This is a genomic window from Stenotrophomonas sp., from assembly GCF_035634915.1.
Lineage (GTDB): Bacteria > Pseudomonadota > Gammaproteobacteria > Xanthomonadales > Xanthomonadaceae > Stenotrophomonas.
Genome location: NZ_DASQCB010000002.1, coordinates 111,203 through 167,760, shown reverse-complemented (window position 1 = coordinate 167,760; position 56,558 = coordinate 111,203). Strand labels below are relative to the sequence as shown.

Here is a 56,558-nt window from a genome sequence, read left to right as displayed (position 1 = left end):
GCACAGGCGCACCAGGCGCTGGCCGACCGGCGCGGTCTCGTAGAACGGCGACAGCGGGATGGCGGTGACGCCCTTCTCGATGGTCAGCCACTTCACGAATTCGTGGTCGGGCAGATCGCTGATGGCCGAGTAGTCGACCAGCTGGAAGTAACCGCCGGGCACCGGCAGCGGCTTCAGGCGGGTGCCGGCCAGTTGTTCGCGGAAGCGGTCGCGCTTGGCCTGGTAGAACGCGCCCAGCTCCAGGTGGTGCTCGGGCTCGTCGCGGATCATCGCGGCGAAGCCGTACTGCGCCGGGCCGAAGCTGGTGAAGGTGTTGTACTGGTGCACCTTGCGGAACTCGGCGGTCAGCAGCGGCGGCGCCACCGCGTAGCCGATCTTCCAGCCGGTGCAGTGGTAGGTCTTGCCGAAGCTGGAAATGACGAAGGTGCGCTCGCGCAGTTCCGGGTAGCGCAGCGCCGATTCGTGGCGGCGGCCGTCGTAGATGATGTGTTCGTACACCTCATCGGAAATCAGGTAGATCTGCGTGCCACGCAGCAGGTCGGCCAGCGCCTGCATGTCGGCCTCGTCCAGCATCGCACCGGACGGGTTGTGCGGGGTGTTGACCATCAGCATGCGGGTGCGCGGGGTGATCGCCGCACGCACGCGGTCCCAGTCGACGGCGAAAGTCTGCGGGTCCAGCGGCACGTGCACGGCGACGGCGCCGGCCAGCTCGATGGCCGGTTCATAGCAGTCGTAGGCCGGGTCCAGCACGATCACTTCCTCGCCGGCACGCACCACGGCGTGGATGGCGTTGAAGATCGCCTCGGTGGCACCGCTGGTGACGGTGATCTCAGTGTCCGGGTCGATGGTGGCGCCGTACAGGTCCAGCGACTTCTGTGCGATGGCCTGGCGCAGCGGGGCCACGCCGGTCATCGGCGGGTACTGGTTCAGGCCGGCGGCCATCGCCTTGGTGGTTTCGTCGATCAGGCGCTGCGGCGCGGAGAAATCCGGGAAACCCTGGCCCAGGTTGACCGCGCCGTGTTCGGCGGCGAGCTGGGACATCACGGTGAAGATCGTGGTACCGACCTTGGGAAGCTTGGTGGTGGGCTGCATCGGCCTGGGGAATGGGGAGACAAGGGCTGAAAGTGTACGAAATCCACGCCCTGACCGTGGACTCGGCCGGTAGCGCCGGGTCATACCCGGCGGCTCTTTGCATATTCCCTGCCGCCGCCGGGCATGGCCCGGCGCTACCGGGGCAGCATTCATCGCTACAATTGCCGCCGCACTCCGGCACGAAGACCCCTGCCCCTTGAACACCCCAGCATTGCTGGCCGCCAGCGGCCTGAGCTTCTCCCGCAATGACGAACCCGTGTTCGGCCCACTGGATTTCCACGTGGACGCCGGTGAGGCCCTGCTGGTGCAGGGGGGGAATGGTGCCGGCAAGACCACCCTGCTGCGCGTGCTGGCGGGGCTGGCCCGCCCGGGTGCCGGCCAGGTCCGCATCGACGGCAAGCAGGCCAGCAACACCGAGCGTGCCCGCTATGTCGCCTACCTCAGCCACCTGCCGGCGCTGAAGCCGGACCTGGACACGCTGGAGAACCTGCATTTCCTGTGCGGGCTGCATGGCCGCCGGGCCAAGCAGATGCCCGGCAGCGCGCTGGCCATCGTCGGCCTGGCCGGCTACGAGGACACCCTGGTGCGACACCTGTCGGCCGGGCAGAAAAGGCGCCTGGCGCTGGCCCGCATCTGGCTGTCGCCGGCGCCGCTGTGGCTGCTCGACGAACCCTACGCCAACCTCGATCTGGATGGCATCAACCTGGTCAACCGGATGATTTCGGCGCATCTGCGCGGCGGCGGTGCCGCCCTGGTCACCACCCACGGCGCCTATGCCGCGCCGCCGGTACGCACGCGCCTGCTGGAACTGCGTGCGCCCGGGCAACCGGCCGCAACCGTACCGGGAGGTGCCGCATGATCGCCCCCGGTACCGAACCGGGCCTGTGGCAGACCGCACGCGCGCTGTTCTCGCGCGACCTGCGCCTGCTCTGGCGCCGCCGCGGCGATGCACTGCAGCCGGTGCTGTTCGCCCTGCTGGTGGTGGTGCTGTTTGCGCTGGCGCAGGGCCGTGACCCGCAGCCGCTGGCGGCCACCGCCGGTGCGGTGCTGTGGCTGGCGGTGCTGCTGGCCGGACAGCTGGCGCTGGATTCGCTGTTCCGTTCCGATGCCGAGGATGGATCGCTGGAACAATGGCTGCTGGCCCCCGTGCCGTTGGCCTGGCTGGTGCTGGTGCGCGTGCTGCTGCACTGGGCCACCACCGCGCTGCCGCTGATCGTGGTCAGCCCGCTGCTGGCGGAAATGCTGCATCTGCCGCATGACCAACTACCGATGTTGCTGGCATCGTTGCTGCTGGGAACACCGGTGCTGAGCCTGATCGGTGGCGTGGTCGCCGCGCTGACCGTGGGCATCCGGCGCTCTGGTATTCTCGTGGCGTTGCTGTCGTTGCCGCTGTACGTACCGGTGCTGGTGTTCGGTGCGGGCAGCCTGGCGGCGGCCAGCCGCGGGCAGGATCCGGTCGCTGCGCTGCTGATGCTGGGCGCGGGACTGGTGGTCGCCCTGCTGCTGGCACCGCTGGCGACCGCTGCGGCCATCCGTATTTCCCTGAGTTGAACGGGCAGAGAGCCAATCCACCCCTGCTGGATAGCCGTCACGCATGAATCCGATCGTCCGCTGGTTCCATCAACTCGGTTCGCCGCCCACCTTCGATCGTTTCGCTGCCCGCTGGTCGCGTGTGTTCTACATCGCCGCGCTGCCGGTGCTGCTGGTCGGCCTGTGGCAGGCGCTGCTGGTGGTGCCGCCGGAAGCACGCCAGCTGGACAGCTTCCGCATTCTCTACATCCACGTGCCCAGCGCCTGGATGAGCCTGTTCGTTTTCGCGCTGATGGCCCTGTACGCCGCCATCGCGCTGATCTGGCGCATCAAGATCTGCGAGATCCTGGCCATGGCCTGCGCGCCGATGGGCGCCGGCTTCACCCTCATCACCCTGCTCACCGGCAGCATCTGGGGCAAGGGCACCTGGGGCACCTGGTGGGACTGGGACCCGCGCATGACCAGCGAACTGGTCCTGCTGTTCCTGTACCTGGGGGTCATCGGCCTGTACCACGCCATCGAGGACCGCCGCAGCGCCGCGCGCGCGGCAGGCCTGCTGGCCATCGTCGGGGTCAGCCTGCTGCCGGTCATCCGTTATTCGGTGGACTGGTGGGGCGGCCTGCACCAGCGCCAGTCGATCAGCGTGTTCGGTGAATCGGCGATCAGCAGCGCGATGATCGCGCCGCTATGGTGGATGGTCATCGGCACCAAGTTCTGGTTCGCCGGTTCGGTGCTGGCCAAGGCACGCGCCGATAACCTCGACCGCGAGGCCGGCAAGGCCTGGGTCAGTGAACGCGTGGAGGATGCGCTGCGATGACCCACCTGCCCTTCGTGATCGGCGCCTATGCGGTGTTCGTGCTGGTACTGCTGGCCGATGCCATCGGTTCGTGGCTGCGCCTGCGCACCGCGCGCCGCCAGGCACAGTCGCGCCAGCAGCGGCAGCAGGCCCGGCAAACCGCGCAGCAGGCTGCCCCGCCGCTGTCGGCGGAGCTGGAACGATGACCCCCGTACAGCGCCGCCGCCTGGCCTGGGTGCTGCTGGCCCTGCTCGCCTCGGGCCTGGCTACCGCGCTGGTGGCGATGGCGTTGGAACGCAATATCGCCTACCTCTACACGCCATCGGAAGTGCTGCGCGGCGACGTCGATGCGCAGACCCGCTTCCGCCTCGGCGGCATGGTGGTCAAAGGCTCGTTCAACCGCCCGCTTGGCTCGCTCGACGCGCGCTTCAAGGTCACCGACGGCGATGCGCAGCTGGCCGTGCTGACCTCGCGCATCCTGCCGGACATGTTCGCCGAGGGCACCGCCGTGGTCGCCAGCGGGCGCCTGCAGGACGGTGTCTTCGTGGCTGATGAAGTGCTGGCCAAGCACGATGAGAAGTACGTGCCCAAGGAAGTAGCCGACAAGATGGGCGATGCCCATCGCAAACACGACGTGCCGGTACCGGCCACCGAGGTGCGCTGAGTGCTGCCAGGCGCGTTGCCAGAGCTGGGCCAGATCCTGCTGCTGTGTGCGTTGCTGGCCTCGCTGCTGCAGGCCGGCCTGCCGCTGGTGGGCGCGCAGCGCGGCAACGACGCGTGGATGGCGGTGGCCCGACCGGCCGCCTTCGCCCAGCTGCTGCTGGTGGCCGGCGCCTTCGCGGTGCTGACCGCCGCCTTCGTACAGCAGGACTTCTCGGTGCGCTACGTGGCCGAGAATTCCAATTCACTGCTACCCATGGTCTACCGCTATTCGGCGGTCTGGGGCGCGCACGAAGGTTCGCTGCTGATGTGGGCGCTGGTGCTGGCGCTGTGGACTGGTGCAGTGGCGCTGTTCTCGCGGCGCCTGCCCGCGCCGGTGCAGGCCCGCGTGCTGGCGGTGATGGGCGTGGTCAGCGTCGGCTTCCTCGCCTTCCTCATCTTCACCTCCAACCCGTTCCTGCGGCTCAACCCGGCGCCGCTGGAAGGCCGCGACCTCAACCCGCTGCTGCAGGACCCGGGCCTGATCATCCACCCGCCGATGCTGTACCTGGGCTACGTGGGCTTTGCCGTGCCGTTCGCCTTCGCCGTGGCCGCCCTGCTGGAAGGCCGCGTGGACGCGCGCTGGCTGCGCTGGACGCGGCCGTGGACCAACGTGGCCTGGGGCTTCCTGACCCTGGGCATCGCGCTGGGCAGCTGGTGGGCCTACTACGAGCTGGGCTGGGGCGGCTGGTGGTTCTGGGACCCGGTGGAAAATGCCAGCTTCATGCCGTGGCTGGTCGGCGCGGCGCTCATCCATTCGCAGGCCGTCACTGAAAAGCGCGGCACCTTCGGCAGCTGGACCCTGCTGCTGGCCATCGCCGCCTTCGCGCTGTCGCTGCTGGGTACCTTCCTGGTGCGCTCGGGCGTGCTGACCAGCGTGCATTCATTCGCCGCCGATCCTTCGCGCGGCCTGTTCATCCTGGTGTTCCTGTCGCTGCTGGTGGGCGGCAGCCTGCTGCTGTACGTGCTGCGCGCCAGCGGCCTCAGCGTGGATGCAGACGATCCGCGCCGCGGCTTCACCGCCACCTCGCGCGAAACCCTGCTGCTGGCCAACAACCTGCTGCTGGCCACCGCCTGCGCGATGGTGTTGCTGGGCACCCTGTATCCGCTGCTGGCCGACGCCCTTTCGCTGGGCAAGATCTCGGTCGGGCCGCCTTACTTTGGCAGCCTGTTCCTGCTGCTGATGGCGCCGATGGTGCTGCTGCTGCCGTTCGGCCCGCTGGTGAAGTGGCAGCGTGACCAGCCGTCGCGCGCGTTCGCCCTGCTGGCGCCGTGGCTGGGCCTGGCCGTGCTGCTGGGTGCACTGGCCTGGTGGCAGGCCCCGCAGAACGGGTGGAAGGCCGGCCTCGGCGTAGCGGCGGCCGCCTGGGTCGGGCTGGGCACCGCGCGCTTCGTCTGGCAGCGCCTGCGTGGCAATGGCCGCTTCACTGGCGAAATGCTCGGCATGATCGTCGCCCATGCCGGCGTCGCGGTGTTCCTGGCCGGCGCGCTGCTGGTGGAAGCCCTGAACGTGCAGCGCGAGGTCGCGCTGGCACCGGGCCAGCAGGTGGTGGTCGGCCGCCATGAAGTGCGCTTCGAAGGCGTGGACCATCGCGAAGGCCCCAACTTCACTGCCGACCGCGGCCATCTGCGGGTGTTCCGCAACGGCCGCGAACTGGCCCTGCTGCACCCGGAAAAGCGCCAGTACGCCAGCGGCGGCCAGGTGATGACCGAAGCCGGCATCGATGCACGCCTCAGTGGCGATGTCTACGTGGCATTGGGCGAGCCGCTGGGCAACAATGCATGGGCGGTACGGGTGCACATCAAGCCCTTCGTGCGCTGGATCTGGCTGGGCGCACTGCTGATGGCCCTGGGCGGATTCATCACCACCGCTGATCGCCGTTTCCGTCGTCCGTAGGAGTTTGCATGTCCGAGTCCCCCGCCCCGCGCCCGTCCCGCCCGCTGCCGCCGGTAGCCATCGTGATCGGTGTGCTGTTCTTCTTCGGCCTGCTCGGGCTGATGATCTACGGGGTGATGAAATCGGGCGACCCGCAGCGCGACGTGCTGCCCTCGGCACTGATCGACAAGCCGGCACCGGCCTTCGCCCTGCCGGTGCTGCACGATCCCAGCATGACCGTGCGCAGCGAAGAGCTGCGCGGTGCGCCTTACCTGTTGAACGTGTGGGGCAGCTGGTGCGCGGCCTGCCGCGAAGAGCACCCGGTGCTGACCCGCTTCGCCGAGAGCAAGCGCGTGCGCGTGATCGGCTACAACTGGAAGGATGAGCCGACCGACGCGCTGCACTGGCTGGAAACGCTGGGCAACCCGTTCATGGTGGTGCTGAGCGATGTCGAAGGCCGCACCGCCATCGACTGGGGCGTGACCGCCGCGCCGGAAACCTTCCTGGTCGACGGCAGCGGCATCGTGCGCTGGAAGTACAGCGGTGCGATGACCCAGCAGGTGGTCGACGAGAAGCTGATTCCTGCGCTGCAGAAGATCGAGAAGGCCCAGGGCAATGCCGATGCCGGCCTGCACGGTAATCCGTAAGCCGCTGCACTGGCTGCTGCTTGCGCTGCTGATGGCGGCGGCGCTGCCCGCGCCTGCCCAGCAGCCGCTGCACGACCCGCGTCCGCTCGCCTTCCGCGACGCGGCCGAAGAAGCCCGATTCCACGACCTGGCCGCGCAGCTGCGCTGTGTGCAGTGCCAGAACCAGTCGCTGGCCGATTCCAACGCTCAGATCGCCCAGGACCTGCGCCGCGAGGTGCTGCAGCTGATGCAGCAGGGCCTCGACGATGCGCAGATCAAGCAGTTCCTGGTCGCCCGCTACGGTGAGTTCGTGCTTTACCAGCCGCCGCTGCAGCCGGGCACCTGGCTGTTGTGGGGCGGCCCGCTGCTGCTGCTCGGCGCCGGTGGCGCGGTGGTGCTGGCGGTTGTGCGCCGCCGTGGCCGCAACGTCGCGCCTGCACCTGGCGGCGGCAGCGATGAAGGAGATGGCTGGTGAGCAACCTTCTGCCCGTGCTGGCCGGCCTGGTCGCCGCGCTGGTGGCGGCGCTGGTGCTGTGGCCGCTGCGCCGGCAGGGCCCGCGCGGCTTCGTGCTGGGCGTGCTGGCACTGGGCGTGGCCGGTGCGTGCCTGTATCTGCTGGTGGGTGACCCGCGCGCGGCACAGATGCAACCGACGCCATCGGTCGCCACCCTGCGTGATGGGGTGAAAGCGCTGCAGCAGGCATTGCAGCGTGACCCGCAGCGCGCCGATGGCTGGGCGCTGCTGGGCCGATCGCAGGCCGAACTGGGCGATGCACGCGCCGCCGCCGATGCCTTCGCCCGCGCTGCCGCGCTGGCCCCGGAGGATGCCGGCGTGCTGGTGGAAGCCGCACAGGCGCGTGCGCAGGCCGATGCAGGCAAACAGTTCGATGACACCGCGATGGAGTGGCTGCAGCAGGCCCGTCGCCTGGCACCGGGGGCAGAACGGGCCAGCTGGCTGTTGGGCATCGCCCTGCGCCAGCGCGGCCGCAATGCCGAAGCCGCCGACGTCTGGAGCGCCCTGTTGCCGCGTCTGGAACCGGGTGCGGCGCAGGCGCTGCAGGCGCAGATCGCCATCGCCCGCGAGGCGGCGGGCCAGGCCGCCGACGCACCGGCGACGGAAGCGCCCGCCTTGCTGCAGGTCCGCGTGCAACTGCCCGACGCGGTGAAGCACGGCGACTGGCCGGCGACCACCCAGGTCTTCGTCCTCGCCCGCGCCGTCGGCGGCCCCCCCATGCCGGTGGCCGCGCGCAGACTGCCGCTGGACGGATTCCCGGCCACCGTCGGTCTGGGCGACGGCGACAGCCCGATGCCGACCGCACCGCTGTCGGCGCACACCGAGGTGGAGGTGCTGGCGCGCATTTCGCGCAGTGGCAGCGCCAACCGCAGCGAAGGCGACCTGCAGAGCGAGGTGGTGCGGGTGACACTGCCGCACGACGGCATGGTGGAACTGCGGTTTCCTTGACCTGCAGCCGAGCATGGGCTCGGCTCCACAGTAGATCCAGGCCATGCGTGGATACCGGCCCCAATGGAAACCAGCGTGTCGCCTGCTGCACAGGCGGCCCCGCTAGAATGCCCGCATGACCGAATTCATCCCGCCCGGCACCCGCTTCCATGCCCTGCCCTCGCCGTTCCCGTTCAAGCGCGGTGGCGCCCTGCACGGTGGGCGCGTGGCCTACGAGACCTGGGGCACGCTGGCTGCCGACGGCCGCAACGCGGTCCTGATCGTCACCGGCCTGTCGCCGGACGCGCACGCCGCCGCCAATGCCGACAATCCTGCCCCAGGCTGGTGGGAAGCGATGGTCGGCGCAGGCAAGCCGATCGATACCGACCGCTGGTTCGTGGTCTGCGTCAATTCACTGGGCAGCTGCAAGGGCTCCACCGGCCCCGCCTCGTTGAACCCGGCCACGGGCGAACCGTATCGGCTCGACTTCCCGGAACTGTCGGTGGAAGACGGCGCACGTGCCGCCATCGACGTGGTGCGCGCCCTGGGCATCCAGCAACTGGCCTGCGTGGTCGGCAATTCGATGGGCGGCATGACCGCGCTGGCGGTGCTGATGCTGCAGCCGGGCATCGCCCGCAGCCACATCAACATTTCCGGCAGCGCGCAGGCATTGCCGTTCTCCATCGCGATCCGCTCGCTGCAGCGCGAAGCCATCCGCCTGGACCCGCAGTGGAACGGCGGACGCTACAGCGAAACCGAGTACCCGGAATCGGGCATGCGCATGGCTCGCAAGCTGGGCGTCATCACCTACCGCTCCGCACTGGAATGGGATGGCCGCTTCGGCCGCGTGCGGCTGGATTCGGACCAGACCGACGATGATCCGTTCGGCCTGGAATTCCAGGTCGAGAGCTATCTTGAAGGCCATGCACGGCGTTTCGTGCGCTTCTTCGATCCGAACTGCTACCTGTACCTGAGCCGTTCGATGGACTGGTTCGACCTGGCCGAGTACGCCGACGGCGACGTGCTGGCCGGGCTGGCGAAGATCCGCATCGAAAAGGCACTGGCCATCGGCGCCAACACCGACATCCTGTTCCCGGTGCAGCAACAGCAGCAGGTGGCTGACGGCCTGCGTGCCGGCGGCGCCGATGCGCAGTTCATCGGCCTGGATTCGCCGCAGGGCCACGACGCGTTCCTCGTCGATTTCGAGCGCTTCGGCCCGGCCGTGCGCGGCTTCCTCGACGCGCTGTAAGTGGCCTGGCGGCGCAACCTGGCGCTGGCCGCGTTCGGCGCGCTCATCGCGTTGATGGTCAGCGCCGTGCTGCCGCTGTGGCTGGGGGGCTGGTGCCTGCTGGCCAGTGCGCTGTCGTTCGGTCTGTACGGGCACGACAAGCGCGCAGCACAGCGGAAGCAGTGGCGCATTCCCGAGCGCACCCTGCAGCTGCTGGCCTTTGCCGGTGGCTGGCCGGGCGCGCTGTTGGGCCAGGCCCTGTTCCGGCACAAGCACCGCAAGGCGGAATTTCAGTGGGTGTTCTGGATGTGCGTGCTGGCGAACGTCGCGTCGATCGCGGTGATGCTGCGCGAATTTTCGCGGTAACCAAGCGCCGTCCGCACGACACCTGTAGAGCCGAGCATGGGCTCGGCTCTACAGTAGATCCACGCCATGCGTGGATGGGCCGGCCACCGCGACTACGTTTCCCGCACCAACGCACCATCACGCAGGCGATACCGGACATCCACCACGCCTTCGGGCAGGTCGTCGTGGGTAATCATCAACAGACTGCGCCCGTCCAGCAGGCCGGCCAGGTCCTGCAGCAACGCGTGTGCGGTGTCCACGTCCAGCCCTTCGGTCGGCTCGTCCAGCAGCAGGATCGGCGCATTGCGCAGCAGCGCGCGGGCCAAGGCCAACCGCCGTGCCTGCCCAGCCGACATCGTCGCGCCGTTCTCGCCCACCCAGGTGTGCAGGCCGCCGCTGCGCTCGGCCCACTCGCCCAGGCGCACGCGCCGCAGTACCGCCCACAGGGCGTCATCGCTGGCGTCCGGATCCCCCAGCCGCAGGTTGTCGGCCACCGTGCCGGCAAACACCGGCGCGTTCTGCGGCAGCCATGCCAGCTGCCGATGCCAATCGGCCTGGGCGAAGTCGCGCAGGTCGCGGCCTCCGTAGCTCACGCGGCCCTGCTGCGGGTCCCACAGGCGCAGCAGCAGGCTCGACAGGGTGGTCTTTCCGCAACCACTGTCACCCCCGATGGCAATGCGTTCCCCCGGCGCGAGCGTCAACCGCAGGCCCGCCAGCACCGGCCGCGCCGCGCCCGGCCAGCGGAAATGCACGTCGTCCCACGCCACCGTTGCAGCCGGCGGTACCGGCTGTGGCTGCGCAGGATCTTCCACCGTCGGTGCCTGCTCGACGATGGCCTGCAGGCGGTCGGCGGCAATACGGCCGGACTGCAACGACTGCCAGGCCAGACCCATGCCCGCCCACAGTTCGATCATCGCCACGGTGAGGAACACCAGACCGGCCGCCATTTCCGCAGGAATGCGCTGCTGCTCGGCCGCATGCAGGGCCAGCGCCAGCATCGCCACCAGGCCCAGCCCGGCCACCAGGCCATGCAGTGTGGCGGCCGCAATCAGCCGCCAGCGCCGACGCCGGTCCCGCGAGGCCAGCTGCTTGGCCGCCACCCGCACCTTCAACTGCCAGGCGGCATCGGCATGCAGCGCCGCCAGATCACCCGCGCCCTCCAGGCCTTCAAACGCTGCAGTACGCAACGCGGCGCGATGTGCGGCACGGTCGGCCTCTTCATCGTCATGCCCGCGCACGCCCAGCCACGGCACGCCAAAACCGATCAACAGCGCCAGCACGGCCAGCAGCAGCGCCGCCGAGGGCAGGATCAGCGCCGCCGACCCTATCGCCACCAGCGACAACGCGCCCAGCGCCAGCAGCGGCCCGATGGCACGCACCAGCAGGCCATCGACCTCGCCGATATCGCCCAGCAGGCGCGCCAGCAGTTCACCGGTGCGCGTGGCCCCCAGCCGCGCCGGGGCCAGCGGCAGCGCGCGGCGGAAGAACCACACGCGCAGGTCGCGGGCGATGCGCAACGTGGCATCGTGGCCCACCAGCTTCTCGAAGTAGCGCGACACGATGCGCGCCATGGTCAGGCCGCGGATGCCGGCCGAGGGCGAGAAGAAATTGAACCCCTGCGCCAGCCCGGCCGCACCGGCCAGCGCTGCAGCGGTCAGGAAGCCACCGGACAGGCCCAGCAGCGCGGTTCCGGCAAGCATCGTGACCCACAGCAGCAGCACGGTCAGCAGCAGGCGCGGACGGTGGCGAACGAACACCGCGCGCAGCGAATCGGGTGAACGGCTCATGCGCGCACCGCCTGTGCCGGGTCCACCAGCCGCCCTTCGGGAAGCAGCAGGCAGCGGTCGGCCCAGGCGATCACCGCCGGGCTGTGCGTGGCCACCACCACGCTGCGGCCGCGCGCATAGGCGGCCAGGCTGCGCAGCAGCGCCGCTTCGGTGTCGGCATCGAGGAAGGCGGTGGGCTCGTCCAGCAACAGGACCTGCGGGTCAAGCAGCAGCAGCCGGGCCAGGCCGATGCGCCGGGCTTCACCGCCGGACAGGCCGAAGCCGCGCTCACCGATCATCGTATCGAGCCCCTCCGGCAGGCGCTGGGCGAACTGCAGCACCTGCGCTGCCTCGGCCACCGCGCGCAGGCGCGCATCACTGGCGGCAGGGTCGGCCAGCCGCAGGTTGTCGGCAATCGAGCCATGGAACAGGTAGGGACGCTGGCTGGCATAGGCCACCTGCAGGCCGGGGCGCAGCTGCACACGCCCGGCCTGCGGCGGCAGCCAGCCCGCCAGCGCTTCCAGCAGCGTGCTCTTGCCCGAGCCGCTGGGGCCCACCAGGGCCAGGCGCTGGCCCGGCTCCAACTGCACATCCACGTCGCGCAGCACATCGTGTGCGGCCCCCAGCGGGCGCAGCACCAGACCCTGTGCCTGCAGCGGCGGCAGTGCGGCCTCGGCCGGCTCCACCGCCAGCGGTGCCATCGGCTCCTCGGCCATCGCCGGATCTTCGGGCAGCGCAAGCAGCAGGCGTTCCACTTCGGCTGCGGCAGCCAGCGCATTGGCGCGGTCGTGGTAATGCGCGGCCAGCCGCCGCAGCGGCGCGTAGAACTCCGGCGCCAGCAGCAGGCAGAACAATCCGGCCCCCAGCGTCGGCACCGTCGCATGCAGGGACATCAGACCCAGATAGCTCAGGCCAAGATACAGCGCGACCATCGCCACGCTCACCGAGGCGAAGAATTCCAGCACGGTGGACGACAGGAAGGCGATGCGCAGCACCTTCATCGTGCGCACGCGCACCCCTTCGGCGGCCGCTTCGATGCCGGCCAGTTCGGCCTCGCCGCGCCCGTACAGGCGCAGCAGGCCCAGGCCCTTGATGCGGTCGGCGAAGTGGCCGCTCATGCGTGCCAGTTCACCCAGCTGCGCGCGCCCGGCCGCTTCGGCGCCCCAGCCCACCAGCATCATGAAGAACGGCACCAGCGGCGCGGTGAACAGCAGGATCAGCGCCACCACCCAGTCCACCCAGGCCACCGCGGCCAGGATCAGCAGCGGCACCACCACCACTTCGGTGCGCACCGGCAGGAAACCGCTGTAATAGCTTTCGATGGCATCGCCGTGGTGCAGCATCAGTTCGCCCAGCTCGCCGGTACGGCGCTGGCGCAGCCACAGCGGGCCATGGCCGAGCAGGCGCGCGAACACGCGTTCACGCAGGGCCAGCCGGGCGGCATCGGCTACATCGCCAGCGGCGGCCTGGGTGGCGCTGCCCAGCAGCGTGCGCAGCACCAGCACCACCGCCAGCGCGGCCAGTACCGGCAGGCCGCTGGCCAAGGGTGCGCGCTCCACCAGCACCGCCTGCACCAGCCAGGCGATGGCCGCGGCCTGCCCGATCAGCAGCGCCCCGGACAGGCTGATGCACAGCGCCGCCAGGCGCTGCCGGCCCCGCGCTGAATGGGCCAGGCCCGCCAGCCACACCGTGCGGGCACGCCGCTGCAGGGTCGATTCTTCCTCGGCGGTACGCGGTCCGGCAGCGGTCGGTTCGGCAGGGCTCAAAGTCTTCACAGGCAGCGGGGGATGCTGGGCATTGTAGGCGCAGGCACGAGCGTCCTCCTGCGGCCAGCGGTCGCAGTGGTCACGGGAAAGGCATACGATCCCCTTGGGCACTCATTCATACATTGATCTGGATCAAGGCTGTTTGAAGTAGTCGGTCACATCATTCACCCGTAGACCACCCTTCCCGCCACCTGCAACGGCACTATCCACGAGGTAGCCAGGCCATGATTGATCAGACAGTCGTAGAACTGTCGCGGCTGCAATTCGCTCTGACCGCGATGTACCACTTCCTATTCGTCCCACTCACGCTCGGCCTGTCCTTCATGGTGGCCATCATGGAGAGCGTGTACGTCATGACCCGCAAACAGGTCTGGCGGCAGATGACCCTGTTCTGGGGCACGCTGTTCGGCATCAACTTCGCCATCGGCGTGGCCACCGGCCTGGTGATGGAATTCCAGTTCGGCATGAACTGGTCGTACTACAGCCACTACGTGGGTGACATCTTCGGTGCGCCGCTGGCCATCGAGGGCCTGATGGCCTTCTTCCTGGAAGCGACCTTCATCGGCCTGTTCTTCTTCGGCTGGAAGCGCCTGAGCCCGGTCAAGCACCTCACCGTGACCTGGTTGATGGCACTGGGCACCAACCTGTCGGCGGTGTGGATCCTGATCGCCAACGGCTGGATGCAGAACCCGACCGGTGCGGTGTTCAACCCGGACACGATGCGCATGGAAGTGGTGGACTTCGCCGCCGTGCTGCTGAACCCGGTGGCGCAGGCCAAGTTCGTGCACACCGTCAGCGCCGGCTACGTCACCGGCGCCATCTTCGTGATGTCCATCAGCGCCCTGTACCTGCTGCGCAACAAGCACAAGGACATGGCCCGCCGCTCGTTCGCGGTGGCCGCCGCCTTCGGCCTGCTGTCCTCGCTGTCGGTGGTGGTGCTGGGTGACGAAAGTGGTTACGCCGCCAGCGAACACCAGAAGATGAAGCTGGCCGCGATTGAAGCGATGTGGGAAACCGAGCGTGCGCCGGCCGACTTCACCGCCTTCGGTATTCCCAACCAGACCACCCACCAGAACGACTACGCGATCAAGATCCCGTACCTGATGGGCCTGATCGCCACGCGTTCGCTGGACCAGCCGATTCCGGGCATCCTGGAACTGGTGGACCGCGCCGAACACCGCATCCGCGGTGGCCAGATCGCCTATGGCGCGCTGGAACGCATCAAGAAGGACAAGACCGATCTGCAGGCGCGCGAGATGTTCGACCGCCACTGGCAGGATCTGGGCCATGGCCTGCTGCTGAAGCGCTACCGCGAGGACATCCTCAACGCCACCCCGGAAGAAATCTCCAAGGCGGCGATGGATACCGTGCCGCGCGTGGCGCCGCTGTTCTGGACCTTCCGCATCATGGCCGGCCTGGGCTTCTACCTGATCGCCTTCTTCGCCCTGGCGTTCTACTACTCCTGCCGCAACACCTTCCAGGACAAGCGCTGGTTCCTGAAGCTGGCGGTGTGGAGCCTGCCGGTGCCGTGGATCGCGATCGAATGTGGCTGGTTCGTGGCCGAGTACGGCCGCCAGCCGTGGGCGGTGGATGGCGTGCTGCCCACCTTCTACGCCGCATCGGGCCTGGCCCTGCATGAAATCCTGACCACGCTGGCCATCTTCACCGCCACCTACACGGTGCTGCTGGTCATCGAGATCAAGCTGATGCTCAAGGCCGTGCGTACCGGACCGGATGACATCCTGCCCACGCTGCAGGCCGACATCCGCCCCGTTTCCCCCACTGCAGCCGCTGCCGGCCAGGCCTGAGGCAGGAGAACCCAGATGGAATTCATTGCACTTGATTACACCACGCTCCGCGTGATCTGGTGGCTGCTGCTCGGCATCCTGCTGGTCGGCTGGGCGGTGATGGACGGCTTCGACCTGGGCGTCGGCACTCTGTTGCCGTTCGTGGCGAAAACCGATGAGGAACGCCGGCTGGTCATCAACACCGTCGGCCCGGTCTGGGAAGGCAACCAGGTCTGGCTGGTGCTGGGTGGCGGCGCGATCTTCGCCGCGTGGCCGCCGCTGTATGCGGTCAGTTTCTCCGGCTTCTACCTGGCCGTGTTTGCCATGCTGTTCGGCCTGATCCTGCGCCCGGTCGGCTTCAAGTACCGCAGCAAGATGCCGTCCAAGCGCTGGCGCGACACCTGGGACATCGTGCTGTTCGTGGGCGGCCTGCTGCCGGGCCTGATCGCCGGCGTGGCGGTGGGCAACGTGCTGCTGGGCGTGCCGTTCCACTTCGATGACACCCTGCGCGTGACCTACACCGGTTCGTTCTTCGGCCTGCTCACCCCGTTCGCGCTGGTGGCCGGCCTGATCAGCGTGGCCATGCTGGTTGCGCACGGTGCGGCCATGCTGGTCATCAAGACCGACGGCCCGGTGGCCGAACGTGCAGCGCGATTTGGCAGCGTCGCCGCGATCATCAGCTTCGTGCTGTTCGCGGTGGCGGGCATCTGGGTGGCCTTCGGCCTGCCCGGCTACCAGATCACCTCGCAGGTGGTGACCGACGGCCCGACCAACCCGCTGTTGAAGACGGCTGAAATCGGCACCGCGGCCGGTGGCTGGCTGCGCAACTACAGCAGCATGCCGGCCACGATCGTGTTCCCGGTGCTGGGCCTGCTGGGCGCACTGGCCAGTGCGGTGCTGCTGCGGGCACGCCGTGGCGGCCTGGCCTTCATCGCCTCGGGTGCGTCCATCGCCGGCATCATCCTTACCGTGGGCTTTGCCATCTTCCCCTTCCTGCTGCCGTCCTCCAGCCAGCCCACCTCCAGCCTGACCGTCTGGGACAGTTCGTCCAGCCATCTGACGCTGTGGATCATGCTGCTGGCCACGGCCATCTTCCTGCCGATCGTGCTGGCCTACACCACCTGGGTGTACCGCGTGCTGAAGGGCAAGACGACGGCTGAAGAAATGGGCGACAACCCGAACGCGTATTGATTTGAAGCAAGGTGTGCCGGCCAACGGTCGGCACTTACCGCAAGCACTGTGTGCCGGCCAACGGCCGGCATCCACCGAATGAAGGAGAGTGAACATGTGGTACTTCGCCTGGATTCTCGGCACCGGCCTGGCCTCCACCGTGGCCATCCTCAACGGCATGTGGTTCGAATCGCGCGAGCGGAACCGGCTCGAGCAGGAAAACCGTCGCTGAGCTGTAAAAAAACCTTGCCGCCTTGGCCTTCACACGGTATCTTAGGCGGCTCCTTCGGGGTGTAGCTCAGTCTGGTAGAGCGCTACGTTCGGGACGTAGAGGTCGCAGGTTCGAATCCTGTCTCCCCGACCACTTCGGTGGTCGCATTGAAGCCTGGTGAAGTCGTCCAGGCTTTTTTGTTCCCTGAAGGAGGGCACTGCCCCGGCAGTGTGAAGAAACAGCATTTACCCCTTGCCGCCATCGGGGTGAATGGATAGAATAGGCGGCTCCCTTCGGGGTGTAGCTCAGTCTGGTAGAGCGCTACGTTCGGGACGTAGAGGTCGCAGGTTCGAATCCTGTCTCCCCGACCACTCCGGTGGTCACCAAGAAGCCTGGAAGACGACAGTCTCCCGGGTTTTTTTGTGCCTGTCGCCCAGGGTTGCAGCGGGGCAAGGCAGCACCCCTGCCCCGCCACGTTGCCTCAGCAGGGCCGCACGTTCAGGCTGGCATACATCGCCAGCGCGCGGCAGGCCTGCATCAGACCCTCCACCCCACGCTCGCCCACATCCTGTTCGGGGCCGCCATCCTGGCGCGCGCGCTCGGCTGCCAGCAGAATGTCATGCACGGTGCGCAGCCCCACCAGTGCGCAGTCCAGATCGGCCAGGGCCATGCGCCGGCCCAGGCCGAGCTGCCGTTCGGGCCAGGGGCGGCCATCGGAACCACCTCCGCTGTTGATGCCACGCAGCTGCGCAACGAAGGTGATGGGTTCGCCAGCGGTATCGGCATTGGCCGATGCGACGCCGGGCGGCGGGACGGAAACATCAGGGGTCTTCATGGGCTTTCTCCATGCAAGGAACACGGTGACCCCGCCGGCAAAGGCGGCGGGCGATACGTGGCTGCAAAAACCCGGCTGACTCAGTTCGGGCGGATGTGCTCGCGCACACCCCCACGCACCGCCCGCCATGGAACGCGGACGGATTGCCAGCCGGCGCCGCGCGAAGCGACGCCGGCTGGCAAGCGTATACAACAAGTCAGCTCGGGTTTTGCAGTCCCGGCCACCCTTTTCCGGTGGCATGCGAAGGTGTAAACGCCCACGCACGATGTGCCAATGGGCAAACGCGCCACTGCAACTATTCGTACGGTTTGCGACATTGTGGCACGGGGCCCGCAGGCGTCCAGAGACAAGGCCTGCACACTCGCCAAGGCGGTTGAGCGACGGGGCACTGTGCGACGACTGCCCACGGCCACGCAGTGCTGATTGCGACAGTTCTGCGATGACACGACCGCAACCGCCCGGCCACGTACAATGTCCGCCTTCCCCTACCCACCTCACCGGCCCTGCCCGGTGCGGCGCTGCACGCCCTCGATGCCGCGTGCGCCACCTGCAAGGACTCCGCCATGACCTCCCCGACCCCGGCTTCACCCTCACTGCTGCACGGCCGCGTGCTGGCCTTCGCTGCCATCCTGCTGGCGGCGGTCAACCTGCGCACCGCAGTCACCTCCATCACCCCGCTGCTGGACGTGCTGGGCCAGCAGTTCGGCTTCGGCACCACCATGACCGGCGTGCTGGGCATGCTGCCGACCGCCTCGTTCGCGCTGTTCGGCGTGGCGACGCCCGCCGTGGCGCGGCGCCTGGGCCTGGAGCGCACCACCCTGCTGGCGATGACCCTGGCCATGGCCGGCCTGCTGCTGCGTTCCAGCGCCGGCAACGTGGGCACCCTGCTGCTGGGCTCGGTGATCGCGCTGGCCGGCATGGGCATCGGCAACGTGGTGGTGCCGCCGCTGGTGAAGCGCTACTTTGCCAACAAGGTCGGCACCATGAGCACGCTGTACATCAGCGTGCTGCAGCTGGGCACGATGACCCCGGCGCTGCTGGCGGTGCCGGTGGCCAACGCCGCAGGCTGGCGCGTTTCGCTGGGCATGTGGGCGCTGCTGGCGCTGGCCGCCGCGCTGCCGTGGCTGCTGCTGGCCCGCCGCGCGCCGAAGCCGGTACAGGACAGCAGCGATCCCACCGCGCAGCCGCATGGCAAGGTCTGGCGCACGTCGCTGGGCTGGAGCATGACGCTGATGTTCGGCATGACCTCGCTGATGACCTATTCGATGTTCACCTGGCTGCCGCGCATCGTGGTCGAAGCGGGCGCAACGCCGGCCTTCGGCGGGGTGATGGTGGCCGTGTTCTCGGCATTGGGCCTGCTGCCCTCGCTGGTGATTCCTTCATTGGCGGTGCGCCTGCCCAACCCGTTCCCGCTGGTGCTGATCGGTTTCTTCGCTTTCGTCATCGCCTTCACCGGCCTGCTGCTGGCACCGCTGAAGGCGCCGCTGCTGTGGGCGGCGCTGCTGGGCGTGGGCCCGTCCACGTTCCCGCTGGCACTGACCCTGATCAACCTGCGCACGCGCACGCCCACCGGCTCGGCGGCACTGTCGGGTTTCATGCAGGGCGTGGGCTACAGCTTCAGCTGCCTGGGGCCGTTCCTGGTGGGCTGGCTGCATACGGTCAGCGAGGGCTGGGCGCTGCCATTCGGCTTCCTGTTCGGCTGCGCGGCGCTGATGCTGTGCGCCTCGTGGGTGGCATGCAAGCCACGCAAGCTGGAAGACCTCTGGTAAACCCATGCCATGGATGGCAAGCCCGGGCAATTGGGGATGCAGTAGATCCACGCCATGCGTGGATGGGCGTGCACCGACGCCATCGAACAAGCTCGTCGCTACGCGAACGCGCGATGAACGACGACCACACCATGCGCGACCTCTACACATTGCCTGAGCATGCCCTCACGTAGCGTGCGGGTACAGGCTGCATTCCAGCCTGCATGCAGACGTGTTGGACGGCCAGGAGTTGCGATGGGTTTGTCGGGTGTGATGTCGCGGTGGCACTTTCCGGGTTCCTGCGGGCTGAGGCCCCCCTGCAGGCGGGCAGCGTAGATCTGCTGTTTGCCGTGTCACCGACGTCCAGACCCAGAAGGAAACCGCATGCCCTTCCCTCGTCCGCTGGCGCTCTGCGCCGGCCTGGCCTGTGCTGGCCTGGCTTTTCCCTCACTCGCCACCGCTGCAGCCCCAAGCAGCGCGCGTGACGATGCACTTGCCGAGATTGGCAGTTACCGCGACCAGGCCCGCTGGGTGGATGCGCTGGCGGCCATCGAACGCGCCCAGCAGCAGACGCCCGATGATCCGCTGCTGTACCGGCTGCAGGTGCTGACGCTGGGTGACATCGGTAGTGCCGGCCGCGCCTGGCACCTGTACCAAGCCAGGCCCGATCTGTTTGACGATGCACAGAAGCAGCGGCTGGAAGCGGATTACCTTGCACGGCGGGTGAACTGGAGCCTGGCCTACAGCAAGGAAGAAGACCGCCGCCTGGACGAAGCCGAGGCGGCCTTGGCCGAGATGGATCGGTACCCGCAACGCGATGGCCTGCAACACGATGGCATGCCAGTCACGCAGGCGCCGCTGCGCATCCGCATCGATCGCCTGGTCCTGCTCAACCGGCTGGGCCGCCACGCGCAGCTGCTGGCTGAAACAGAACAACTGCAGCAGCAGGGGCACGCCCTGCCCGACTATGTGCTGCCCGCCCTCGGCGATTCGCTGATGGCGCTGCAGCGCCCCACCGAGGCCATCGGTCCGCTCAGCACAGCGGTAGCCAATGATCCTTCGCGCAGCGCGTCGCGTTCGCAGCTGGCGTATGCCTACCTGGAAAGCGAACAGGCCGAGCGGGCCATCGATCACCTGCAGGCCTGGCAGAAGGACGCGCCGACATGGCGCCGGGGCGGCGGTGCAGAACCCTATGCCAACTGGGCCCGCCACGAAGCCGACCTCAATCTGGCGCTGATCCGCGCCTACAGCGGCGATCTGCCCGCGGCCCAGCATGCGCTGGAAGCACGCGTGGCCATCGGCCCGGCCAACAGTGGCCTGCAGACCGCACTGGGCAGTGTCTACCAGATGCGCGGCTGGCCCCGTCGCGGGCTGGAGCGGCAGCAGATGGCACAGACGCTGGACCCGCGCGACGTCGCCCCGCGCCTGGGCATGCACGAAGCCTATGTGCAGCTGCAGCGCGACGATCTGGCGCGCCCGCTGCACGATGCGCTGCTGCAGCAGTATCCCGACCAGCCCGGGGTGAAGCGCATGGATCGCGACTGGCGCGCCCATCGTGGCTGGCGGCTGCAGGCGCAGGCCGAAGGCGGACGCAGTTCGGGTGGCGGCGGCAGCTCGCCCCTGGGCAGCGATGATCTGCAGTACCGCACCGAAGTGGCCTCCCCGGTATTCGACGACCGCTGGCGCGTGTTTGCTTTCCTCGACCGTCGCGCCGTCAACTTCCAGCAGCAACGGATCGATCCGCTGTGGACCGGTGCAGGCCTGCGCTACCGCTTCGAGCAGGCCGATGCGGAGGCGGCCGTCGTGCATGCCAACGACGGCATCGGCGGCACCGGCCTGCGCGCCGGCTTCGGCTGGCAGTTCGACGACCACTGGCATGCCAGTGTCGTGGCGGCGCGCAACGATCCGGATGCCTCGATGCAGGCACGGGTCGCGGGCATCAGTGCCGACAGCATCGGCGTCAATGCGGACTACACCCGCGATGAACGCAGCCGCTGGAGCATGGCGGCCAGCCGCTTCCGCTACGACGATGGCAACCGCCGCGACAGCCTCAGCCTGGCCGCCGAGCAGCGCCTACTGACGCGTTCGCGCTTATTGGTCGATGGGCTTGGCAGTCTTTACACCAGCCGTGGCAGCGATGACGACGCCCCCTACTTCAATCCATCGCGCGACCGCTCGATGGAGATCGGCCTGCGCGTGGACCAGCTGCTGTGGCGGCGCTACGAACATCACCTGCGCCATCGCCTGACCGTGTCGGTCGGCAATTACTGGCAACACGGTTTTGGTGATGCCTTCGTGCCCACCCTGGCCTACCGCCATGAATGGCAGTTCGGTCCTGGCCGGGTGCTGGAATACGGGGTGAGCTGGTCGCGACCGGTCTACGACGGCCGGCGCGAACGCCATATCGGCTTTGACGCCGCACTGCGCTGGGGGCAATGAAATGATGTCGATACGAAGCGCGTGCCTGATGCTCGCCCTGTGCCTGCTGGCCGTCGCCCTGCCTGTGGCAGCGCGCGATGTCGACCTCGATGCGGCCGACAATGGCCTGCTGGTTCTCAGCTACCACGATGTGCGCGACGACGTGAGCGCAACCTCCGATGCCGATGCGTATGCGGTGAGCACGCAGAACTTCGCCGCCCATCTGGATTGGCTGTCGGCGCATGGCTACCACCCGGTTTCGCTGTCGCAGCTGATCGAGGCCTCGCGCGGCGGGGCGCGCCTGCCGCCCAAGCCGGTGCTGCTGACCTTCGATGACGGCCTGCGCAGCGTCTACACGCGGGTCTTCCCGCTGCTGCGCGCGTACCACTACCCGGCACTGGTGGCGTTGATCACCGATTACGTGGACATGGCCCCGGGGCGCAGCATCGATTACGGCTACCGCCGCTTCAGCCGTAATGATTTCCTGGACTGGAACCAGCTGCGCGAAATGCAGGCCAGTGGCCTGGTGGAGGTCGCCAGCCACACCGACAATCTGCACCGTGGCGTGCGATCCAACCCACAGGGCAATCAGACGCCGGCCGTCACCACCCGCATCTACGATCCGCAGGTGCAGCGTTACGAAACGACGCAGGCTTACCAGCAGCGCGTGCGCGACGATCTTGCCCGTAGCGCACTGCGCATTGAACAGGAGCTGGGCGTACGCCCGCAGGCCATCGTCTGGCCCTACGCTGCCTACAACCAGATGAGCAACCAGATCGCACGCGAACTGGGCATGCCGGTGTCATTCGATCTGGAAGGCCGCAGCACCCCGGTCGGCCACGATCTGCAGGGACTGGCCCGGCTGCTGGTGACCGGCAACCCCGACGTCAACGCACTGGCCTATGAACTGCGGCGCGACCCCGCCGTTGATGGCACGCGCGCGCTGCAGATCGATCTGGATGCGGTGTACGACGCCGACCCGGCGCAGCAGGCGCGCAACCTGGACACCCTGATCGAACGGGTCAAGCAGATCGGCCCGACCCACGTCTATCTGCAGGCCTTTGCCGACCCGGACGGCAACAACACCGCCGACGCGCTGTACTTTCCCAATCGGCACCTGCCGATGCGCGCGGACCTGTTCAACCGTGTTGCCTGGCAGCTGCACACGCGTGCCGGGGTGAAGGTCTACGCCTGGCTGCCGGTGCTGGGCTATGAACTGCCCGACCCGGCCAAGCGGGCCGCGCTGGGCATCCAGAGCCCGGAGCGCGACGGCATGTACCGGCTGGATTTCACCCGGCCACAGGCACGCCAGATCATCAAGGACATCTACGAGGATCTGGCGATCAATGGCTATTTCGAGGGCCTGCTGTTCCATGACGATGCCTACCTGCGCGACACCGAACTGGCGGATCTTGCACCGGAGGGCGAAGACGGCGGGCGTACCCGCGCGCTGATCGACTTCACCCTGGAGCTGCGCGACGCTGCACAGCGCTGGCGGCCGAAGCTGGCCACCGTGCGCAACCTGTATGCACAGCCGGTGCTGCACCCGCAGAGTGCGGCGTGGTTTGCCCAGCGCCTGGACCTGTTCAACCAGGCTTACGACCGCACCGCGTTGATGGCGATGCCATGGATGGAGAACAGCCCTGACCCGCAACGCTGGATGGATGCGCTGGTGCAGGCCGTTCGCGCACACGATCCGCAGCTGGAACACACCCTGTTCGAGCTGCAGACCGTCGACTGGCGCACGCGAAAGCCCATCAGCGGGCAGCGCCTGCGTGCCCAGGTCCGCCGCCTGCAGGCGCAGGGCGTGCGCCATCTGGCGTGGTACCCCGATGACTTCATCGGCAACCATCCGTCGGTGGAAGACGCGCGCGCGGCGATGTCGGCGCGGGATTTCCCTTATCCGGAACGGTGAGGCAATTTGCAGGGGGTGGGGTTCGGCAGGGCTTGCAGCCCTGCACCTGCTTCAAGCCACGGCCACAGCAACGGCAACGTCAAAAGCGGGCTTTCCGTGGGTTGGCGGGGTGGGTCCGGTTGAGGGGGACGCCGTGAACCCATCCATGGGGGCTTGGTCGCGGCATCCATGCCGCTCACACCCCCTCAACCGGACCCACCCCGCCTTCGACAGTTTCCCGCGATCTGTTGGAACCTACCGCTGATGGTGGGTGCCGACCGTTGGTCGGCACGGATGAATTCATTCGATATCTGATGGAAAAATCGTGTCGACCGAGGTCGACACCTACCAACAGCCGCCGGCCAACTGTCGAAGGTGGGGCGGTGTCGGATTGCGGGGTGTCCGCCGCATGGATGCGGCGGCCATGCCTACACGGACGTACTTGCGGCGTCCCCGCAGGCCGACACCGCCCCGCCCACCCACGGAATGCAGGCTTTTGACGTTGACGTTGACGTTGCCGTTGATCTGCAGCAGGTGCAGGGCTGCAAGCCCTGCCAAACACACCCCTACCGTGTCTGCCCTTCGCCGCGTACCACGAAACGTTCCACCGTCAGCGCTTCCAGCCCCATCGGCCCATAGGCATGCAGGCGCGTGGTGGAAATGCCGATTTCGCTGCCCAGGCCCAGCTGCCCGCCATCGGAGAAGCGCGAGGACGCGTTGACCATCACCACCGCAGAGCGCAGTGCGTTGACGAAGCGTTCGGCATTGGCCGTGTCTTCCGTGGCGATCACTTCGGTGTGGTCGGAGGTATAGGTGCGGATATGCGCGATGGCCGCCTCGAGGTCATCGACCACGCGTACCGCCAGCACCAGGTCGAGGAACTCGGCTGCATAGTCGTCTTCGGTGGCCACCGTGCTGCCCGGCAGCAGCGGCTGCGCACGCGCATCAGCACGCAGCTGCACGCCCCGTTCGCCCAGCGCCTGCGCGGCACGTGGCAGGAAGGCGTCGACCACGTCCAGGTGCACCAGCAGCGTTTCCAGCGAATTGCAGGCCGCCGGGCGGCTGCACTTGCCATCCACCAGCAGGGCCACCGCCTTGTCCAGGTCGGCGCTGGCATCCACGAACAGATGGCAGACGCCTTTGTAGTGCTTGATGACCGGCACGCGTGCGTGCTCGGCCACGAAACGGATCAGCCCTTCGCCACCGCGCGGGATGGCCAGGTCGATCAGCTCGTGCAGCTGCAGCAGTTCCAGCATCGCCTCGCGGCGCAGGTCGGTCAGCACGGTCACCGCCGCAGGCGGCACGCCGTTGGCCTTCAGTGCGGACGCCAACGCCTGGGCGATGGCGGTGTTGGAGTGAATCGCCTCCGAGCCACCGCGCAGGATCACGCCGTTGCCAGCCTTCAGGCACAGTGCGGCGGCTTCGGCGGTGACGTTCGGGCGTGCTTCGTAGATCATCGCGATCACGCCCAGCGGCACGCGTACCTTCTGCACGCGGATGCCATTGGGGCGCACGTCGTCGCGGGTCACCTGCCCCACCGGGTCCGGCAGCGCGGCCACCTCGCGCACGGCCTCGGCCATCGCGAACAGGCGCGCCGGGTCCAGCGCCAGACGGTCGAGCATGGCGCTGCCGACGCCTTTCTCACGCGCAGCGGCGAGATCACGCGCATTGCCAGCCAGGATCAGCCCGGCGTTCATTTCCAGCGCCTGCGCCATGGCCTGCAGCAGCTTTCCGCGTGCGGCACTGTCCAGGCCAGCGACCACCTGGGCCGCGTCACGGCAGGCACATGCCTGCGCTTCGATCTCACTCATGGGGGTGTCCTGCAGTCCGGTCATGGCAGCACCAGGTCGTCGCGATGGACGACGGTACCGCCGTAGTTGTAGCCGAGCACGGCCTGGATGTCGCGCGAATGGCGGCCGGCGATGCGGCGCACATCATCGGCGGCGTACTGGCTGACCCCACGGGCGACGCAGATGCGTCCGTGCGGGGCGTTCCACCACACCTGCACCATGTCGCCACGGCGGAACTCGCCCTCGGCGCCGCTGATGCCGCCGGGCAGCAGCGAGGCACCCTTTTCACGCATCGCCTGCGCCGCGCCGGCATCGACCAGGATCGCACCGTCGGCCAGCGGTGCATGCCGCAGCCAGTGCTTGCGTGCGGCTTCGCGGCTGCGCGCGGCATGGATGCGCGTGCCGAACAGGCGATCCTGCGCCAGTGCACGCACCACCTCGCCGCTGCGGCCATTGAACAGGTAGGTTTCGATGCCCAGCCGGCCGGCCTTGGCAGCGGCTTCCAGCTTGGTGCGCATGCCACCGGTACCGGCGCGCGATCCGGCACCGCCGGCCATCGCCAGCACCGTGTCATCCAGTTCGGGCACGTCATGCAGCGGGCGGGCGTGGGCCACAGTGCGCGGATCGGCACTGTACAGGCCGTCGATATCGGTGGCGATGAACAACGCATCGGCGTCGATCAGGGCGGCCACGGTGGCGGCCAGGTTGTCGTTGTCGCCGAGCTTGAGTTCGTCCACCGAAACGGTGTCGTTCTCGTTGACCACCGGCAATGCACCCAGGCGCAGCAGCTCGGTGAGCGTCGCGCGCGCGTTGAGGTAACGGCGGCGGTTGCGCAGGTCGTCGTGGGTCAGCAGCACCTGCGCCACCGGGCGCTCGAAAAAGCGTTGCCAGAGACCGATCAGCTGCGCCTGGCCGAGCGCGGCCAAGGCCTGCCGTGCCGCCATCGCGGCCCCCGGTTCATCGGCACGCGGCAGGATGGCACGGCCCGCAGCAACGGCACCGGACGAGACGATGACCACCTCGCGCCCGGCCAGCACGTTGGCCGAGACGAACTGGGCCAAGCCCAGCACATGGCGCGGCGACAGGCCGCCACCATCGGCAGCCAGCAGGCTGCTGCCGACCTTGAGCACGGCACGCCGCCACGGCGGCAGCGCTTGTTCGGTGAACGGCGAGGCGACGTGGGGGGCGTGCAGGGTCATCAGGTGCGCCTCAGCGGGTGTTCCATTCGTGCACGGTGAGGTGCGAGGCCTGCATCGTCACCAGCGGATCGGTAGCGACGATGGCCTGCGCTTCAGCCAGGCTGGCCACGTTGCACAGCACGTAGGCGCCGCCCGTGCCATCGCTGAAGCCACCGGTCAGCTGCAGCTGGCCCTGCGCGCGCAGCGCATCGAGAAAGTCCAGGTGCGGCTGCACGGCGGCGGCGTTGAAGTCGGGCCGGCGCATGGCCAGCACCAGGTACACGGTATTCATTGCAGGTTCTCCAGCGTGGCCGGCTCCCGGTCACCATGGCTGTGGGGTGAGGACACCACCAGGAATCGGACATCGGCAAGCGAGGCGTTGCGCATCTGGTGCGCGGCCCCCGGGGGCACGTGCAGGCCATCGCCCGCGCGCAGCACGTGCGTGGCGCCCTCCAGTTCCAGCACGGCCTCGCCTTCCAGCACACGGAAGAACTGGCGCGATCGCAGGTGCCGGTGCGGCGCTTCGGCGGCCCCCGGCGGCATGCGCTCCTCGATCACGCTCAGGTCCGGCACGTCCAGCAGGTGCCAGCCATCACAGCTGCCACCCCACAGGTAGTGCCGCGCCGAGGCGGTGCTGACCGGCGTCATCACGCCAGCGCCTGCCAGCGCGCGCGCAGTTCGTCCAGGCGCAGGTCGGCGGCCGAACCGGGCGACACGCGCGCGGCCAGGCTGCCTTCCGGCGTGCGGCCCTGCCCTGCACTGTCGGCGCCGGCGGCAGCGGCCTTGTAGGCTTCGCGGAACGGCACGCCGGCCACGGCCGCTTCCACCGCCACATCGGTGGCATACATGCCCGAATCGATGGCCGCGCGCAGCTTGTCGTCACGCCATTCGAGGTTGGCCAGCAGTGCCGGCAGCAGTTCCAGCGCCGCCAGGCCGCGGCCGAAGCCGTGGAAGATGGCACCCTTGGACGACTGCAGGTCGCGGTGGTAACCCGACGGCAGCGACAGCAGCTGCTCGATCTCGGTGCGTGCCGCAGCCACGCTGGCGTGGGTGGCGCGCATCAGCTCGATCACGTCCGGGTTGCGCTTGTTGGGCATGATCGAACTGCCGGTGGTGTACTGCGCCGGCAGTGCGACGAAGCCGAACTCGGCGCTGGTGAACAGCGAAAGATCCCAGGCGATGCGGCGCAGGTCGAGGGTGGCGCCACCCAGCGCTTCCAGTGCGGCCAGCTCGAACTTGCCGCGCGACAGCTGCGCGTAGATCGGCGAGATCTGCATGCGCGCGAAGCCCAGCGCAGCGGTGGTGTGTTCGCGGTCCAGCGGCAGGTTCACGCCATAGCCGGCGGCCGTGCCCAGCGGGTTGGCATCGACCAGCGCGTGGGTGTCACGCGCACGCACGGCGTTGTCGATGAAGGCCTCGGCCCAGCCGGCCCACCACATGCCCGCCGAGGACACCACGGCGCGCTGGATGTGGGTGTAGCCGGGAATCGGCAGGTCCTTTTCGGCCTGCGCGCGGTCCAGGGCGACCTTGGCCACTTCAGCACTGAGCTGGGCCACGCGCTGCAGCTTTTCCTTCAGCCACAGGCGGGTGGCGACCAGGATCTGGTCGTTGCGGCTGCGGCCGGTGTGGATCTTGCGGCCGGCATCGCCCAGGCGCTCGGTCAGGCGCGCTTCGATGGCCGAGTGGCCATCCTCGTACTGCGTATCGAGCACGAAACGGCCTGCGCGGAAGTCCTGCGCCAGCACCTCCAGTTCGCGCAGCAGGCCTTCCAGCTCGTCGGCGCTGAGGATGCCGATGTGCTGCAGGCCCTGCGCGTGCGCGGCGCTGGCGGCGATGTCGTGCAGGAAGAATTCGCGGTCGAGGATCACGTCATCGCCGGCGAGGAAGGTCTGGATCTGGGCGTCTACGGCGACGCCGGGCTTCTGCCAAAGAAGGTCTGCCATGGGGGGCTCCGGGAATGCGGTATCGGGTATCAGTGCGGGATCGACGTCAGTTCGTCGATGCCCAGCGCGAGGTTGAGGTTCTGCATGGCCTGGGTGGCCGCGCCCTTGAGCAGGTTGTCCAGGGTCGCCACCACCACCACCCGCTTGTTGCCCGGGGCCAGGGTGAAGCCACCGACCTGGGCGCCATGGCGGCCGGCAATGCGGCTGACCCACGGCGCTTCGTCGACGATCTCCACCAGCGGCTCACCGGCGTAGGCCTGCTGGAAGCGCTCGACGATCTGCTCGCGGGTCTGCGCGCGGTTCAACCACAGGTTGGCGGTGAGGGTGATGCCACGGAAATGCGGGGCCACGTGCGGCATGAACTCGACCGGCACGCCCAGCTGCGCGGACACTTCGCGTTCGTGCATGTGGTTGGTCAGCGAGTACGGCATCAGGTTGTCGGCCAGCAGCTCGGGGTTGTTCTTGTCCGAGGGCGAGGTGCCCGCACCGGAGTAACCGGACACGCCGAAGCACTGCGGCGGGCCGGCCAGCAGGTCCAGCAGCGGGTGGATGGCCAGCTGCATGGCCGTGGCGTAGCAACCCGGGTTGCTGATGTGCTTCTGGCCCTGGTAGCGGCCACGGGTCAGTTCCGGCAGGCCGTAGTACCACTGGCTGTCGAAGCGGTAGTCGGCCGAGAGATCGACGATGACCGTGTCCGGCTTTGCCGCCTGCAAGGCCGCCACGAACGGGGCGGCCAGACCGTTGGGCAGGGCCAGGATCACGGCGTCCACGCCCTTGGCGGCGACGGCATCGGCATCCAGGTTTTCGTAGTGCAGTTCACCCTTGTATTCCGGGTGATGGTCGGCCAGGCGCTTGCCGGCCAGCTCGCGCGAGGACACAAAGGCCAGCCGCAGGCGCGGATGCGCGGCAACCAGCTTGATCAGCTCGGCACCGGTATGGCCGCGGGCACCGACGATGCCCAGGGTAAAAGTCGAATCGTTCATGCGTGATGGTCCAGGCGGTGCTGCAGGTGGCGCTTCACGCCCTGCCATTCCGCGTCGATGATGGAGAAGATGACGGTGTCGCGCGGCGTACCGTCGGCATGCCGGGTGTAATTGCGCAGCACGCCATCCTGCTTGGCGCCGAGGCGGGCGATGGCGGCGCGCGAGGTGTGGTTGAACCAGCTGGTTTCCAGCACCACGCTGATGCAGCCCAGGGTTTCGAAGGCGTGCTGCAGCAGCAACAGCTTGGCCTCGGTGTTGACCCCGGTGCGCTGCACGCGCTGGGCATACCAGGTGTAGCCGAGGCTGAGCCGGGGCACGTCCGGTTCCAGGGCGTAGAACCGCGTGCTGCCGACGATCCCGCCGGCCGCATCGCGGACCACGAACGGCAGCACCTTGCCTTCGGCCTGCACGTCCAGCGCGGCCTGCACGTAGTGCCCTGCCCCTTCCGGTGACGGCACCTGGGTGTACCAGAGCTGGTCCAGGCCGCTGCCCTGCAGCGCCGCTGCCAGGCCGGGCACATGCTCACCCTGCAGCGGTTCCAGCATCACGTGCTGCCCGCGCAGGGTGGGTACGGTGGTCCAGGCGTCGGGGTGGCGCATGCCTCAGCCCTTCAGGCTCGGCGTACGCGCCGCGCAGTGGTCGACGTAGGTCTTGATGCGGTCGATGCCATCGGCGCCGAACCAGAACACCTTCCACTGGTCCTGCTTGTAGCAGCCATCGGACTCGGCGTAGTAGAAGTGGTTGATCGGGTTGCCGTGGCGCGAGCGCCAGAACAGCTGCGGGGTTTCCTCCAGCATCACGTTCCAGACCGCGCGGCCCAGGCCTTCGCCCTGCGCGTCGTCCAGCACGGCGAACTTGTCCAGATACACGCCTTCGGCTTCGTCGGTGAGGATGACCGCGGTACGGTAGTTCTCGCTGACATAGGCGCGCAACAGCCTGGTCTTCTCGAAATAATCCGGCACCAGGGTGCGGCCGAAGCTGGATTCGATCAGGCCCTTCAGGCGCGGCAGGTCCAGTTCGTCCCAGCCGGTGGCGCGCAGCACTTTTTCGCCCTTGCGCACCAGCGTGCCCGAGCCCTTGTGGGTGAACAGTTCCTTGGCCAGGTCGGCCGGGCGGGTGATCGACACCGACGATTCCAGCGGCAGGCGGTCCAGCAGATCCTTGATCTGCTCGATCTTCACCTTCATGCCGCCGTGAATCCACGGCTGCGCGATCAGGTGGTCGTATTCGGTGGACAGGTTGATCGAATCGATCACGTTGCCCGACTCGTCCAGCAGGCCGCCGGTGCCGGTGAGGAAGATGATCTTGTACGGCTGCAGTTCCTGCACCAGTTCATTGGCGGCGAAATCAGCGTTGACGTTGAGGATCTGGCCGCCCGCGGTTTCGCCTAGGCTGGTGATGACCGGGATCGAACCAGCACGCAGGCTGGCCTCGATCGGGGCCAGATTCACCTTCTTCACTTCGCCAACCAGGCCGTAGGTGTCCAGGTCCAGGTACTCGGCCTCGAACACGCCGCCGGTGATGGAGGTCGCGCGCGCACCATTCTGCTGCAGCGCCTCGACCAGGCGCAGGTTGGACTGCTGGAACACCCGGCGCACGATCGCCAGCGCTTCCGGCGAGGTCACCCGTAGGCCGTTGACGGTCTGCTTCTCGATGCCGGCCGCCGACAGTTCGGCATCCAGCTGCGGGCCGGCGCCATGCAGCACGATGGGAGTAAGGCCCACTTCCTGCAGGAACGACAGCGAGGAGGTCAGCGCTTCGAGATCGTCGCGCAGCACCGCGCCGCCAACCTTGACCACGGCGAAGCGCTTGGCGTCCAGCTGCGAGAAGCGCTTGAGGTACTGGCTGATCTCCTTCGCGCTGGCCATGCTGGAAAGCAGGCGCACGATGGTCTGGCGGGTCTGGCGGTGGGGCTGGAGGGCAGGAGACATTTCGGTTTCGTCAAAAAGGGAAGAATCAGGCGCCGGCGGCGATGATGCGGTGCACGGCGTCGGTGTAACGCTGCAGCTGGTCCAGCGTCACGAACTCATCGGCGGTATGGGCCTGGGCGATATCGCCGGGGCCGAACACCAGCGTGGTGTAACCGGCGGCGGAGAACAGCGAGGCCTCGGTCCAGAAGTCCACCGCGTTGCCGATCGGCAGGTCCAGCGCGTCGGCCACGTCGCGCGCCAGCAGGCGTCGGTTCTCGGCTTCGGCGATGTCACCGGCCGGCAGGCTGGGGCCACGGAAGGTTTCGGTGAACACTGCGGCCTCCGGCTCGGCGAAACCGGCAAACGTCGCCAGCAGCGCGTCGATGTCCATCGACGGCAGCGGGCGGAAGCCGAAGCGCACTTCGGCTGCCGGGGCGATCATGTTGGCCTTGATACCGCCTTCGACACGACCGATGTTGAAGCGCAGGCCGGTGAGGCCACCAAAGCGCGTCGAAGCCAGCGATTCCACATGGTCCAGCGCGCGGTTGCCCCAGCGCATGGCCTGGTGCAGCGCGCTGGCGGCCGCATCCTGCTTGCCCGAGGCATGGCCGGCACGGCCGGCGAACTGCATCAGCACCGAGCTGATGCCACGGTGGGCCAGCACGGCTTCGCTCATGGTCGGCTCGGCCACCAGCACCGCCTCATACGGCAGGCCACGGGCCAGGAACGCAGCGATGCAGCGCGGGTCGTTGGCTTCCTCGTCGCTGGAGAACAGGAACGCGGCGTCGCCATCACTGGCGTTGGCCGCGGCCACCAGCGCAGCGGCCGCGCCCTTGATGTCACACACGCCAAGGCCGACCACGCGGTCGTCCAGGCGGCGCATCACGTGCGGATCGGCACTCCAGTGCGGCGAATCCGGCACGGTATCCAGATGCACGTTGAACAGGTACTTCGGCGTACCGCGCACGGCGTACAGGCTGACCGCACCGGCACCGTGGTCGATCACCTCGACGTTGAAGCCGGGCAGGTTCGCACGCAGGTAATCGAAGATGCCACCGGTGGTGATCGCACGCGGCGGGTTGCGGGTGTCGAAGGACACCAGGGCCTGCAGGTGGTCGAGCGTCTGTTCAAGCATGAATCAACAATCCTGGTAGTGCCGGCCGCTGGCCGGCAGCAATGTCAGTGGTGAGTGCCGGCCAGCGGCCGGCACTACCGTCACGGGTCAACCGCGGTTGACCTGCGCGTACAGCGTGGAACTCATGCCGAACAGCTTGATGAAGCCCTCGGCCTCTTCCACGCCCCAGTCGGCCGACTGCGCGTAGGTGGCACCCTTGGTGTTGAGCAGGTGCGGCGACTTCACGGCCACCGCGTCGACGCGGCCGCCACGGGTTTCCAGCACCACCTCACCGTTGACCTTGGCCTGCGAGGACTTCAGGAAGGCCTCGATGTCGGTCTTCAGCGGGTCGTGGTAGAAGCCTTCGTACACCAGCTCCACCCACTTGCGTGCCACGTCCGGCTTGAAGCGGTTCTGCTGCTTGGTCAGCACGGCATCTTCCAGCGCGCGATGCGCGGCCAGCAGCGATACCAGGCCCGGGGCCTCGAACACGATGCGGCCCTTCAGGCCGATCACGGTGTCACCGGTGTAGACGCCACGGCCGACGCCGTACGGGGCGAACAGCTTGTTGAGCTGGGCCAGGATCTGGTCGCCCGGCAGTGCCTTGCCATTGAGTTCAACGGCTTCGCCTTCGACGAACTTCAGGGTGACGGTCAGCGCCTGTTCCGGCCACTCGCTGCGCGGCGAGCACCAGCCGCGAGCGCCTTCGCCCGGGGCTTCCCACCGGTCGATCTCGCCACCGGACATCGTCACGCCCAGCAGGTTTTCGTTGATGGTGTAGGCCTGCTGCTTGGCGCGCACGCCGAAGCCGCGCTCTTCCAGGTACTTCTGCTCGTAGGCGCGGGTCTGGGTATGTTCCTTCTGGATCTCGCGGATCGGCGCGATGATCTGGTAGTCACCCAGGGCCTTCACGGCCAGGTCGAAGCGGACCTGGTCGTTGCCCATGCCGGTGCAGCCGTGGGCAATGATGTTGGTGCCCAGTTCGGCGGCACGCTTCAGCGCGGCATCGACGATGAGGTAGCGGTCGGAGACCAGCAGCGGGTACTGGCCCTGATAGCCTTCGCCGGCCCACACGAACGGCTTGACGAAGCCTTCCCAGATGGCCGGGCCGCCATTGACGGTGACATGGCTGGTCACGCCCAGTTCGGCGGCGCGCTTTTCGATGAAATCGCGCTCTTCGTCATCCACGCCGCCGGTATCGGCGAACACGGTGTGCACGTTGTAGCCGCGCTCCTGCAGGTAAGGTACGCAGAAGCTGGTATCCAGGCCGCCGGAGAAGGCGAGAACGACGTCTTTGTTGCTCATGGGGATCAGGTCCAATCAGGTGGGGTAGCGCCGGGCCATGCCCGACTTCGTCTATGTAGAGTCGAGCCATGCTCGACTGATTCTTCTTAGCGCCCGGCAACAGCGGCCATGATCGCCTTCTGCACGTGCAGTCGGTTCTCGGCTTCGTTGATGGCGATGCACTGCGGCGAATCCATCACCGCGTCGGTGGCCTTGACGTTGCGGCGCAGCGGCAGGCAGTGGCTGAACACACCGTTGTTGGTCAGCGCCATCTTGCGTTCGTCGACGATGAAGTGCTTGAACTGGTCGCGGATCGGCTTTTCCGGCTCCCAGTTGCCGAAGAACGGCAGCGCGCCCCAGCTCTTGGCGTAGACCACGTCGGCGCCGGCGTAGGCGCTGTCGATGTCATGGCTGATCTTCAGCGAACCGCCGCTCTCGGCGACGTTCTGCTCGGCCCAGCCCATGTAGCGCTCGTCGAGGATGTAGTCGGCGGTCGGGCACAGCAGGGTCACGTCCATGCCCATGCGGGTGGCGATGGTCAGCGCCGAGTTGGCCACGGCGGTGTTCAGCGGCTTGGGGTGGTAGGTCCAGGTCAGCACGTACTTCTTGCCGCGCAGATCCTGGGTGCCGAAGTGTTCCTGCAGGGCCATCACGTGGGCCAGTTCCTGGCACGGGTGGGTGATGGTCTCCATGTTGATGACCGGCACCGGCGAGTACCTGGCGAAGCTGTTGAGGACGATGTCCTGGCGGTCGTAGGCCCAGTCCTGGAACTTGGGGAACGCACGCACGGCAATGATGTCGCAGTAACGGCCCAGCACCTTGGCCACTTCCGCGATGTGCTCTTCCGTGTCGCCGTCCATCACCGTGCCGAGGTTGAACTCGATCGGCCACGCATCCTTGCCCGGCTGCAGCACCACCGCGTGGGCGCCGAGCTGGAACGCGCCCAGTTCGAAGCTGGTGCGGGTGCGCATGGACGGGTTGAAGAACACCAGCGCGATCGACTTACCCTTGAGCTGGTCGCCGAGCTTGTTGCGCTTGAACAGCGCGGCCTGGGTCAGCAGCGCGTCAAGATCGCTGCGGCTCCAGTCCTGGGTGTTCAGGAAGTGCTTGGGGGACATCATCTTTCCTTGCGTGGCGGCGCCGGTGGTTCGACGCGGTGAAAGGGAGAACAGGGAAACAGGGTGGAGCGAAAGTTTCAGATGAAGCTTTCGGAACGCGGAAACGAAAAAACCCAGCCGGGAGGCTGGGTTTTCATCGGACGAACAGCAGAAAGCTCCGGTTACCCAGCGAGGATGTGGGGTTCCGGTCGACGGGCACGCGACGTCATGCCAGTGGCCTGGCGGGCGGCGCTGCTGTCGTGCTGGAAGTCGGTGAGCTTCATGGTCGATTATCTTTGCATGGGGGCGGGGTGCGCGCAAGACCCCGCGCCGCCTTCACATCAGGGTGTGCTGGCCGCTGCCTGCTCCGCGCCCACCCAGGGGGTGATCGAGACGCGGATCTTCAGCCGGTTGCCGGGGTCTTCAGGCAGCCGCGAGCGGTATTTGGTGCCCTTGTAGACATAGTCCACGTCGTAGGCGATGGGCCGGCGGAATTCGCGCCCGACCGGCACGATCTTGCAGTCGCGGGTCAGCATGGGGCCGTTGTTGGCCGGGGCCGGGGCCGGATTCTCGGCGGCTGCGTCCTGGGCGGCCTCCTCATCGCTGCGCTTGAACATCGAGCGGACCGAGTCCCAGAAGCGGCCGATCCGGCCCTTGTCCTCCACCGGCTCTTCGCCGGTCACGTTGACCGGGGCCAGGGTGCGGGTGGACACCGGCTCGCAGTGCTCCTCGGTGCGGGTGGCGCGCAGGGTCTGGAACACCGGCTCGACATTCAGCACCTGGGCGTAGTCGAACTTCACGTTCTCCACGATCACCACCCGGTTGCGCGGCTCGGCCTCCTGGGCCTGGGCCACGACCGGCGCCGCCGACAGGCAGGCCAGGGTCAGCAACACGGTGGATTTCATTGGCGATGGAAGGAAGGGCACAGCGATAGTGTAGGCAGTGACGACCGCAAGGGGCTGAACATTACCCGTCCGCGCAGCTCCTGCCCACCCCACCCCGGCGCCCCGCCCCACCCGGCAGCGGTGGGCGGGCGCCCCATTGGGGCCCGACACGTTCTAAAATCACAGGCTTGTCCCCCAGCCACAGCCCCATGACCCTGCGCCTGCACAACAACCTGACTCGCCAGCTCGAACCGTTCACTCCGCTCGACCCGGCCTGTCCGACCCTGTATGTGTGCGGCCCGACGGTCTACAACTACGTGCACATCGGCAACGCCCGTGGCCCGGTGGTGTTCGGGGTGCTGGCCGACCTGCTGCGGCGCCGTTTCGGTGGCCTGCGCTACGCGCGCAACATCACCGACGTGGACGACAAGATCAACAACGCCGCGCGTGAGCAGGGTGTGCCGATCAGCACCATCACCGACAGGTTCGCTGCCGCCTACCGTGAAGACATGGCCGCGCTGGGCGTGGTGCCGCCGGACATCGAACCGGAAGTAACCGCGCACATGCCGCAGATCATCACCATGATCGAGCAGCTGATCGACAACGGCCATGCCTACGCCGCCGAGGGCCACGTGCTGTTCGCAGTGGCCAGCTTCGATGGCTACGGCAAGCTCTCGCGCCGCGACCCGGAAGAAATGCTGGCCGGCGCCCGCGTGGAAGTGGCCCCGTACAAGCGCGACGCCGGCGATTTCGTGCTGTGGAAGCCGTCCAGCGACGACCTGCCCGGCTGGGAATCGCCGTGGGGCCGCGGCCGTCCGGGCTGGCACATCGAGTGCTCGGCGATGGCCGCCGCCCACCTGGGCGAGACCATCGACATCCACGCCGGTGGCGTGGACCTGCAGTTCCCGCACCACGAGAACGAGATAGCGCAGAGCGAATGCGCCCACGGCGGCAAGGTCTTCGCCCGCTTCTGGCTGCACAACGGCATGCTCAACTTCGGCGGCGCCAAGATGAGCAAGTCGCTGGGCAACATCGAGCGCGTGCACGACCTGGTGCGCCAGCACCCGCCCGAAGCCCTGCGCCTGGCCCTGCTGTCGGCCCACTACCGGCAGCCGCTGGACTGGTCCGACGCGCTGATCGAACAATCCGCGCGCACCCTGGACCGCCTGTACGGCACCCTGCGCGACCTGGTGGATGTGGATGCGGCCGCTGCCATTCCAGCGTCGGTGGAAGCGACCCTGGACGACGATCTGAACACCCCGCAGGCGCTGGCCGAAGTGGCTCGCATCGCCGGTGAGGCGCGCCGCGCCACCGACCCGGCCGAGCGCGCGCGCCTGAAGGGCGAACTGCTCGGCGCCGGGCTGGCACTGGGCCTGCTGCAGGCCGATCCGGCGCAGTGGTTCGGCACCGCCGCCAGCGAAGGCGACGACGATGCACGTATCCAAGGCCTGATCGACGAGCGTGCCGCCGCCAAGCAGGCCCGCGATTTCGCCCGCTCCGACGCCATCCGTGACCAGCTGGCCGCCGAAGGCATCGTGCTGGAAGACACCCCGCAGGGCGTGCGCTGGGTGCGCAAGCGCGCCTGACCCGCCCTGCCCCGTGGCCGCTGCGCCCGGCCACGCCCCACTGTAGAGACCGTTGTGACCGACTCCCCGTTCCCGCTTGAACCCACCGCCGCCGAGGCCCAGGCCGCCATCGCCGAGGAATTCGCTTTCTTCGGTGACTGGTCCGAGCGTTACCAGTACCTGATCGACCTGGGCCGCAAGCTGCCCACGTTCCCGGACGAGTGGAAGACCGAAGAACACCGCCTGCTGGGCTGCCAGTCGATGGTGTGGATCGTGCCCGAGGGCAACACGCAGTCGCTGCGCTTCCACGCCATCAGTGATTCGGCCATTGTCTCCGGCCTGATCTTCCTGGCCCTGCGCGTGTATTCCGGGCGCTCGGCGCAGGAGATCCTGGACACCGAGCCGAGCTACATCCAGGACATCGGCCTGGCCCGCCATCTGTCGCCCACCCGCAGCAACGGCGTGGCGGCGATGCTGGCCTTCATCCGCGAGACCGCGCAGGCCCAGCTGCAGCGCGAGCAGCCGTGACCGCCGCCGCCGGAGACGAAGGCGCGCTGGCCCTGCTGGGCCGGCCGGGCTTTGCCAAGCTGCTGGCGTACCGCATCTTCGCGATGCTGTCCTACCAGGTGGTGGCCGTCACCGTCGGCTGGCACATCTACGAAGTCACCCGCAATCCGTTCTCGCTGGGCCTGGTCGGCCTGGCCGAGGTGCTGCCGTTCTTCTGCGTGGCCCCGTTTGCCGGCTACCTGGTGGACCACCTGCCGCGGCGTCGGCTGGGCATGGTCGCCTGCGCCGGCCTGGTCGCCACTGCGGTCGTGCTGACCGGCGTGGCCACCGGCTGGCTGCCGTTCCAGGGCGTGTGGCCGATCTATGCGGCCATCGCACTGACCGGCATGGTGCGCGCGTTCCTGTCGCCCATCTACAACGCCCTGTTCGCCCGCGTGCTGGAACGCAGCCAGTTCGCCCGTGGTGCCGGCCTGGGCAGCGTGGTGTTCCAGTCGGGCATGGTGGTTGGCCCGGCACTGGGCGGCATCCTGGTCGGCTGGGGCGGCAAGGGCCTGTCCTATGGCGTGGCCACCGCCTTCGCGCTGGTGGCGATGGGCTGCCTGGCCACGCTGAAGGTGAGCGAGCCGGTGCACGACGGCCCGGCCGCACCGATCTTCAAGAGCATCGCCGAGGGTGCCCGCTTCGTGGTCGGCAACCGCATCATGGTCGGCGCGATGGCGCTGGACATGTTCTCGGTACTGCTGGGCGGCGTGGTTGCGATGCTGCCGGCCTTCCTGCAGGAAATCCTGCACCACGGCCCGGAGGGCCTGGGCATCCTGCGCGCGGCACCGGCGCTGGGCTCGATTGCGGTCGGCCTGTGGCTGGCCCGCCACCCGCTGCAGAAGAACGCCGGCCGCGTGCTGCTGTTCGCCGTGGCCGGTTTCGGCCTGTGCGTGGTCAGCTTCGGGCTGTCCCAGCACTTCTGGCTGTCGGCGCTGATCCTGCTGTTCTACGGGGCCTTCGACGGCGTTTCGGTGGTGGTGCGTTCGACCATCCTGCAGCTGGCCACGCCGGAGGAAATGCGTGGGCGCGTGTCGTCGATCAACGGCATCTTCATCAGCTCGTCCAACGAACTGGGGGCGTTCTACGCCGGCACGATGGCCAAGCTGCTCGGCCTGGTGCCGGCCGTGGTGCTGGGCGGGTGCGCCGTGCTGGGCGTAGCCGGCATCACCGCGTGGAAGAACCCCACGCTGCGGAAATTGAATCTGCGCGACCTGCAATGATCGCGCGGGCGATGCCGGGACCGTCGCGGTGCGGCGCCCGGTAGATCCACGCCATGCGTGGATGGATGTTCCGGGGCCCGCAAACCACCCAACAAAAAAAACCCGGCCGAGGCCGGGTTTTTCGCATGAGCAGACAACGCTCTGGAATCAGTCGCCCTGCTGCTTCTGCAGGTGCTCCCAACGCTCCTGGGCGTCAATGGTGCGCTCGGCAGTCAGGCGCGCCTCGAGACGCTCCAGGCCGATTTCCTCACCCGTGTCCACGCAGTAACCGTAGTCGCCGGCTTCCAGGCGCTTCAGGGTGCTGTCGATCTTGCCGATCAGCTTGCGGTAGCGGTCACGGGTACGCAGTTCCAGCGAGTTCTCGGTCTCGCGGGTTGCACGCTCGGCTTCGTCGCCGATGTCACGCACTTCCTCGCGCAGGTTCTCGATGGTCTGCTTGGATTCCTCCACCAGGTCGGCGCGCCAGTTCTGCAGGCGCTGGCGGAAGTACTCCTGCTGCAGCGGGCTCATGTACTCCTCTTCCGAGCCGGGCTTGTAGCCGGCCGGCAGGATCGGGCGGCCGGTGGCCTCGTCGGTCTTGTATTCGACGACCTTGTACTTGCTGCGCGGGGCCGGCGCCGCCGAACGGGCGGTCACAGCCACGGCGACCTTGCCCACTGGGCGCGAGACGGTCTTCGGAGCGGGGTCTGTTTTCACAGCAGATTTCACGGCGGTCTTGGCAGGCGATTTCGAAACGGGCACGGGATTCTTGGATTGCGGGGCGGTCGATGCTGCAGGGGTGGCGGCCGGGGCCGGCTTGGGGGCCGGTTGGGCTGCTGCCACTGCCGCGGTCTTGGCCGGGACAGACTTGGCCGGAGCTGCCTTGGCGGCGGGCTTCGGTGCGGTTTTCACTACCGGGGCCGGGGCCGGCTTGGCAGCCGGCTTGGCGACATTCTTGGTGGCTTTCTTTACAGCGGCAGGCGTGGCAACGGGTTTAGCCGGTGCCGCTTTCTTCGCAGCCGGCTTGGCGACCGGCTTGGCCGCAGCCTTTTTGGCCACCGGCTTCGGCGCGGGCTTGGCCGCAGCCTTCTTCGATGCCGGCTTGGCAGCAGCCTTCTTGACCGGTGCCGCCTTGCTGGCCGCCTTCTTCACCACCGGCGCCTTCCTGCTGGCTGCCGCTGGCTTGGCCTTGGCCGGCGCAGCGGCCTTCTTCGCCGCTGGCTTGCTGGCCTTGGCCGGGGTTTTCGTTGCGGTGGCCTTCCTGGCCGCCGGTTGTGTCGATGCTGCCTTGGTCGCCGCCTTGGCGGCCGGCTTCTTGGCAACGGGCTTGGCCGCCAACTTCTTCACAACAGGCTTGGCGGTTTTCTTGGCGGCCTCGACGGCCTTCTTTGCAGTTTTTTTAGCAGCCACGAAACGCTCTTCCTTGGATTCCCCGGGGCCCGGGAAAGCGGGCCTTTATAGCCTACCCGACCGGCAGCAGCAACCTTGGGGGCCTGCTCCATTCAGTCCTGGAGCCTGCGGCCCAAAGCGACGGTCCGACGAACATGGACCGCCTTGCGCGGTACGGAACCTGGCCGGCACCCCACGGTGCCGGTACCGGTCGCAGGCCATGGGCGACATGCGACCAACAGCCCATCCTGCACAAATGCGGCCTTCATGCCAACTGGCATAAGATGACTGGGTGATCTCGCGCCTGCTCATTGCCCTGCTGCGCTTCTACAAGCGCTTCATCAGCCCCCTGCTGGGGCCTCGCTGCCGTTTCGTGCCGAGCTGTTCTGAATACGCGATGGAGGCCATCTCGACGCATGGCCCGCTGCGTGGCAGCTGGCTGGCCGCGCGCCGCCTCGGCCGCTGCCACCCGTTCCATCCCGGCGGCTTCGATCCGGTGCCCGAATCCCCCAACGCCCCCTCTTGCCGTTGCACAGGAAAACACTGACATGTCCTCCACCCTCATCACCAACGCCCGCATGGTCAACGAAGGCCGCACCTTCGACGGCGACCTGCGCATCGAGAACGGCCGCATCGCGCAGATCGGCAGCGGGCTGGCCCCGCGCGACGGCGAAGAGGTGGTGGACGCTGCCGGACGCTGGCTGCTGCCCGGCATGATCGATGACCAGGTGCACTTCCGCGAACCGGGCCTGACCCACAAGGGTGACATCGCCAGCGAATCGGCGGCTGCGGTGGCCGGCGGCCTGACCAGCTTCATGGACATGCCCAACACCAACCCGCCGACCCTGGATTCGACCATCCTGGAAGCCAAGTACGAACTGGCCAAGGGCCGCGCCTGGGCCAACTACGGTTTCTACCACGGCGCCAGCAATGACAACCTGGAGGCGATCCGGGTTCTGGACCCGAAGAAGGCGCCGGGCGTAAAGGTGTTCATGGGAGCCTCCACCGGCAACATGCTGGTGGACAACCCGGAGACGCTGGACGCGATCTTCCGCGAATGCCCCACCCCGATCATCACGCACTGCGAAGACACGCCGATGATCGATGCCAACCTCAAGGCCTTCCAGGAAAAGTACGGCGACGCGCTGACCCCGGACATGCACCCGGACATCCGTTCGCGCGAGGCCTGCATCAAGTCCACCCGTCTGGCGATGTCGCTGGCGCGCAAGCACGGCACCCGCCTGCACGTGCTGCACATTTCCACCGCCGACGAGCTGGCGCTGTTCGAGAAGGGCCCGCTGATCCGCGCCGATGGCAGCCGCAAGCAGATCACCGCTGAAACCTGCGTGCACTTCCTGCACTTCGCGCGCCCGGATTACGCGACCAAGGGCAACCTGATCAAGTGCAACCCGGCCATCAAGGAAGTCGCCGACCGCGAGGCGATCACCGCTGCGCTGGCCGATGACGTTCTGGACGTGCTGGCCACCGACCACGCCCCGCACACCTGGGAAGAGAAGCAGAAGCCCTACGCGCAGGCGCCGTCCGGCCTGCCGCTGGTGCAGTACGCGCTGGTGGCCGCGCTGGAGCGCGTGCACGAAGGCAAGCTGACCCGCGAACAGGTGGTGCAGAAGTTCGCCCACGCCCCGGCGCAGCTGTTCGACGTGGAAGAACGCGGCTTCCTGCGCGAAGGCTACTTCGCCGACCTGGTGCTGGTGGAAGACGTGCCGTTCACCGTCAAGCGCGAGGACGTGCTGTCCAAGTGCGGCTGGTCGCCGTTCGAAGGCACCACCTTCCGTTCGCGCGTGGCTTCCACCTGGGTGAACGGCCAGCGGGTGTGGGACGGCAGCAACCTGGTGGGCGAACCCGCCGGCCAGCGCATGACCTACGACCGCTGATGCGTCCGGCACTGATGATCGGGGCGCTGCTGCTGGCCGCGCCCCTGTTCACCGCACCGGCGGCGCAGGCGCAGGATGGCATCGGCAGCCTGATCGACAGCCGCGTGGTGTTCCCGGCCAGTGCCTCGCAGGGCGCGCTGGTGATCGGCAAGGTACCCGCCGGCAGCCGCGTGCAGTACGCTGGCCGCCAGCTGCGGGTGAGCAGCTACGGCAGCGTGGTGTTCGGCATCGGCCGCGACGAGAAGGGTCCGCTGCAGGTGCAGGTGCAGCGCCCCGATGGCGGCAGCGAAACGGCCACCATCAGCGTGACTCCGCGCGATTGGCCGACCGAGCGCGTCAACGGCGTGCCGCCGAAGACGGTCAACCCGCCACCAGCCATCGCCGAGCGGATCAAGCGCGAACAGGCGCAGGTGACCGCCGCGCGTGCCCGCGATGATGACCGCACTGACTTCACCCAGACCTTCATCTGGCCGGTGCAGGGCCGCATCAGCGGCCGCTTCGGCAATGCGCGCGTGTACAACGGCCAGCCCGGTGCCGGCCATTCGGGCATGGACATCGCCGTGCCCACCGGCACGCCGGTGAAAGCGCCCGCCGCCGGCGTGGTGACCTTCGTCGGCCCAGACCTGTACCTGACCGGCGGCACGCTGCTGCTCGACCACGGTTACGGCGTCAGCTCGAACTTCCTGCACCTGTCACGCATCGACGTGAAGGTGGGCGACCGGGTCACCCAGGGCCAGGTGATCGCCGCCGTCGGCGCGACTGGCCGCGCCACCGGCCCGCACCTGCACTGGGGCATGAACTGGTTCGACACCCGCATCGACCCGCTGCTGGTGCTGGAACGGAAATAGCGCGCGCGAATCGGGCATTCATCCACGCATGGCGTGGATCTACCTCAATGCGCTTTGGTAGGTGCCGACCTTGGTCGGCACGATCCCCCAGAGCGTGCGGACCAAGGTCCGCACCTACCAGAAGCGATCAGGCACGATCCCGCAGCACGCGCGAATCGGGCATTCATCCACGCATGGCGTGGATCTACCTCAATGCGATTTGGTAGGTGCCGACCTTGGTCGGCACGATCCCCAGAGCGTGCGGACCAAGGTCCGCACCTACCAACAGCGACGAGCCACGTGCCACGTGCCGACCAAGGTCCGCACCCACCAGAAGCGATCAACCGCGTGCGGCCCACCACACGCGCAGCAGGGTGCGCACCGGGGTCGCTTCAATCGGCTTGCCTGCGGCCTGCGCGGCCACGCGGGCGCGGGCCAGGCTGGACCAGACGCGGCGCGCGCGCGGGCCCGGCACGCGGGTCGCCCAGCCCTTCAGCAGGTGCTGTGCCCACCGCTGCGTGGCGTTGCTGGCGTCCTCGTCCAGCAGGCTGCGCGGCACACCGGCCACGCCAGCATCCTGCAGGCGCTGGGCCAGGGTCTGCAGCTGCACCGCACGGCCAGCGCCCTTGCGCGGCGTGTCGTTGAACAGCACAACTTCCACCGCGGCAACCGCATCAGCGTAGTTGGCCAGCGCACGCTCGGCGCTGGCCGCATCCAAGGCCACCGTGCGCGCCTCGACCAGGTCCGGCAGGGTTTCGGCCAGCTGCGCCCACGGCGCACGCACCGGTTCCAGCAGGCGGCCCAGCGGATGGCGTGAGCGCTGGCCGGCCCAGCTGCGCAGCTCCTCGCCCCACCACGCCAGCTTGGCGTCGGCCGGCAGCGGGTCACCGCTGGTGTTGAGCATGTCGTCGAATTCCTGCAGCAGCGCGAACCACGCCACCGCGCGCTCGCGTTGCGGTTCGGCCACGAACGGGGCGGCCACCGACCATTCCGGCCAACGGCTGCGCCACTTGTCGAGGAAACTGTCCAGCGCGGTACTGCTCACTACGTCATTCCTTACGGCTGGGCCGGGGCTGCCGGCCGGGTCGGCCAGAGACTGGCCAGTTGCAGAAGTTCGGCGTTTTCCACCAGCACGTCGGCCTGCCAGGCCAGCGGATCGTCGCTGTGCAGGCGGTAGCCCCACAGCGCCGCCACCGACGGCATGGCGGCCGCGCGGGCGGCGATGATGTCGCGCTCGTCGTCGCCCACATACACGCAGTCTTCGGCGGCAACGCCAATGGCCTGCGCGGCATGCAGCAACGGCAGCGGATGCGGCTTGCGCTCGGCCAGGCTGTCGCCACCCACCAGCACCGCGCAGCGCTGCTGCCAGCCCTGCTGCGGCAGGATCAGGCGCGCCAGGTATTCCGGCTTGTTGGTGACGATGCCCCACACGGTGCCTGCGGCATCCAGCGCGGCGAGCATGCCGGCCACGCCGTCGAACAGCACCGCGTGCTGGCCGATCAGCGCTTCATAACGCTGCAGGAACTCGGGAATCAGCGCATCGCGGTCGGCCGCATCCAGATCCGGGAAGGCGGCGCTCAGCATCGCGCGCGAACCCTTGGACACCACCGGGCGCAGCAGCGCCGGATCGATCGGCGCACGGCCGCGCTCGGCCAGCATCGCATCGCAGGTCGCTACGAAATCCGGCGCGCTGTCCAGCAGGGTCCCGTCCAGGTCGAACAGCACCGCCCGCGGGAAGCTCGCCATGGTCATGCCGGCTTGACCGCGTAGGCCAGGTAGTTGATGTCGGTGCGGCTGCTCAGGCGGGCATGGTTGCGCCACGGCTCGTAGGCCATGCCGCTCACGTCCACCAGCTGCACGTCGGCCTCGCGCAGCCAGCGTGCCAGCTCGGCCGGCTTGATGAATTCCTGGTAGTGGTGTGTGCCCTTGGGCAGCAACCGGGCCACGTACTCGGCGCCGACGATCGCCACCGCGAACGCCGCGGCGGTGCGGTTGATGGTCGACAGGAACAGGCGGCCGCCGGGCTTCAGCAGGCGCTTGCAGGCCTCGATGATCGCGCCCGGGTCGGGCACGTGCTCGAGCATTTCCATGCAGGTGACCACGTCGAAGCTGCCCGGCTGTTCGGCGGCCAGGTCCTCGGCGGCCTGCACCCGGTAGTCGACCTTGGCGCCGCTTTCCAGCGCATGCAGGCGCGCGACCTTGACCAGCTCAGGGGCAAGATCAATCGCGGTAACGTCGGCACCGGCCTGGGCCAGCGCTTCGCTCAGCAGGCCGCCACCGCAGCCGATGTCGAGCACGCGCGCACCGCGCAGCGTCACGCGGTCGGCCACGTACTGCAGGCGCACCGGGTTCAGGGCATGCAGCGGCTTCTGCGGGCCGTCGGCGTCCCACCAGCGGTTGGCCAGCGCGGCGAACTTGTCCAGCTCGGCCTGATCGAAATTGGAGGAAGCGTGGGGGGCAGTCATGGGGGAGTCCTTGCAGCGCCGTGGTTCAGGCGCGGATATGACGGATGCGCTCGCGCCACTGGCGCGCGTTGGCGATGATGCCCGGCAGGTCCATGCCGACCAGCTCGCGCTGTACCAGCTTCGGCTTGCCGGCGATCCAGACGTCGCTGACCTGCTGGCGGCCGGTGGCATACACCAGCTGCGAGAGCACGTTGTGCAGCGGCTGGGTTTCCAGCGCCGACAGATCAACACAGACCAGGTCGGCCTGCTTGCCGACCTCGATCGAGCCGATGCGCTCGCCGAAGCCCAGCGCGCGGGCGCCGCCCAGGGTCGAGGCACGCAGCGTGGTGGCCGCGTCCAGCGCGGTCGCATCGTCGGCCACGGCCTTGGCCAGGATCGCCGCGGTGCGGTTCTCGCTGAACATGTCCAGGTCGTTGTTGCTGGCGCAGCCATCGGTACCGATGGCCAGGTTGACGCCGGCGCGCTGCAGGGCGCAGGCCGGGCAGAAACCGGAGGCCAGCTTCAGGTTCGATTCCGGGCAGTGCACCACGCTGACGCCACGCTCGGCGCACAGGTGGATTTCCGCATCGGTCAGCTGGGTCATGTGCACCGCGATCAGGCGGTCGTTGACCAGGCCGAGCCGATCCAGCCGCGCCAGCGGGCGCTGGCCATGCAGCTTGATCGAATCGGTGATTTCCTGAGCGGTTTCGTGAGTGTGCAGATGCACCTGCATGTCGAGCTGGTCGGACAGCATCCGCACCCGCTCGAAATTGGCATCGTTGACCGTGTACGGCGCATGCGGCGCGAACGCGGTGCCGATCAGCGGGTCAGTACGCCACTGGTCGTGCAGTTCACCTGCCTTGGCGAAGTACTCGTCGTCGGTCTTTGCCCAGGCGGTAGGGAAATCGATGATGACCGCGCCGACCAGCGCGCGGAAACCGTGCTTCTTGTAGACCGCGGCCTGCACGTCGCCGAAGAAGTAATTCTCGTTGGCGCAGGTGGTGCCGCCGCGCAGCATCTCGGCGATGGCCAGCGTGGTGCCGTCGGCCACGAATTCCGGGCCGATCACCGCCGCTTCCACCGGCCAGATGTGCTGCTGCAGCCAGGTCATCAGCGGCAGGTCATCGGCGACGCCGCGCAGCAGGGTCATCGGGTTGTGGGTATGCGCGTTGACCAGGCCGGGCATCAGCGCCGCGTCGGGGCGGCTGACCACCTGGGTGGCACGGAAACGCGCGCGGGCCTCGGCTCGCGGCAGGATGGCGACGATTTCGCTGCCACGCACGGCGACGGCATGGTCTTCCAGCACCACTGCATGTGGCTCGATCGGAACGACATAACCGGCTTCGATGAGCAGGTCGCAGGCTTCGGGGAGGTGCGGGCTATCGCTCATGCGGGCTCACTTGGCTGTGGGGATGAAACCACGATTGGCTTCGATGGATCGTGGCCATGCAGAGCCGAGCCATGCTCGGCTGCGGCTCCTTCCGGCGTCAGCGGGGCCGGATGCAAAGCCGAGCATGGCTCGGCTCTACAGGTAATCCGGCTGCGCCGGATTACTTCACGCGCGAGGAGTACTCACCCGAACGGGTATCAACCTTGATGATTTCATCCTGGTTGACGAACAGCGGCACGCGGACCACGGCGCCGGTTTCCAGGGTGGCCGGCTTGCCGCCGCCGCCCGAGGTGTCGCCACGGACGCCCGGATCGGTTTCGGTGATCTTCAGTTCGACGAAGTTCGGCGGCTGCACGAAGATCGGCGCGCCGTTGAACAAGGTGACGATGCAGGCCTCTTCGCCCTTCAGCCACTTCTCGGCGCCGCCCATGCCGGCCTTGTCAGCCTGGACCTGCTCGAAGGATTCCGGGTCCATGAAGTGCCAGTACTCGCCATCGCTGTACATGTAGTTCATGTCGGTGTCGACGACGTCGGCCACTTCCAGGTCGTCGGTCGCCTTCATGGTCAGTTCGACCACGCGGCCCGAACGGATGAAGCGATACTTCACGCGGGTGAAGGCCTGGCCCTTGCCCGGCTTGACGTACTCGGTGTCGGTGATGACGGCCGGTTCGTTGTTGACCAGGATCTTCATCCCGTTCTTGACGTCATTCATGCCCACAGTGGCCATGCTCAAGCTCCTCAAATGGCAAAACCGCCGCGGGTGCGGCGAGCCGGATAGAATGGAAAGCCCACCGGAAGCCGGTGGGCGACAGTTTTTCTGCCCCCATGATAACCGCAGGCCCCCTCTCCATGCAGCTTTCCGCCTTCCCCCGGCCCCAGTCGCCAGGCGCGCCCGCGCGCTGGCAGCAGCTCTGGCGCCAGGCACTGCGCGACCCGCACGCCCTGCTGGCGCGGCTGCAGCTGGACCCGGCCGCACTGGGTGTCTCGGAAGCGGCCATGGCCCAGTTCGCGCTGCGCGTGCCGGAAGGCTTCGTGGCCCGCATGCGCCCCGGCGATGCGGCCGACCCGCTGCTGCGCCAGGTGCTGCCGATCGACGAGGAGATGCGCCCGGCACCCGGGTTCAGCTTCGATGCGGTGGGCGATGGTGCGGCCAAAAAGGCGACCGGGGTCATCCAGAAATACCGTGGCCGGGCCCTGCTGGTGGCGACCGGCAGCTGCGCGATCAACTGCCGCTACTGCTTCCGCCGCCACTTCGACTATGGCGCGGAAAACGCCGCCAAGGGCGGCTGGCAGGAGGCCGTGGCAGCCATCGCGGCCGACCCGGACATCGATGAGGTGATCCTGTCCGGCGGCGATCCGCTGTCGCTGGCCACGCACAAGCTGGTTGAGCTGACCGATGCCCTGCGCCGGATTCCGCATATCCGCCGCCTGCGCATCCACACCCGCCTGCCGATCGTGCTGCCCGAACGCGTGGACGAGGAGCTGCTGGCCTGGCTGGGCAGCCTGCCGTGGCCCCTGGCCATCGTGGTGCACGCCAACCATGCCAATGAATTCGATGCCAGCGTGGATGCCGCGATGGCGCGCCTGCGCGGCCTCGGCGCGCAGCTGCTGAACCAGGCGGTGCTGCTGCGCGGGGTCAATGACAGCGTACAGGCGCTGCAGGACCTGAGTGAGCGCAGCTTCGCGGCAGGCGTGCTGCCCTATTACCTGCACCAGCTGGACAAGGTCGAGGGCGTGGCCCACTTCGAAGTGGACGACACCCAGGCCAAGGCGCTGATCGCCGGCCTGACCGCACGCCTGTCCGGCTACCTGGTCCCCAAGCTGGTGCGCGAACTTCCCGGCGACCCCAGCAAGCGCCCGGTGTAACCAGTAGATCCACGCCATGCGTGGATGGGCGTCCAGGCAGAAGCATCCACGCATGGCGTGGATCTACTGTCACGCGCCCGAATCAATCATCCGCACCACTTCGGTGGCGGTCACCGGGTGGCTCAGCCAGTAGCCCTGGCCCAGGTCGCAGCTACGCTGGGCCAGAAGTTCGAACTGCGCTTCCTGTTCGATGCCTTCGGCCACCACGGTGATGCCCAGCGCATGGGCCATCGCGATGATCGCGGTGGTCAGCGCCAGGTCGTCCGGGTCACGCTGCATGTCGGCCACGAAGCTCTTGTCGATCTTCACCCCGTCCACCGGCACCTGGCGCAGGTGGCTCAGGCCGGAGAAACCGGTGCCGAAGTCATCCAGCCACACCTTCACGCCGGTGCGGTGCAGCTTGTCCAGCAGCTGCGCGGCCAGCATCTCATCGCCAATCACCGCCGTTTCGGTCAGTTCCAGGTGCAGGCGCGAGGCCGGCAGCCCGGATTCATGCAGGCACTGCGCCACCAGCGCCGGCAGTTCACCGCCCCGCAGCTGGCGCGGCGACACGTTCACCGATACGAACAGTTCGTCGCCGGCCGTGCCACGTGGCCACTGCGCCGCTTCCATGCAGGCCGCACGCAGCACCTTCGGGCCGATCACCTCGATCAGCCCGCTCTGTTCAGCCACTTCGATGAACACCGACGGCGGGATCGTGCCCAGGGTCGGGTGCTGCCAGCGCAGCAGCACTTCCACGCCCACCAGGCGGCGGTCGCGCATGCGGAAAATCGGCTGGTAGGCCAGGCGCAGCTCACCGCGCTCCCAGGCACCGCGCAGTTCCTGCTCCATGTGCACCCGGCGCTCGACCGCATGGTCCATCGCCCGGCTGTAATACCTGTAGCAGTTCTTGCCGGCCATCTTCGCCTGATACATGGCGATGTCGCCGTTCTTCAGCAGCGTGGTGGCGTCGGCGGCATCGTCGGGGAACAGGGTCACGCCGATCGAGGTACCCAGGAACAGCTCCCTGCCCTGCACCACCAGCGGCTTGCCCAGCTCGCGCACCAGCACTTCGGCCAGCAGCCGGGCGTTGGCAGCCACATCGCCGTCGCCCACCAGAATCACGAATTCGTCGCCACCGAAGCGCGCCAGCAGCGCATCGTCGCCACCTGCCTGGGCCACGGCTTGGCCGATGCGCTGGGCAAACTGCAGCAGCGCCTCGTCTCCGGCCTCGTGACCCAGCGTGTCATTGACCCGCTTGAAATCATCGATATCAGCAAACAACAGGCCCAGACGCTGCTTGGACGCGCGCGCGGCCATCAACCGGTGGTCCAGCGCCTCGCGGAAGGCCAGGCGGTTGGTCAGCCCGGTCAACGCATCGGTGTACGCCATGCGCCGTACTTCCCGGTCGTGGCGGGCGATCGCATCGCGCATCCGGGCAAAGCCCCGCACCAGCTCGCCGACTTCGTCGTCGCGGGTGTTTTCCAGCAGCGGCGCCTGGTAATCGCCCGCTTCGATGCGACGTGCGGCCGCCGCCAGGTCACGGATCGGTGCCACCAGCGTGCGCTGCACGTACGCGATGACGATCACCCCGATCACCACCAGCAGGGCCAGCATCAGCAGCAGCCAGCCGAGGTGGCGGCTGCCGACCTGCTGCAGGCGCTCGCCGAGGGTGGCACTGGCGGCCAGCTCACGCTGCTTCACCTCGTCCAGCGCCATGCCCACACGGACGCCGCCGATACGCTGCTTGCCGACCATGATCGGCATGGCATTGTCGAGCACGGTCGGCGACTGCTGCACCACCAGCCCCTGCGCCCCGACAGCCGCCGGGGCCAGCGGGTCGGTCATGGGCTTGCCGAAGCCCGGCACGCCGGTCGAGCCGTCATGCAGCAACCGGCCCTGGCTGTCGAACACCAGCACGTAACGCACCACCTGCTGCCGCGAGGTCGAGCGCACCAGCGTGCCCACCTGGCCCAGATCGTTGTTATGCAACGGATTGGCCAGCGAATCGGACAGCTCGCGCGCCAACGCCTCGCCGCGGCTGCGTACGCTGCGGTCGAACAGCTCATGGATGACGCCGCCACTGAGGCTTTTCACCTCGTTCTGCATCGTCGCCTGACGCCCCAGCATCACCGCCAGGATCGCCACCACCACCAGCATGGCCCCACCCATTGCCAGCAGGAACCGGGCCTGCATTCCCGAGCCGAGCCACTTCATGCCACTTCCATCCGTACGTGTCTCGGTTCCACTGTCCATTCAAGCCGACTGCCGCGCGCACGGCAGACCGCCGGACGCTGCAGCAGCGCCCGGGCCCTTCGTATTTCTGTGATCTTGTCGATCCGATGCCACGACCCGGGCGTGCCCGCTGCGGTCTTGTCCGCACGAACACGCCGGCGTGGAACCAGGCTCAGCAATCCCCACTGCGTTGCCTTACATGAAGCCGACACAAGCTCATCCCCCCGGGTATCCAGACAGACTACCCGAAAAAGTGAGAACGCCGTCAGCTTTCCTTGTCTTTGTCCTGCGCCAACCGCGCCATGCGCTGGGCATCGGCCAGGATGCCGCGCAGCAGGCGCACCTCCTGTTCGCTCGGCTCACTGCGCAGGAACAGGCGACGCAGCTTGCGCATGGCCGATTCAGGTGCACGGCCCTTGTGGAAATCAATCTCGTCCAGGGTGTCACCGAGCTGGGCGAAGAAGCTCTCCATCTGTTCATGGCTGGCAACCTGTTCGCGGGCGCCGGGTTCGGTTTCTGCTGCCGGCTGCGCGGCCAGCAGCTGCATGCGCGCTTCATAGGCCAGCACCTGCACGGCGGCAGCCAGATTGAGCGAGCTGAATGCCGGGTCGGACGGGATATGTACCGCGGCATGGCACAGCTGCAGTTCCTCGTTGGTCAGGCCGGTGCGCTCACGGCCGAACACCAGGGCCACTTCGGCGCCCTCGCCGGCCTTGGCTACGGCGCGGGCGGCGGCATCGGACGGCAGGTACTCCTCCAGCTGGACCCGGCGCGCACGGGCCGTGCAGCCCAGCACCAGGGTGCAATCGGCCACGGCCTCGGCCAGAGTGGACACCACGGGCGCATCCCCCAGCACGTCCTCGGCACCGGCCGAGCGGCGGAAAGCCTCCTCGTCCAGCGGCTTTTCGGGGGCGACCAGGACCATGCGGGACAGGCCCATGGTCTTCAGGGCACGGGCGGCAGCGCCCATGTTGCCGGGATGCTGGGTACCGACCAGGACGAATCGGAGGCGGGTGGCGGCGGGAAACTGGGACATGAACAGGGAAATGTCGAGCTGGACGAAGAGCAATGGTAAACTGTGCGGCCGGCCACTGCGCCGGACCCGCTCTTTTCCCCCGCCAGCCCTACCTCTTCTGCCTTTCCGGGAGCCCACGCCATGCAGAAACCCGCCGTCACCGTCATGGTCAAGGCCGCCCGCCTCGCCGGCAACGTCCTGTTGCGCAACATCAACAAGCTCGAGGCGCTCAATGTGGTGCAGAAGGGCCGGATGGACTACGCCAGCGAAGTCGATGCCGACGCCGAAAAGGTGATCGTCAAGGAACTCAAGCGCGCCTACCCTGATTACGGCGTGTTCGGCGAAGAAGGCGGCGTGCAGGGTGGCCACCGCAACATGTGGGTCATCGACCCGCTGGACGGCACCAGCAACTACCTGCGCGGCGTGCCGCACTACTGCGTGTCGATCGCCCTGGTGGAAAACGGCGAGCCGACCGACGCGGTCATCTTCGACCCGCTGCGCAATGAACTGTTCACCGCCAGCCGTGGCGCCGGTGCCGTGCTGAACGACCGCCGCATCCGCGTGGCCGACCGCAAGGACCTGGGCGGCACCATGATCCACACCGGCTTCGCCCCGCGCGAGCGCGCCCGCGCCAGCGCCCAGCTGAAGTCGGTCGACGCCCTGCTGGTGCAGGCCGAGGACATCCGCCGCAGCGGTTCGGCCGCGCTTGACCTGGCCTACGTGGCCTGTGGCCGCGCCGATGCCTACTTCGAGGCAGGGGTCAAGGCGTGGGACATCGCCGCTGGCGTGCTGCTGGTGCGCGAAGCCGGCGGCAAGGTCTGCGATTTCAAGGGCGCCCCGCTGGCCCGCATGGACAACCGTGGCCCGGACACCCAGCAGGTGGTGGCTGGCAACCTGAAGGTAGCCGAGTCGCTGCAGAAGGTGCTGGTGAACACCGGCTACGCCGCCGAGTTCGACGCGAAGTTCTAAGCGTCCCGGCAACGCGGCACAAACAAGAACGGCACCTGCGAAGGTGCCGTTTTTGTCTGTGCCAACCGATGGGCTTACCCTGCCGCCGAGTAGATCCACGCCACGCGTGGTAGGCCCTCGTAGCGTCGAGCTTGCTCGACTCACGCGCGCAGCGCGAACGGCAGCCGAGCACGGGCTCGGCTCTACACGGCGGTGCACCCACCGCCGCCGCGCATGGGCACTGCAGACGAAAACGCCCGGCAATTGGCCGGGCGCTTGTCTTTCCTGGTTGAACCGCCAGGGTTACGCGGCGGTCGAAGCGCGCAGCGCGGCGATGCGCTCTTCCAGCGGCGGGTGGCTCATGAACAGCTTCTTCGCCGTCGAACCGGCAATGCCGAAGGCCGCGATCTGCGTCGGCAGCGTGCTCTGGCCGTGGTTGAGCTGCAGGCGCTCCAGCGCGGCGATCATCTTCTGGCGGCCGGCCAGCGAGGCACCGCCTGCGTCGGCACGGAACTCGCGGTGACGCGAGAACCACATCGAGATCATCGTGGCGAACAGGCCGAACACCATCTCCAGCACGAACACGATGATGTAGTAGGCGAAACCGCGACCGCCGCCTTCGCGGTTGCCCGACATCGCGCTGTCGATGACACCGCCGACCACGCGGGCCAGCACGATGACAAAGGTGTTCAGCACGCCCTGCAGCAGCGCCATGGTGATCATGTCCCCGTTGGCGACGTGGGCGATCTCGTGGCCCAGCACCGCCTCGGCCTCGTCTTCGCTCATGTTGTGCAGCAGGCCGGTGGACACGGCCACCAGCGCGTTGTTGCGGTTGGCGCCGGTGGCGAACGCGTTGATCTCCGGGCCGTCATACACCGCCACTTCCGGCATGCCGATGCCGGCTGCCTTGGCCTGGCGCTCGACGGTGGCCAGCAGCCAGCGCTCGGTCGGGTTGCGCGGTTCGGTGATGACCACCGCACCGGTGGAACGCTTGGCCATCCACTTGGACAGCAGCAGGGAAACGAAGGAACCACCAAAACCGAAGATGCCGGCCATCACCAGCAGGCCGCTCATCGAACGCGAATCCACGCCCAGGATGGACATCACGATGCCGGCGAGGATCAGCACCGCAAGGTTGGTGGCCAGGAAGAGGGCTATGCGGGTAAACATGGGAAATTCCGGCTTGGAAGGGGTCGATATCAGCCAATTTGCGGTGTGGTCAGCTTGAATTCAAGCACCAACCTGACCGACGATTCAGCCTGCATGACTTCGCCCATTCCCTGCGGCCGCTTCGCGCCCTCGCCCACCGGCCTGCTGCACCCCGGCTCCCTGCTGGCCGCATTCGGCAGCTGGCTGCTTGCGCGCCACCAAGGCGGCCTGTGGCGGCTGCGCATCGAGGATGTCGACCCGCCGCGCACCGTCGCTGGCGCTGCGCAGGCGCAGTTGCAGGCGCTGGCCGCGTTCGGGCTGGAGCATGACGGCCCGGTGATGTGGCAAAGCGAACGTGGCGACGCCTACCAGGCCGCGCTGGATGTGCTGCTGGCCAACGACAAGGCCTTCGTCTGCCACTGCAGCCGCAGCGAACTGTCCGCCAGCGGCGGCATCCACCACCGTTGCGTCGCACGGCAGCCGCGACCGGACCCCGCCGTCCGCTTCCGCGTGCCCGCGGGCAGCGTTGTGCAGTTTGAAGATGGCCTGCGCGGGCCACAGTCGCAGGATGTGCATGCTGAGGTCGGTGATTTCGTGCTGCGCCGCGCCGACGGCTGCTGGGCCTACCAGTTGGCCGTGGTGGTGGACGATGCGGCGCAGGGCGTGACCGATGTGGTGCGCGGCGCCGACCTGCTTGATTCCACCGCGCGGCAGATCCTGCTGCAGCAGGCGCTGGGGCTGCCGGTTCCACGCTACAGCCACCTGCCCCTGCTGCTGGACGCGCCCGGCCACAAGCTGTCCAAGTCACTGGCCGCGCTGCCGGTGGACAGCACGCGCCCGGTGCCGGTGCTGCGCCAGCTGTGGCAGCTGCTGGGCCAGGCGCCGGCAGCACTGGACGGTATCAGCGCGTTGCCCGCACTGCTGGCCGCAGCGCGCCGGGCCTTCGACCCGGCGCGGCTGCCGCGCACGGACATCCTGATGGCAGCGGGGCGGCTGCCAGCGGGCGCACTTTGCGCGCCGATGTTGCAGAATCCCCCTTCCCCCACCTGAAACCCGGACAGCATTCCATGACTTCTCGCGTTGCACTGGTCACCGGCGGAACCGGCGGCATCGGTACCGCCATCTGCCAACGCCTGGCCGACCAGGGCCACCGGGTCGCCACCAACTACCGCGACGAGGCCAAGGCCCGTGCCTGGCAGCAGGCGATGACCGAGCGCGGCTACACGGTGTCGATCTTCCCCGGCGATGTGTCCGACCCTGGCAGCGCCGAAACGATGGTGCGCGCGGTGGAGGCTGAACTCGGCCCGGTCGAGATCCTGGTCAACAACGCCGGCATCACCCGCGACACCACCTTCCACCGCATGCGTGCGGAGCAGTGGCACGATGTCATCAACACCAACCTCAATTCGGTGTTCAACGTCACCCGCCCGGTCATTGAAGGCATGCGCCGCCGCGGCTGGGGCCGGGTCATCCAGATCAGCTCGATCAACGGCCTGAAGGGGCAGTACGGCCAGGCCAACTACGCCGCCGCCAAGGCCGGCATGCACGGCTTCACCATTTCCCTGGCCCGCGAGAACGCCGGCTTCGGCATCACCGTCAACACCATTTCGCCGGGCTACGTGGCCACCGACATGGTGATGGCGGTGCCTGAGGAAGTGCGCGCCAAGATCATCGCCGACATTCCCACCGGGCGCCTGGGCAAGCCGGAGGAGATCGCTTACGGCGTGTCCTTCCTGGTCGCCGACGAGGCCGCCTGGATCACCGGCAGCAACCTGGACATCAACGGCGGCCACCACATGGGCTGGTAAGGCCGCGCGGGCAACGGCAGGCGCCTGCCAACACCCCCTGCCGTTGGTCATGCTGCGCAGCACGCAAACCCTTGCTGCGCAACATGATCGACCGCGAAACCCAAGCCTGGCGGGGGCTGGGGCGGTTGCCAAGGCTTGTGCACTGCGCCATGCTGCACATCTACTGTGACGAGTGACCGCTTCATGGCTGCGACCCGCATCATCAAGAAGTATCCGAACCGCCGTCTCTACGACACCGAAATTTCCAGCTACATCACCATCGAGGATGTGCGCCAGCTGATCCTGGACGGCGAGGACTTCGAGGTCCGCGACGCCAAGAGCGGCGACGACCTGACCCGCTCGGTGCTGCTGCAGATCATCGCCGACCAGGAGCAGGACGGCGAGCCGATGCTGTCCACCCAGCTGCTGAGCCAGCTGATCCGCTTCTACGGCGATTCGCTGCAGGGCTTCATGGGCAACTACCTGGAGCGCAGCATGCAGGTCTTCCTGGACCAGCAGCAGCAGTTCCGCCAGCAGATGGGCAACCTGCTGGGCCAGACCCCGTGGGCGATGATGAACCAGCTGACCGAGCGCAACCTGGAGCTGTGGCAGGAGTTCCAGCGCAACATGGGTGCTGGCTTCGGCGGCCCGCGCCCCGGCGGCACCGGCACCAGCACCAAGCCGGGCGACGCTGGCACCGGCACCGGCACGGGCGGCAAGACCCGGCGCTGAGCCACCCGCCAGTCCGATACGAAAACGGCGCGCCCTCTGGCGCGCCGTTCTGTTTTCAATGCTGGAATCCCGCCGTCAGCGTTTCGGCCGGCACCCGGCGCAGACGCGCTCGACCTTGTAACCCTTGGCCTTCAGCTTCTCTACTACGCCATCGCTGCCCAGCAGGTGCAGGCCACCGA

The 56,558-nt window shown here is 67.9% G+C and carries 54 protein-coding genes and 2 tRNA genes (2 of these 56 running past the window's edge); 30 read left to right on the top strand and 26 right to left on the bottom strand.

All coding sequences use genetic code 11. The features are described 5' to 3' along the window. Nucleotides 1-1,092, bottom strand: the 5' portion of a protein-coding gene (locus VER16_RS02045) for a pyridoxal phosphate-dependent aminotransferase (RefSeq protein WP_324805201.1). 57 nt of this gene lie to the left of the window's left edge; 1,092 of the gene's 1,149 nt are visible here — the first part of the coding sequence; it begins with the start codon at nt 1,090-1,092; the stop codon falls past the left edge of the window. A 97-nt stretch (nt 1,093-1,189) separates the two neighbouring features. On the opposite strand from VER16_RS02045, the gene ccmA reads away from it, so the two are divergent. From ccmA to VER16_RS01990, 11 genes are all read left to right on the top strand, one after another. Further along, nucleotides 1,190-1,951, top strand: a complete 762-nt coding sequence (gene ccmA / locus VER16_RS02040) for a heme ABC exporter ATP-binding protein CcmA (RefSeq protein WP_414716004.1) — start codon at nt 1,190-1,192, stop codon at nt 1,949-1,951. After that, nucleotides 1,948-2,643, top strand: a complete 696-nt coding sequence (ccmB, locus tag VER16_RS02035) for a heme exporter protein CcmB (protein ID WP_324805198.1) — start codon at nt 1,948-1,950, stop codon at nt 2,641-2,643. The genes ccmA and ccmB overlap by 4 nt, the downstream gene beginning before the upstream one ends. 43 nt (nt 2,644-2,686) lie before the next feature. Then, on the top strand, nt 2,687-3,439 hold the full coding sequence (ccmC, locus tag VER16_RS02030) for a heme ABC transporter permease CcmC (protein WP_324805197.1): 753 nt from the start codon (nt 2,687-2,689) through the stop codon (nt 3,437-3,439). Continuing rightward, a complete protein-coding gene (ccmD, locus tag VER16_RS02025) occupies nt 3,436-3,624 on the top strand; it encodes a heme exporter protein CcmD (RefSeq protein WP_324805196.1) in 189 nt (62 codons plus the stop codon). The genes ccmC and ccmD overlap by 4 nt, the downstream gene beginning before the upstream one ends. Further along, complete coding sequence (ccmE, locus tag VER16_RS02020) at nt 3,621-4,082, top strand: cytochrome c maturation protein CcmE (protein WP_324805195.1); 462 nt, start codon at nt 3,621-3,623, stop codon at nt 4,080-4,082. The genes ccmD and ccmE overlap by 4 nt, the downstream gene beginning before the upstream one ends. Beyond that, nucleotides 4,083-6,014: a heme lyase CcmF/NrfE family subunit gene (locus tag VER16_RS02015; protein ID WP_324805194.1), complete on the top strand. Its 1,932-nt coding sequence runs from the start codon at nt 4,083-4,085 to the stop codon at nt 6,012-6,014. Between the two features lie 8 nt (nt 6,015-6,022). Beyond that, a complete protein-coding gene (locus tag VER16_RS02010; protein ID WP_079222496.1) occupies nt 6,023-6,640 on the top strand; it encodes a DsbE family thiol:disulfide interchange protein in 618 nt (205 codons plus the stop codon). Nucleotides 6,641-6,644: 4 nt separating this feature from the next. Next, entirely contained in the window at nt 6,645-7,094 is a 450-nt protein-coding gene (locus tag VER16_RS02005; RefSeq protein WP_324805401.1) for a cytochrome c-type biogenesis protein, read from the top strand. After that, nucleotides 7,088-8,080 carry a c-type cytochrome biogenesis protein CcmI/CycH gene (locus tag VER16_RS02000; protein ID WP_324805400.1) on the top strand — a complete coding sequence of 331 codons (993 nt, stop codon included), beginning with the start codon at nt 7,088-7,090 and terminating at the stop codon, nt 8,078-8,080. Before VER16_RS02005 ends, VER16_RS02000 begins: the two co-directional genes overlap by 7 nt. 115 nt (nt 8,081-8,195) lie before the next feature. Further along, entirely contained in the window at nt 8,196-9,308 is a 1,113-nt protein-coding gene (metX, locus tag VER16_RS01995) for a homoserine O-acetyltransferase MetX (protein ID WP_324805192.1), read from the top strand. Next, nucleotides 9,309-9,653 carry a DUF1294 domain-containing protein gene (locus tag VER16_RS01990; RefSeq protein ID WP_324805191.1) on the top strand — a complete coding sequence of 115 codons (345 nt, stop codon included), beginning with the start codon at nt 9,309-9,311 and terminating at the stop codon, nt 9,651-9,653. A gap of 92 nt (nt 9,654-9,745) precedes the next feature. Here VER16_RS01990 and cydC read toward each other — a convergent pair whose 3' ends face one another. Both cydC and cydD read right to left on the bottom strand, forming a co-directional pair. Further along, complete coding sequence (cydC, locus tag VER16_RS01985; RefSeq protein WP_324805190.1) at nt 9,746-11,419, bottom strand: thiol reductant ABC exporter subunit CydC; 1,674 nt, start codon at nt 11,417-11,419, stop codon at nt 9,746-9,748. Next, nucleotides 11,416-13,164, bottom strand: a complete 1,749-nt coding sequence (gene cydD / locus VER16_RS01980; RefSeq protein WP_324805399.1) for a thiol reductant ABC exporter subunit CydD — start codon at nt 13,162-13,164, stop codon at nt 11,416-11,418. Before cydD ends, cydC begins: the two co-directional genes overlap by 4 nt. A 224-nt stretch (nt 13,165-13,388) precedes the next feature. Here cydD and VER16_RS01975 point away from each other — a divergent pair, with 224 nt between their 5' ends. The 5 genes from VER16_RS01975 to VER16_RS01955 all read left to right on the top strand — a co-directional run bounded on the left by VER16_RS01975 (nt 13,389) and on the right by VER16_RS01955 (nt 16,703). Then, on the top strand, nt 13,389-14,972 hold the full coding sequence (locus VER16_RS01975) for a cytochrome ubiquinol oxidase subunit I (protein WP_324805188.1): 1,584 nt from the start codon (nt 13,389-13,391) through the stop codon (nt 14,970-14,972). A 15-nt stretch (nt 14,973-14,987) separates the two neighbouring features. After that, nucleotides 14,988-16,142 carry a cytochrome d ubiquinol oxidase subunit II gene (gene cydB, locus VER16_RS01970; protein WP_324805187.1) on the top strand — a complete coding sequence of 385 codons (1,155 nt, stop codon included), beginning with the start codon at nt 14,988-14,990 and terminating at the stop codon, nt 16,140-16,142. Between the two features lie 94 nt (nt 16,143-16,236). After that, complete coding sequence (gene cydX, locus VER16_RS01965; RefSeq protein WP_324805186.1) at nt 16,237-16,353, top strand: cytochrome bd-I oxidase subunit CydX; 117 nt, start codon at nt 16,237-16,239, stop codon at nt 16,351-16,353. A gap of 55 nt (nt 16,354-16,408) precedes the next feature. Next, a tRNA-Pro gene (locus tag VER16_RS01960) sits at nt 16,409-16,485 on the top strand. A 141-nt stretch (nt 16,486-16,626) separates the two neighbouring features. After that, nucleotides 16,627-16,703 (top strand) — tRNA-Pro (locus VER16_RS01955). Between the two features lie 110 nt (nt 16,704-16,813). Here the strand turns inward: VER16_RS01955 and VER16_RS01950 are convergent. Next, on the bottom strand, nt 16,814-17,167 hold the full coding sequence (locus tag VER16_RS01950; RefSeq protein WP_324805185.1) for a hypothetical protein: 354 nt from the start codon (nt 17,165-17,167) through the stop codon (nt 16,814-16,816). Between the two features lie 563 nt (nt 17,168-17,730). On the opposite strand from VER16_RS01950, the gene VER16_RS01945 reads away from it, so the two are divergent. From VER16_RS01945 to pgaB, 3 genes are all read left to right on the top strand, one after another. Continuing rightward, complete coding sequence (locus VER16_RS01945; protein ID WP_324805183.1) at nt 17,731-18,936, top strand: MFS transporter; 1,206 nt, start codon at nt 17,731-17,733, stop codon at nt 18,934-18,936. Between the two features lie 363 nt (nt 18,937-19,299). Further along, the gene (gene pgaA, locus VER16_RS01940; protein ID WP_324805182.1) at nt 19,300-21,354 is read left to right on the top strand and encodes a poly-beta-1,6 N-acetyl-D-glucosamine export porin PgaA; all 2,055 of its coding nucleotides are present in this window, start codon (nt 19,300-19,302) and stop codon (nt 21,352-21,354) included. A gap of 28 nt (nt 21,355-21,382) precedes the next feature. Then, entirely contained in the window at nt 21,383-23,248 is a 1,866-nt protein-coding gene (gene pgaB, locus VER16_RS01935) for a poly-beta-1,6-N-acetyl-D-glucosamine N-deacetylase PgaB (protein WP_324805181.1), read from the top strand. A gap of 545 nt (nt 23,249-23,793) precedes the next feature. Here pgaB and VER16_RS01930 read toward each other — a convergent pair. The 12 genes from VER16_RS01930 to VER16_RS01875 all read right to left on the bottom strand — a co-directional run bounded on the left by VER16_RS01930 (nt 23,794) and on the right by VER16_RS01875 (nt 35,431). Continuing rightward, nucleotides 23,794-25,062: a glutamate-5-semialdehyde dehydrogenase gene (locus tag VER16_RS01930; RefSeq protein WP_324805180.1), complete on the bottom strand. Its 1,269-nt coding sequence runs from the start codon at nt 25,060-25,062 to the stop codon at nt 23,794-23,796. Further along, nucleotides 25,059-26,216: a glutamate 5-kinase gene (gene proB / locus VER16_RS01925; protein WP_324805179.1), complete on the bottom strand. Its 1,158-nt coding sequence runs from the start codon at nt 26,214-26,216 to the stop codon at nt 25,059-25,061. Before proB ends, VER16_RS01930 begins: the two co-directional genes overlap by 4 nt. Before the next feature lie 10 nt (nt 26,217-26,226). Then, a complete protein-coding gene (locus VER16_RS01920) occupies nt 26,227-26,487 on the bottom strand; it encodes a YciI family protein (protein ID WP_324805178.1) in 261 nt (86 codons plus the stop codon). Beyond that, the gene (locus tag VER16_RS01915; protein WP_324805177.1) at nt 26,484-26,843 is read right to left on the bottom strand and encodes a cupin domain-containing protein; all 360 of its coding nucleotides are present in this window, start codon (nt 26,841-26,843) and stop codon (nt 26,484-26,486) included. The genes VER16_RS01920 and VER16_RS01915 overlap by 4 nt, the downstream gene beginning before the upstream one ends. Further along, nucleotides 26,843-28,138, bottom strand: a complete 1,296-nt coding sequence (gene argH / locus VER16_RS01910) for an argininosuccinate lyase (RefSeq protein ID WP_324805176.1) — start codon at nt 28,136-28,138, stop codon at nt 26,843-26,845. The genes VER16_RS01915 and argH overlap by 1 nt, the downstream gene beginning before the upstream one ends. A gap of 29 nt (nt 28,139-28,167) precedes the next feature. Continuing rightward, nucleotides 28,168-29,121 carry an N-acetyl-gamma-glutamyl-phosphate reductase gene (gene argC / locus VER16_RS01905; protein WP_324805175.1) on the bottom strand — a complete coding sequence of 318 codons (954 nt, stop codon included), beginning with the start codon at nt 29,119-29,121 and terminating at the stop codon, nt 28,168-28,170. Continuing rightward, nucleotides 29,118-29,720 (bottom strand): GNAT family protein, encoded by a 603-nt coding sequence (locus tag VER16_RS01900; protein ID WP_324805174.1) that lies wholly within the window; start codon nt 29,718-29,720, stop codon nt 29,118-29,120. Before VER16_RS01900 ends, argC begins: the two co-directional genes overlap by 4 nt. Before the next feature lie 3 nt (nt 29,721-29,723). After that, complete coding sequence (locus tag VER16_RS01895; RefSeq protein WP_324805173.1) at nt 29,724-31,052, bottom strand: acetylglutamate kinase; 1,329 nt, start codon at nt 31,050-31,052, stop codon at nt 29,724-29,726. A 25-nt stretch (nt 31,053-31,077) separates the two neighbouring features. Continuing rightward, on the bottom strand, nt 31,078-32,166 hold the full coding sequence (locus tag VER16_RS01890) for an acetylornithine deacetylase (RefSeq protein ID WP_324805172.1): 1,089 nt from the start codon (nt 32,164-32,166) through the stop codon (nt 31,078-31,080). An 87-nt stretch (nt 32,167-32,253) separates the two neighbouring features. Beyond that, nucleotides 32,254-33,450 (bottom strand): argininosuccinate synthase, encoded by a 1,197-nt coding sequence (locus VER16_RS01885; RefSeq protein ID WP_014037860.1) that lies wholly within the window; start codon nt 33,448-33,450, stop codon nt 32,254-32,256. A gap of 86 nt (nt 33,451-33,536) precedes the next feature. Further along, a complete protein-coding gene (locus tag VER16_RS01880; protein WP_053505939.1) occupies nt 33,537-34,547 on the bottom strand; it encodes an N-acetylornithine carbamoyltransferase in 1,011 nt (336 codons plus the stop codon). Between the two features lie 320 nt (nt 34,548-34,867). Then, complete coding sequence (locus VER16_RS01875; RefSeq protein WP_324805170.1) at nt 34,868-35,431, bottom strand: hypothetical protein; 564 nt, start codon at nt 35,429-35,431, stop codon at nt 34,868-34,870. 188 nt (nt 35,432-35,619) lie between these two features. Between VER16_RS01875 and cysS the strand changes: the two genes are divergently transcribed. The 3 genes from cysS to VER16_RS01860 are packed head-to-tail and all read left to right on the top strand — an operon-like array spanning nt 35,620 to nt 38,744. Continuing rightward, on the top strand, nt 35,620-36,996 hold the full coding sequence (cysS, locus tag VER16_RS01870; protein WP_324805169.1) for a cysteine--tRNA ligase: 1,377 nt from the start codon (nt 35,620-35,622) through the stop codon (nt 36,994-36,996). 54 nt (nt 36,997-37,050) lie between these two features. Next, the gene (locus tag VER16_RS01865; RefSeq protein WP_324805168.1) at nt 37,051-37,503 is read left to right on the top strand and encodes a SufE family protein; all 453 of its coding nucleotides are present in this window, start codon (nt 37,051-37,053) and stop codon (nt 37,501-37,503) included. Then, on the top strand, nt 37,500-38,744 hold the full coding sequence (locus VER16_RS01860; protein WP_324805167.1) for an MFS transporter: 1,245 nt from the start codon (nt 37,500-37,502) through the stop codon (nt 38,742-38,744). The genes VER16_RS01865 and VER16_RS01860 overlap by 4 nt, the downstream gene beginning before the upstream one ends. Nucleotides 38,745-38,891: 147 nt before the next feature. Here VER16_RS01860 and dksA read toward each other — a convergent pair whose 3' ends face one another. Beyond that, nucleotides 38,892-40,133 (bottom strand): RNA polymerase-binding protein DksA, encoded by a 1,242-nt coding sequence (dksA, locus tag VER16_RS01855; RefSeq protein WP_324805166.1) that lies wholly within the window; start codon nt 40,131-40,133, stop codon nt 38,892-38,894. 271 nt (nt 40,134-40,404) lie between these two features. On the opposite strand from dksA, the gene yidD reads away from it, so the two are divergent. Genes yidD through VER16_RS01840 form a run of 3 tightly spaced genes read left to right on the top strand, consistent with a single transcriptional unit; the run spans nt 40,405 to nt 42,855 of the window. Further along, nucleotides 40,405-40,659 (top strand): membrane protein insertion efficiency factor YidD, encoded by a 255-nt coding sequence (gene yidD, locus VER16_RS01850; RefSeq protein WP_324805165.1) that lies wholly within the window; start codon nt 40,405-40,407, stop codon nt 40,657-40,659. Nucleotide 40,660: 1 nt separating this feature from the next. After that, on the top strand, nt 40,661-42,007 hold the full coding sequence (locus VER16_RS01845) for a dihydroorotase (RefSeq protein WP_324805164.1): 1,347 nt from the start codon (nt 40,661-40,663) through the stop codon (nt 42,005-42,007). Continuing rightward, the gene (locus tag VER16_RS01840; protein WP_324805163.1) at nt 42,007-42,855 is read left to right on the top strand and encodes a M23 family metallopeptidase; all 849 of its coding nucleotides are present in this window, start codon (nt 42,007-42,009) and stop codon (nt 42,853-42,855) included. Before VER16_RS01845 ends, VER16_RS01840 begins: the two co-directional genes overlap by 1 nt. Before the next feature lie 319 nt (nt 42,856-43,174). On the opposite strand, the gene VER16_RS01835 is transcribed toward VER16_RS01840, so the two are convergent. The 5 genes from VER16_RS01835 to efp form a co-directional block, all read right to left on the bottom strand. Beyond that, the gene (locus VER16_RS01835) at nt 43,175-43,879 is read right to left on the bottom strand and encodes a squalene/phytoene synthase family protein (RefSeq protein WP_324805162.1); all 705 of its coding nucleotides are present in this window, start codon (nt 43,877-43,879) and stop codon (nt 43,175-43,177) included. Nucleotides 43,880-43,890: 11 nt separating this feature from the next. Beyond that, on the bottom strand, nt 43,891-44,586 hold the full coding sequence (locus VER16_RS01830; protein ID WP_324805161.1) for a phosphoglycolate phosphatase: 696 nt from the start codon (nt 44,584-44,586) through the stop codon (nt 43,891-43,893). Then, a complete protein-coding gene (ubiG, locus tag VER16_RS01825) occupies nt 44,583-45,299 on the bottom strand; it encodes a bifunctional 2-polyprenyl-6-hydroxyphenol methylase/3-demethylubiquinol 3-O-methyltransferase UbiG (RefSeq protein WP_324805160.1) in 717 nt (238 codons plus the stop codon). The genes VER16_RS01830 and ubiG overlap by 4 nt, the downstream gene beginning before the upstream one ends. Before the next feature lie 25 nt (nt 45,300-45,324). Beyond that, nucleotides 45,325-46,668, bottom strand: coding sequence for a TRZ/ATZ family hydrolase (locus VER16_RS01820; RefSeq protein WP_324805159.1), 1,344 nt, complete (start codon nt 46,666-46,668; stop codon nt 45,325-45,327). 160 nt (nt 46,669-46,828) lie between these two features. Continuing rightward, entirely contained in the window at nt 46,829-47,395 is a 567-nt protein-coding gene (efp, locus tag VER16_RS01815) for an elongation factor P (RefSeq protein ID WP_108765696.1), read from the bottom strand. Nucleotides 47,396-47,517: 122 nt separating this feature from the next. Between efp and epmB the strand changes: the two genes are divergently transcribed. Further along, the gene (gene epmB / locus VER16_RS01810; protein WP_324805158.1) at nt 47,518-48,534 is read left to right on the top strand and encodes an EF-P beta-lysylation protein EpmB; all 1,017 of its coding nucleotides are present in this window, start codon (nt 47,518-47,520) and stop codon (nt 48,532-48,534) included. A gap of 69 nt (nt 48,535-48,603) precedes the next feature. Here epmB and VER16_RS01805 read toward each other — a convergent pair whose 3' ends face one another. Beyond that, nucleotides 48,604-50,730 (bottom strand): EAL domain-containing protein, encoded by a 2,127-nt coding sequence (locus VER16_RS01805; protein WP_324805157.1) that lies wholly within the window; start codon nt 50,728-50,730, stop codon nt 48,604-48,606. A 283-nt stretch (nt 50,731-51,013) separates the two neighbouring features. Then, the gene (locus tag VER16_RS01800) at nt 51,014-51,784 is read right to left on the bottom strand and encodes an RNA methyltransferase (protein WP_324805156.1); all 771 of its coding nucleotides are present in this window, start codon (nt 51,782-51,784) and stop codon (nt 51,014-51,016) included. Between the two features lie 120 nt (nt 51,785-51,904). Between VER16_RS01800 and VER16_RS01795 the strand changes: the two genes are divergently transcribed. After that, nucleotides 51,905-52,732 carry an inositol monophosphatase family protein gene (locus VER16_RS01795; protein WP_324805155.1) on the top strand — a complete coding sequence of 276 codons (828 nt, stop codon included), beginning with the start codon at nt 51,905-51,907 and terminating at the stop codon, nt 52,730-52,732. Between the two features lie 282 nt (nt 52,733-53,014). On the opposite strand, the gene htpX is transcribed toward VER16_RS01795, so the two are convergent. After that, nucleotides 53,015-53,881, bottom strand: coding sequence for a protease HtpX (htpX, locus tag VER16_RS01790; RefSeq protein WP_324805154.1), 867 nt, complete (start codon nt 53,879-53,881; stop codon nt 53,015-53,017). Between the two features lie 93 nt (nt 53,882-53,974). On the opposite strand from htpX, the gene gluQRS reads away from it, so the two are divergent. From gluQRS to phaR, 3 genes are all read left to right on the top strand, one after another. Next, nucleotides 53,975-54,910: a tRNA glutamyl-Q(34) synthetase GluQRS gene (gene gluQRS, locus VER16_RS01785; protein ID WP_324805153.1), complete on the top strand. Its 936-nt coding sequence runs from the start codon at nt 53,975-53,977 to the stop codon at nt 54,908-54,910. Nucleotides 54,911-54,927: 17 nt separating this feature from the next. Further along, the gene (gene phbB, locus VER16_RS01780; RefSeq protein WP_324805152.1) at nt 54,928-55,668 is read left to right on the top strand and encodes an acetoacetyl-CoA reductase; all 741 of its coding nucleotides are present in this window, start codon (nt 54,928-54,930) and stop codon (nt 55,666-55,668) included. A gap of 183 nt (nt 55,669-55,851) precedes the next feature. Beyond that, nucleotides 55,852-56,379 (top strand): polyhydroxyalkanoate synthesis repressor PhaR, encoded by a 528-nt coding sequence (gene phaR, locus VER16_RS01775; RefSeq protein WP_324805151.1) that lies wholly within the window; start codon nt 55,852-55,854, stop codon nt 56,377-56,379. 75 nt (nt 56,380-56,454) lie between these two features. Here the strand turns inward: phaR and VER16_RS01770 are convergent, their stop codons facing one another. Beyond that, a protein-coding gene (locus tag VER16_RS01770; protein ID WP_324805150.1) for a TraB/GumN family protein crosses the window boundary here: on the bottom strand, nt 56,455-56,558 show its 3' portion. Its footprint extends 841 nt past the window's final position; only the last 104 of its 945 coding nucleotides appear in the window; the start codon falls outside the window, past its right edge; the stop codon is at nt 56,455-56,457.

Coding starts and splice junctions, on each gene's coding strand:
- ccmB (WP_324805198.1), top strand. CDS start 1,948: ATGATCGCCCCCGGTACCGAACCGGGCCTGTGGCAGACCGCACGCGCG.
- ccmC (WP_324805197.1), top strand. CDS start 2,687: ATGAATCCGATCGTCCGCTGGTTCCATCAACTCGGTTCGCCGCCCACC.
- ccmD (WP_324805196.1), top strand. CDS start 3,436: ATGACCCACCTGCCCTTCGTGATCGGCGCCTATGCGGTGTTCGTGCTG.
- ccmE (WP_324805195.1), top strand. CDS start 3,621: ATGACCCCCGTACAGCGCCGCCGCCTGGCCTGGGTGCTGCTGGCCCTG.
- VER16_RS02010 (WP_079222496.1), top strand. CDS start 6,023: ATGTCCGAGTCCCCCGCCCCGCGCCCGTCCCGCCCGCTGCCGCCGGTA.
- metX (WP_324805192.1), top strand. CDS start 8,196: ATGACCGAATTCATCCCGCCCGGCACCCGCTTCCATGCCCTGCCCTCG.
- cydC (WP_324805190.1), bottom strand. CDS start 11,419: ATGAGCCGTTCACCCGATTCGCTGCGCGCGGTGTTCGTTCGCCACCGT.
- VER16_RS01975 (WP_324805188.1), top strand. CDS start 13,389: ATGATTGATCAGACAGTCGTAGAACTGTCGCGGCTGCAATTCGCTCTG.
- cydB (WP_324805187.1), top strand. CDS start 14,988: ATGGAATTCATTGCACTTGATTACACCACGCTCCGCGTGATCTGGTGG.
- cydX (WP_324805186.1), top strand. CDS start 16,237: ATGTGGTACTTCGCCTGGATTCTCGGCACCGGCCTGGCCTCCACCGTG.
- VER16_RS01950 (WP_324805185.1), bottom strand. CDS start 17,167: ATGAAGACCCCTGATGTTTCCGTCCCGCCGCCCGGCGTCGCATCGGCC.
- VER16_RS01945 (WP_324805183.1), top strand. CDS start 17,731: ATGACCTCCCCGACCCCGGCTTCACCCTCACTGCTGCACGGCCGCGTG.
- pgaA (WP_324805182.1), top strand. CDS start 19,300: ATGCCCTTCCCTCGTCCGCTGGCGCTCTGCGCCGGCCTGGCCTGTGCT.
- pgaB (WP_324805181.1), top strand. CDS start 21,383: ATGCTCGCCCTGTGCCTGCTGGCCGTCGCCCTGCCTGTGGCAGCGCGC.
- VER16_RS01930 (WP_324805180.1), bottom strand. CDS start 25,062: ATGACCGGACTGCAGGACACCCCCATGAGTGAGATCGAAGCGCAGGCA.
- proB (WP_324805179.1), bottom strand. CDS start 26,216: ATGACCCTGCACGCCCCCCACGTCGCCTCGCCGTTCACCGAACAAGCG.
- VER16_RS01920 (WP_324805178.1), bottom strand. CDS start 26,487: ATGAATACCGTGTACCTGGTGCTGGCCATGCGCCGGCCCGACTTCAAC.
- VER16_RS01915 (WP_324805177.1), bottom strand. CDS start 26,843: ATGACGCCGGTCAGCACCGCCTCGGCGCGGCACTACCTGTGGGGTGGC.
- argH (WP_324805176.1), bottom strand. CDS start 28,138: ATGGCAGACCTTCTTTGGCAGAAGCCCGGCGTCGCCGTAGACGCCCAG.
- argC (WP_324805175.1), bottom strand. CDS start 29,121: ATGAACGATTCGACTTTTACCCTGGGCATCGTCGGTGCCCGCGGCCAT.
- VER16_RS01900 (WP_324805174.1), bottom strand. CDS start 29,720: ATGCGCCACCCCGACGCCTGGACCACCGTACCCACCCTGCGCGGGCAG.
- VER16_RS01895 (WP_324805173.1), bottom strand. CDS start 31,052: ATGTCTCCTGCCCTCCAGCCCCACCGCCAGACCCGCCAGACCATCGTG.
- VER16_RS01890 (WP_324805172.1), bottom strand. CDS start 32,166: ATGCTTGAACAGACGCTCGACCACCTGCAGGCCCTGGTGTCCTTCGAC.
- VER16_RS01885 (WP_014037860.1), bottom strand. CDS start 33,450: ATGAGCAACAAAGACGTCGTTCTCGCCTTCTCCGGCGGCCTGGATACC.
- VER16_RS01880 (WP_053505939.1), bottom strand. CDS start 34,547: ATGTCCCCCAAGCACTTCCTGAACACCCAGGACTGGAGCCGCAGCGAT.
- VER16_RS01875 (WP_324805170.1), bottom strand. CDS start 35,431: ATGAAATCCACCGTGTTGCTGACCCTGGCCTGCCTGTCGGCGGCGCCG.
- cysS (WP_324805169.1), top strand. CDS start 35,620: ATGACCCTGCGCCTGCACAACAACCTGACTCGCCAGCTCGAACCGTTC.
- VER16_RS01845 (WP_324805164.1), top strand. CDS start 40,661: ATGTCCTCCACCCTCATCACCAACGCCCGCATGGTCAACGAAGGCCGC.
- VER16_RS01840 (WP_324805163.1), top strand. CDS start 42,007: ATGCGTCCGGCACTGATGATCGGGGCGCTGCTGCTGGCCGCGCCCCTG.
- VER16_RS01830 (WP_324805161.1), bottom strand. CDS start 44,586: ATGACCATGGCGAGCTTCCCGCGGGCGGTGCTGTTCGACCTGGACGGG.
- ubiG (WP_324805160.1), bottom strand. CDS start 45,299: ATGACTGCCCCCCACGCTTCCTCCAATTTCGATCAGGCCGAGCTGGAC.
- VER16_RS01820 (WP_324805159.1), bottom strand. CDS start 46,668: ATGAGCGATAGCCCGCACCTCCCCGAAGCCTGCGACCTGCTCATCGAA.
- efp (WP_108765696.1), bottom strand. CDS start 47,395: ATGGCCACTGTGGGCATGAATGACGTCAAGAACGGGATGAAGATCCTG.
- epmB (WP_324805158.1), top strand. CDS start 47,518: ATGCAGCTTTCCGCCTTCCCCCGGCCCCAGTCGCCAGGCGCGCCCGCG.
- VER16_RS01805 (WP_324805157.1), bottom strand. CDS start 50,730: ATGAAGTGGCTCGGCTCGGGAATGCAGGCCCGGTTCCTGCTGGCAATG.
- VER16_RS01800 (WP_324805156.1), bottom strand. CDS start 51,784: ATGTCCCAGTTTCCCGCCGCCACCCGCCTCCGATTCGTCCTGGTCGGT.
- VER16_RS01795 (WP_324805155.1), top strand. CDS start 51,905: ATGCAGAAACCCGCCGTCACCGTCATGGTCAAGGCCGCCCGCCTCGCC.
- htpX (WP_324805154.1), bottom strand. CDS start 53,881: ATGTTTACCCGCATAGCCCTCTTCCTGGCCACCAACCTTGCGGTGCTG.
- gluQRS (WP_324805153.1), top strand. CDS start 53,975: ATGACTTCGCCCATTCCCTGCGGCCGCTTCGCGCCCTCGCCCACCGGC.
- phbB (WP_324805152.1), top strand. CDS start 54,928: ATGACTTCTCGCGTTGCACTGGTCACCGGCGGAACCGGCGGCATCGGT.
- phaR (WP_324805151.1), top strand. CDS start 55,852: ATGGCTGCGACCCGCATCATCAAGAAGTATCCGAACCGCCGTCTCTAC.